We start from the raw sequence: 57,671 nt of genomic DNA, 5'->3' as shown, positions 1-57,671 counted from the left end.
GCCCTGTCCTCCGGCAAATAATAGCCCGGGTAATAGTAACCATTTACACTGTCAGGCTGGTTGTTGGCAGAAAATACATAGCCTGCTGGCGGGTTCACTGAATGGGGGTTCTCGGCAAAATCGTAGTAACCAAGTAAATCATCCTCTCCGGAGGCTCCATTAAGAATGGTAAACGAGTTGACGTGTTCTGGCCTTTTCATCAGCCGGGCTGTGGCCCACCAGGCCACATTCCCTTTGGCGTCACCGTACATCACATTGAGGCCTGGGGCATGTATAAGCGAGAGAGCGTCGGTAACATCTTCAGGCGACTGCGCATTATTTAGCTTGCGGGTGGCGTCCAGCACCTGATTGGGAAGCTTGTTGTATGTCCACCACATGGCTACCGGATCAGGCCCAACTATCTCTCCCAAAACTCTGTTGACAACGGGGCCGTGAAGTGATGTTTTGACTTGAAAAACTATGTCTTCCTCGTCTTTTACCTTGATTATTTCGTCCCGGTAGTCGAAGCTTTTCCATTCTCCTTCGTATAGGTACTGATTGCTATCGGCTTCGTTTTCCTTTTCTCTGAAAAAGTCGACATCGTCATTTTCGAGCATTGTCAAGCCGACCGCCACCTGACGATTGTGTCCCAAAATTGCAAACGGGTAGCCGGCCAGGTGATACCCATAAAGTTGAAAATCAGGGGTTTCCAGATAGGCTTCGTACCAAACAGAAGGCTGAGAAAAAGCAATGTGAGGATCATTGGCAAAAAGCACCTTGCCCGACTTTGTCTTTGATGGCCCCAAAACCCAACCATTGCTGCCAATAAATGGAGAAACAGGTAAGAGGCTAAGCATTTCCAGCAACTTTGCAGAAGACTTTTCATTCAAGCCAATGGGGTCTCCAAAATAGCTCGGGATCATTTGCCTGGTGGTGTCTGCTTCTAGCCCCAGGTCTTTCAGGTAGCTGGCACCGAGTTCAGCATTGATGAAGCTCACCAGTGGGTCGGTTTTGTGTGCCGCCGCAAAGCTAAACGACATATAGCCCACGGCGTTATAAATATCCTCCAGGGTAAAAGGCGTTTTTTCAATACCGAGCAGCTCATACTCCAACGGCGTTGGGCCCTTTTCCAAAAATTCATTGATGCCACTCAGGTAAGCCGCTGCTTCTTTCAGCGTGGGGTTATTGGTTTGAGCTCGCAGTTTTTGCGCCGCCTCCTGCGACGACAGGTGTATCCCCAACGTGCGAAAAAACTCATCGGTCGGCAAAAGATCCTTTCCAAGTATTTCCGACAACCTCCCAGGCGCAATCCTCCGCACCAACTCCATTTGAAACAGCCTCTCCTGTGCATGAAGGTAGCCCATGGCCATGTAGAGATCATTTTTGTTCTCCGCATAAATGTGCGGAATGCCATAGCTGTCAAACCACACCTCCACTTTGTTTTCAAGCGGGCTTAGGGTCAATTTACCCTTGTATTTTGGCTTAATGTGTTGCAGATAAAAATATAAGGAGATGACCAGTAAAATAATTAAGACCAGGATGCCTTTTAGTAGCCTCTTGATGGTTTTCATGTGGGTGGGTTTTTTGAAATTTAAGGGTTTTTGAATTTATTCCATCAGACTCTCAACTATTTGCTTAAAAGACGGGCCTATATTACCTATCAAATAATGCTTCCGCTAAAAAACTCCTGTACATAAACGATTCCGTTTTTATCTACCTTCCAAAAGAAAACCAACCCACATATGAAAAAAACTGTATACACCGGCCTTATGGCCCTGTTAATGCTTACCTGTCAGTCCTGGATTTCGCCAGCGCCTGCCGGTTCGAAGCTGAAAGCGAAGGCTTATCAATTGGCGGAAAAGGTAGAGCCTAAAGTCATCGACTGGAGACACGACATACATGAGCACCCGGAACTCTCGAACAGAGAGTTTAAAACTGCCGAAAAAATTGCAGCACATTTAAAAAGCCTCGGTATGGAGGTAAAAACCGGTGTGGCTATTACCGGGGTTGTGGGAACACTGGTAGGAGGAAAGCCCGGTTCGGTAGTCGCTCTCAGGGCCGACATGGACGCCCTTCCTGTCCCTGAAAGAAACGACCTTCCCTGGAAATCAAAGGTAATGGGGGAGTACAACGGCCAGTCAGTTCCGGTGATGCACGCCTGCGGACACGACACCCACGTGGCGATTCTGATGGGCGTGGCCGAAGTGCTGAGCCAAATGAAGAGCGAATTAAAAGGCACCGTTAAGTTCATCTTTCAGCCAGCTGAGGAAGGTGCGCCGGAAGGTGAAGAGGGTGGCGCCGAACTGATGGTAAAGGAAGGGGTGCTGGAAAATCCAAAAGTGGATGCCATCTTTGGGTTGCACATCAACTCCGCCACTGAAGTAGGAAGCATTCGTTATAAGCCAGGAGGGGCTTTGGCCAGCGTAAACAGTTTCACTATCAAAGTGAAGGGGCGCCAGGCACATGGTTCTGCTCCCTGGAGCAGCATCGACCCAATAGTAACCGCTGCTCAAATCATTAACAATGCCCAAACCATCGTGAGCCGAAACATGATGCTGACAAGGGAAGCTGCCGTTGTCACTTTTGGCAGTATACACGGTGGCGTGCGAAGCAATATCATTCCTGAAGAGGTGACGCTCGTTGGAACTATCCGGGCGCTGGACAATGACATGAGAGACCAGATTCATGAGAGATTACGCTCCATCGCCACGCATACAGCCGAAGGCATGGGTGCTACTGCCGAAGTAACAATCGACAAAGGATACCCCATTACTTACAACGACCCGGCACTGACAGCCAAAATGCTTCCAAGTCTTCAGGAAGTCGCTGGTAGTGAAAATGTGATTTTGTCGGCGGCCAGCACTGGCGCTGAAGACTTTTCTTTCTTTCAGGAAAAAGTGCCTGGCTTTTTCATTTTTCTGGGGGGCATGCCAAAGGGGCAAGACGCCTCAAAAGTAGCTTCTCATCACACGCCGGACTTCTATGTGGATGATGAAGGAATGCTGTTGGGTATAAAGTCTCTCTGCGCTCTGACGCTTGACTACATGGAAAGCCCGAAATAGGTTTCAGTCCGGCTGCGGTGGAAAAAACCTACCGCAGCCGGACTCCCTCACAAGGTTTCTCTTTTGAAACAACAGCTTCTTCAAATGGATATTGATAAGTACTTGCACCGGATAGACGTTTCAGCCAGGGAGGCTCCAGGTGCCCGTTTCCTCAAGCACCTTCATTATCAGCATTTACTACATATTCCATTCGAGAACCTTGATATCCACTGGGGCAAGGAAATTCTGCTTGACACTGAAAGGTTGTATAAAAAGATAATTGAGCAAAAGCGAGGCGGTTTCTGCTACGAGCTCAACGGTCTTTTTTACAGTTTGCTTACCCAGCTGGGGTTTACCTGCTACATGGCCTCTGCCAGAATGCCAAAGCCTGACGGAAAACTCTCTCCCGAATTCGAGCACATGTGCATTTTGGTGCAGTTGGAAGGCGAGGTGTTTCTTTGCGACGTCGGTTATGGCAAAGGGCCCGTTTACCCCCTCAAGGTGCTGGAAGAGAATATGCAAATGAGCCTCAACCAGTTTTACCGAATAAGGAAGAAAGACGACGAGGGCTGGTGGCTTGATGAGTCGGATGACGGTCAATCCTTTGAGGAAAAATACCTCTTCTCACCAAAAAGAAGAACACTTATAGAGTTTATCCCCCGCTGCCTTTATCAACAAACTGACCCTGAAAGTCATTTTAGAAATGGAAAAATGATCACGCAGGCCACTCCAGAGGGCCGCAAAACGCTGACGGAAAAAATGTTGATCGTGAACAGTCGGGGGAAAAGAACTGAGCATTACCTCCTCAACGAAGATGACTTTTATATCAAACTGGAAGAACACTTTAATATTCACCGCTCTACAAATTAGGCTTTAGCTGCGTTACCAACTGATCGAGCCCTTCTTTATAAAATGCATATACCCTCTTTTGCTGCTGCGCCTGATCTTCAATGTCAAAAAGAGACTCTGCAGTTAAAACAGCGCCCAGCCAGTCTTTCTCGTGCCATTTACCATGACTCATAGGTGTGAGCTTGTCTCTGGAAGGGTATGGCCAGGGAGAAAGGTAGAAGTACGGCTGATCATAGAATTGATCGCCAGGAGACATGCCTATACCAATACTGCTGGTCGTTTCCGGGTCGCCTGTGTCATTCAGAATAATAAGTGCCGCTATGTCGAAATGATGTGGCCAGCACCGTACGTCGGTTGACTGTGGGAACTCCCTTTTCAGCGGCCTCAAAATATGGTCAGCATTATGAAAATACTTCGCAATCTCTTCAAAAGCCTCAGCATCCTTTTGCTCAAATGGCTTTCCATGTGCTGTGGGGTAGTCTGGAATTTCATAAGGAAGATTGATGGCAAATTGGCCCGTGTCCAGACCCAGTCCTTCCAACTGCTCTTCGAGCCAAACCATCGACTGCGCCTGGGTTTTCCCTTTGAGGTCACATTCCCCTATCGTCCTTACCTCGTCGTCGACCATATGAATGGTGAGGTTCGCCAGATCAAGTGAGACCCGAAACTTGGTTGAACCCTCCACCCAATTACCGGCCAGCCGTTGAAATTGCGGCACCCACACAAGATTGGCATGTTTGTCGTCCTTTGCCTTGGGAAGGTATATTCGCCCCACCACAGACACCTGCTGAACAGCCTGATGCAACGTTTTTCGGGCAACTCTCAGGGCTTCAAAATTTTGGTAGGTTAGCGGTTTCCACGCAATGGTATCCATATTCACGACAAGTTAACTAATCGGTTATTGATTCAAAATCAAGCATTTGTTAATTGATTGTCAACAATGCCGTTCGGTTATACTCCAATGCCTCTCATCCAGTACCTTACTGGCAAAAGCTTCCGTTATTGTGCTAATGCGCAGCGGCAGGAAAAGTCCATATTAATCTCTGGCAGCGATGAACATATTGTTACTTACCTATGAAGGTAAAATGGCAGGCTCCACCAACTCCATTTCATTTCTGGCCTTAGGTCTGGCAGAGAAGGGACACAAGGTATATGTGTGTTGCAGAAGAGAATCTCTTTTGTACACCCTTCTTGAAAATTCAAATGTCAATTTAATCCCGATGAAGTTTCGTGGCAGGTTCAGTCTCAAAGATGTCCTTTTTCTAAAGCAGCTGGTGCAGCGAAACAACATTCACATAATCAATGCACAGTCGAGCAAGGATAGGTACATCTCCATTTTTACCCGATGGCTGCTGGCAAAGAAGGTGATAGTGGTTCATACCCGTCGGCAAAGACCCCGAAGCATGGGTGGATCTATTCAGAACTGGTTTTATGTTAAGGGAACAGATAAAGTTGTGGTGGTGGGCGACGAACTGAAGAAGGTGTTTACCGGAAACGGATATCCACCAAGTCACCTCGAGGTGATTTACAATGGCACACCGGCCAGTCAATATGATGTTGTGTCCTCCGAAAAGGTGGAGGAGCTGAGAACGAGGTTTGGTTTGAAAAAGGGGGACAGGGTAATTGGTTGCGTATCCCGGATGAAAGAACAGCCACAGTTGATACAGGCGCTTGCGCTGCTTCCGGCCAACATCAAAGTAGTGTTTGCCGGAATAAAACCAGGCAGCCTCGATAAGTGGATTGATGCCTATGGCATAAAAAATGAGGTCATTTATGCTGGCCTACTTGACCGAACAGAAGTACTGAACGTCTATAAATTGTTTCAGGTAAATGTACTGACATCAACAATGGATGGCTTTGGTCTGGTACTGGTGGAAGCGATGGCGCTGGAAGTGCCAGTGGTGGCTACCAATGCGTACGGGATTAAGGACGTAATTAAAAATGAAGTGAACGGGCTTCTTTTTGAAAATGGTGATATCAGTGGCCTTGCCAGGCAAATAATGAGAACGTTTGACGACGACTCCTTACGCAATACTTTGATACAAAACGGAAAAAAAACCGCATTCGAAACGTTCTCGATTCAAAAAACAATTGACCACTACGAGGATTTTTTCAACGCCCTCATCGACAACAAGGAGTCCCGCTAAGTTTTTGCACCTCTTTTTGTCATTTGTGCTTTATTGCATAAAAAAAGCCCAGTCACTGACGGGCTTTTAATTGGTTATAGGTTAGTTTAGTTCATTTCTTGTATTTCATCGCCTTCTGTCTCAGCAATGCTCTGTCTGAAGTAATAGCGGGATCGGAATAGATATTGGCAGAAAGCTCAGAGATTACTTTTCTGCTGAAGCCAAGCTTCTCGGCCACTTCCTCGCAAAACTTGATCTCGCTCAGGAACACCTCGTTGTCAATCTTCATTAGCTGCACAACATTGTAGAGCAATTCGAATCTGTCGTCGTCGCTAAGGCTGTCTGGTATGTTCAGATCCAAAGGATTTTCCAGTAGCTCTTCAATCTGCTTGTGGCTTAGTCCACCAGATTCACCAATTAAAAAAATCAACTCCCTTTCCTTATCAGCCAAATCATCATCAGCTGATGCAAGTTGGATTAGTGCACTTATGTGTGTTTTGATACTCATGGATTAAATGTGATTCGTAAATAACTTGTTTTGAGTGGTAAGCCTTTATGCTGTTTCAAATTAAATAAAAACCCTGAAGTACACAACATTCAGTTTGTAGAGGATTGGTTTGCACCGATTAACCTGGGCCCTCTAATCGCTCTTCTTCGTACAATAATAGAACAGATATTCTGATTTTTGACATAAAACCTTTGTTTTCATAAGTAAAGCACCTAAAACACACGACGTTGGTTAACTAATTCTGATTTTTGTAGTATATTCATTCTCTGACCTGTGGAGGTGCTTCCCATGAATAGCGCAGCAAGCCTTCATCCTGTAAAAAGGCGAAGGACTTGCCAGATTCGAGAGAATTTTTTGACCTGATATCCGATACCGGGAGCACTGGCTAACGATTAATTTTCTGTTACTATTTTAAATCAATACCATGCAAGAGCTGATAAAGATCGCTTGTGCTGAGATTGGCGTAAAGGAAATTCCCGGGCAGGCACACAATGCACGCATTCTCCAATACGCCAGCGAGGCCGGATTCCAAAATGTGAAAGACGACGAGACTGCCTGGTGCAGTATCTTTTTGAGCTGGTGCTGCCTGAAGGCGGGCCTCAAGCGGAGCACCAAACTCAATGCCCGCAGTTGGCTGGCCGTCGGCACTGTAACTACGCAACCTGAGCCGGGAGACATCATTGTGTACTGGCGCAAGGCCATCGAATCGTGGGAAGGCCATGTCGGGATTTACATGGGCACTTCCTCCGATGGCAGCCGCTGCTACACCCTGGGCGGTAATCAGGCTAATATGGTGTCCATTTCCGGCTTCGATTCCTCCAAGGTGCTCGGTTACCGCAGGCTTACCACCGAAAAACAATTCATTCTCCCCAAGCCGCCTCTCAAAAAGGGCAACAAAGGAGCGGCGGTGGTGCAGCTACAGGATGCACTCAAAATCGCTGGCTTCGATGCAGGCACTTCCGATGGCTTCTTTGGCGAAAAAACAGCCGAAGCCCTGCGCATGGTTCAAAGTCAGAGTGGCACCCTCAAAATTGACGGCGTGTATGGCGCAAAAACCAAAGACTATCTCGAATCTCTTCTTCAGGCATAACCTTTTTCAACCATGGCAAAAACTATTAAGTCAACCTCATTTGGGTTTAGAAACCTCGTATTTGAAGGCGGCGGCGTAAAAGGCATCGCTTATGGCGGTGCGCTCGATGAGCTGCAAAAGCTCGGCATGCTCGCTCACCTTGAGCGAGTGGCCGGTACCTCCGCTGGTGCTATTAATGCCTGCACGCTTGCCCTGGGTTGTACGCCTGCCCAGGTAGGCGAGCTGATCAGCACCACCAACTTCGCCGATTTTCAGGACGGCAATGGACTGATTGGCAACGCCCTTCGGATGTTCAATAAGTTTGGCTGGTACAAAGGCGACGATTTTATGGACTGGATTGGCGAGGTGGTCAAAAAGCAGACCGGCACCAAAGACTTCACTTTCGGCGACCTCGACGATGCCATCAAAGGCGGCAACACCTCCTTCAAATACCTCTACATGGCCGTGACCAACCTGTCGGAGCAAAAAGCAGAGGTATTTTCGCACGAAAACGAGGCCCACAAGTCGATCCCTGTCAGAAGGGTAGTCCGCATGTCGATGTCGCTGCCGGTGTTTTTTGCGGCCTTCAAAAACGGCAACAATGTGATGGTAGATGGCGGCGTGAGCTACAACTACCCTGTTAACTTGTTTGACAAGCCTGAGTACGTTGCCAACCCTGGTAACTCCCTGGAGGGTAAAGACGGAAGCATTCTTAACATGGAAACGCTTGGCTTCCGGCTCGACAGCAAAGATGTGATTACTTATGCAAAGCGTGACTGGGCTACACCACCTGCCGATGTCAAAAACCTGAAAACCTACGCCGTGGCCCTGCTCGACTTTATGATGGAAGCCGCCAACAAAGCCCACCTCCAGGGCGAGGACTGGAACAGAACAGTGTTCATCGATACCCTCGATGTGCGCACCTCCGACTTCAGCCTGCCTGCGCACAAAATTGCGGAGCTCACAAAAAGCGGCACCAAGGCGGTGAAAGACTATTTCGATTGGAGGTTTATCAAAGCCGAGAGTCCGTGGAAAGATCATCCGGTGGTTTGAGGCAATCATTTGGTTAAGTAAAAAAGTGAATGTAACTACCACTACAGTATATAGTATGTGAGGCTTTTGTGTAGGGCAATTTGCAGAGACCACAGTACTCTTTGCGTTATCTTAACTATTCTATATGACACATGAAGAAATTGGCGAAATCCTATTATTAACTCTTTATGAGAATGGGCCACAATCATCTGTATCGAAAGCATTGCTTCAAAATAGTTTGCCCTCAACTGGAAGTAATCCTGCTCAAATTTCTACCGGCCTGATTAGTAAAGGTTTACTCAAGCAATTAGATCCCTCTGAGCCGGATTTTTGTTCTTTGACAACGAACGGTTTCGAGGTAGTAGAAAAAAAGCTAAAAACTAAGTACAAGGATGATTACCTGTCCTCAAAATCGTTGGAGCAGCTAATAAATTCTACTGGTTTTGGCAAAGGAACCTATGATGTAATCTTTGAAGTTGACGGGAAATATGGATTCACGGTCAACTTGGCAGAAACAAATGCGTTTTTTAAGCTAGAGAAAGTAGGCCATGTATACCGCCTACTAAGTAATCCCAGTAAGGATAACACAAACCCAACAACACCCTCAGAGTCACTAGATAGGTTTAATGGTTGGCTAAAGGAATTGAAAGGCTATCTACCCCCTAAAACCTATCAGAAATTTGCCTTGTCCGTACTGGAAACGGATTCTAACTTTGAAAGAATTGGGTTCAAAAATCAGGGGCTTATCGGTTATCTGCTGACAAATGAGAGTGAATTTACGGTTCCTCTCTACGAATTTACATCTAAAGATGTGCCTAATAGCTTTTTTTATAATACCTCCCTAGAGCGTGAATCCGCTCTAAAGTTCTACGATGCAGGTAAAACTATTGGACATGGTTATACATCTCCAATGGGTGAAGACACTATTGAGCTAAAAAGGTATGGGCTTGAAAATTCTACACTGTTTGTAACCAACCCATTAGAGGATATTCCATTCAGTGACGAGACTACAATATTTCAACCTCCTATCCACCTACTTAAAAAACAAAAGGAAGGCACTGTGCCTATATATGTCTACTCAAATATTCCCGATCAACGATATTTCGAGCCGCTACCAACCGAGCAAAGCAGCGTTAAAGAGAAAGATTCTGAGAGTCTCAACGAAGTTGTCAAACTTCAAGGCGACGGGCCGGCAAAAGACGACAGGCTTCTTAGGGAACCATTTATAAATGCATTAAAATCGCATGTTGACAGGTACTGGAAGGAGACTGGCAATCAAGATTCATACACAATCCATTTAGACGGCGAATGGGGTAGTGGAAAGTCTAGCATTCTTGATATGCTTGAGTTAAAACTTAAAAACGATGACTGGGCTGTTGTAAAATATAATGCGTGGCAAAATCAGCATCTAGAAAACCCATGGTGGATTCTCATTTACCGAATTTATCTTGGCTTAAAGGCTGAAAGTAGCTTTCTTCCAAAAGTTAAATTATGGTTGTATAATATTTGGTGGGGATGGATGAAGCCCAGCATATGGAGCCTGATATCTTTTGTTCTTCTCGGTTTAACTGGTTATTTGACTGTAAAGTGTAGTCTACCTTCACTGCTGTTCCCTTCCCTAAGCAGCATTAAAGATCAGACCGATACAACGATAGGCATTCTAACCTTTTCTGGTTCTGCTTATTTATTGATCAAGTCATTTTTGGGGTCAATATCTCCAGGACTTTCTAGACCTGAGGACTCGTTCCTAAAGAACATAAAGGATCCAATGAATGAACTTAAAAACTATTTCGCAGCGATTATTAAAAGGTCCGATAAACATTTAGCTGTATTTATTGATGACCTCGATAGATGCAATATTGGCTCAACTGTTAGGCTTTTAGAAGGGATTCAGACTTTATTTAAGGATCAAAAAGTTCTTTATGTGTTCTCGGGTGACGGCAAATGGATCACAAAGTGCTTCGAATGTCATTATTCTTCATTTGTAGGTCTCGGAACAGAAGGAAATGGATTAGGAGATTTGTTTCTCGCCAAAGCGTTTCAAATGTCCATATCTGTCCCAAAAATGTCTTCAGAGGCAAAATCACAATACATGAGATTTCTCTTAAATGTGACTCAAAAGCCCATTGAAGATTCTCTTACAGCTGCTCAAACTGAGGAAATTAAAGTTGCTAACTCTGAGCAAGAGCTCAGCAATATAATTGAAAGCAATAAGAGCAACCCAAACACCAACCAGATTGAGCTAAGAAAAAATGTATCTGAGAGGCTTGCCGATATTGATCTCAAAAGTGAACTAAGCCATGTCCTTCTCCAGTATGAAAAAGATCTTGATGCAAACCCGAGAAGCATCAAGCGATTTATTAACAACTATTCCTTAACACGGAATGCGCTGTTCTTGGAAGGAAAAACACTTACGGACATTTCTCAAGCTGATTTGATCAAATGGCTAATACTATCATCTCGCTGGCCTTCATTTGCTTATGGCTTAAAGAATAATCCCGAAAAATTAGACAAGCTCAAAGACCAAAACTCCGCATTTAACAGCTATGTAGATGGTTGGCTGACATCAGAGTTGGTAAGAAGGCTTTTTTGAGACGATAGAAGTATGCTCCCTTCTTCCACCACTACAATAAAGTCTAACCATTCTCTCCCGGAAATTCTTTACCTTATCCGTTGTCACGTTGACCCGACACGAAAGTGAGCCTATTCTCATAGAAAAGAGCAGACGCTCGTTGGGGAGACCTCTCCCTCCTGCGTCGGTTCGGGGTGACGTGTATTAATGATGATTATGCTTTAAACTACCTACTCATGAAAAAACACCTTCTCACTCTTCTCTTTGCTTTCATTGCCATCGGTTTTGCTGCTGCGCAAACGGCCACGCCGCTGCGCATCGTGGTGCTCGGTGCCCACCCCGACGATTGCGACCAGGATGAGGGCGGCACGGCCATTCTTTTTGCAAAAATGGGCCACCAGGTCAAGTTTGTGTCGCTCACCAACGGAGATGCCGGTCACCAAACCACCGGCGGTGGAGCCCTGGCCAAGCGAAGAATAGCCGAAGCCCAGGAAGCTGCCAAACGTTTTGGTATCGCAGAATATGTGGTGCTGGGTAACCACGACGGTGAATTAGTGCCTAGCCTGGGTGTCAGGCTCCAGGTGATCCGGGAAATCCGCAAGTGGGATGCAGATATTGTGATCGCTCCCCGCCCCAACGACTACCACCCCGATCATCGCTATACCGGCGTGCTAGTGCAAGACGCTGCCTACATGGTGGCCGTGCCCAATATTGCGCCGGAGGTGCCTGCGCTGAAAAAGAATCCCGTTTTCCTTTACGGCTACGATGGTTTTCAACGTCCTAATCCTTTCCGACCAGACATCGCCGTGGACATCACCGAGGTAACGGAACAAAAAGGCCATGCCCTGGATGCCCATGTGTCGCAGTTTTATGAGTGGCTGCCATGGATTGGTGGCTATGCCGATCAGGTGCCCGAAGGCGCTGAAGCAAGAAAAGCCTGGCTGACCAAAAAGTCGGTGAGGCCTCCTTCAGCCGAGGCTAAAAAGGCCATTGAAAAATGGTATGGCAAAGACCGGGTGGCCAAAGCCACCAATGTAGAAACCTTCGAGATTTGCGAATACGGCCGCCAGCCCAACGACGAGGAGATAAGAGCCCTGTTCCCGATGCTGAAATAACGTGAACTTTTCCGGCAGTCTTCAGTTTCAATGCTATGATGAAGGCGTTGAAGACTGCTGGGATTGTTTTGCTCAGTTTGCTATTGCTGGGAGCAGGCGTTATTTGGATAGCAAGTGATCCATTACCCGAGGGAGAAAAAGGCCCGGAAGCAGAAGCTCTGGCCGATAAAATGCTGAAGTCCATGAACTATGAGGCTTATCAGCAGATCAAAACCTTGTCATGGACATTTCCCGGAGGCCATCACTACGTTTGGCACAAACCGGAGAACATCGTTGCTGTGACCTGGGCGGATATGGAAGTAAAATTTTCCCCCGACACTTTCGAAGGCTCAGCAACGGAAAAGGGCAACGCTTTGGAAGGTGACGAGCTACATGATGCGATCCAAACAGCCTGGACGTATTTTGCCAACGACTCCTTCTGGCTGGTGGCCCCATTTAAAGTAAGGGACCCCGGCACTGAGCGGCGGCTGGTAGAAACAGCCGATGGGCCTGCATTGCTGGTCACCTACACGTCCGGTGGCGTTACCCCGGGCGATAGTTACCTGTGGCTGCTCGATGAAAACTTCAAACCCAGAGCCTGGAAGCTCTGGGTGAAAATTATCCCCATTGGCGGTGTAGAAATCAGCTGGGAAAACTGGGAAAACTATGAAGGAGCCTGGCTCGCCAGCTCTCGCAATGCGGGTTTTTACAAAATGGAGATAACAGACATTCAGGTAAGCTACTAACCGACAGCTTTACCCTCTGCCCTTGCGCCTTTGGCCTCTTTGCGGTCTGTCGCCCTTTCTGTGTGCTCTTTCTTCCTGTAATTGATCCAGCTTGGCCACCTGCTCCTCGGTCAGAACGCTCTTCATCTCTGCTTTTTGCCTATCGTCGATGCTTTTGATCTCTGTTCTTTGGGATTCCCGTTCTTGTTTGCCAGCATCCAAAACGCCTTTGCGCTCTTCCGCATATTTCAAATGAATAGTATAAAGTTCTTCCGATTGCTGGTCGGTGAGATTAAGCTCTTCTTTTAACCGGGTGGTCATCTCTTTCGCCCGTTCCTCGGGAGTTCGCTGAGCATGTTTTTGGGTTTTTGCTGTGCTCTGTTCTTCTTGTGCCATTAGTGTGGTAGCTGCTACCATTACACCAATGAATGTGATTACAATCCTTCGCATATTTTTCGTTTTTTAATTAGATGCACGAACACGCAAAAGGTTTAATGGAGCAACAAAACTATCTGCTGACGGCGTACATGCCGCCTCCGATAAAAAGGAAGATCGTGCCAATAAAGGTGAGGATAATAGGCCCTATCCAAAGTTCAAAAATGCCGTCGATCCTTATCTTTTCGTAGCCCTCATCTGCGATCACAAATACTTTTACCGGCTCGCCGATATCGTAGGCCGGGGGAGTGGATGCTACCGAGCCCTGCACTCTTTGTTTTTTGCCCTTGTGGGTAAATTCCACTACGGGTATAGAGCCTCCATCCGAACCGTAGGCAAATTCTGCTACTCGCCCTTGCAATTGCAGCGCATGGTTCAGTTCCTCTTTCGTGTCGTAAGCCATAGTGCCGCCGATGGTAAACAGAAGAACTGCCAACCCCAAAAATACCCTGGAAAGAATGTAGAAGACTTTGTCGGGCCCGGAAAAACTGGTGCGGGCAAAAGGTCTTTTTTGATAGCTACTCCCCGAAAGTGGCACCTCTCTCTCCAGGGCCTCCACGAGTTTCAGTGAATCCTTTAGCGCCAAACCAAATTGTTGCTTCACGTACTTAACCGCTTCGAGCTTTCTACCGTCAGCAATCAGCTGATGTATCTTCAATTTGGTGGCTTCAGGAATATTCATGTTAAAATTTACAACTGTTCCTCCTGGTAGTCAACAGCTAAAGCCCTTTAAGTGGCTTGAAAGGCGAAACCTCCTGGTGCATTTTAATGGCTCGTTTTGACAGATAAAGTCCAACGATCAAAGAGACAAGAGCGCCCAGCCAAATGCCTGGCACGTGGTCCATGAAAAGGAAATAGTCATAGGCGCCGTGCAAAATGGTGGCAGCCCCTAGTCCAATAAGGCCGAAAGCTGCTTTTTTGTGTTGAAATTTCGCTTTACCCAAAAAGAAACCCATGAGCACCGCAAAAGTAGCATGTGCTGGCACAGCGGTAAACATTCGCATGATGGCAATGCTCACGCCACCCTCAAACACGTAGAAAAGGTTTTCCACCGTAGCAAATCCCATGCTTACCATTACTGCGTAAATAATGCCGTCGAAGGGCTCGTTGAATTCTTTGTGTGGATAAAGGAAGTACCTTACGAAAAGATATTTGCTTCCTTCCTCAATAAGTGCTACCATGCCAAAGGCGTAAAGTGCCAGGTCTTCAGCACTGGAGTGATCGAGAGACACAAACTTGTCAGCAATAGCCGAAACTACCAGTGTGAGCACCAGGCTGAGTATGCCAAAAAGAAAGGCCCGGAGCAAAAGCCCTTTTGGCTCTTTTTCGTGCTTGTCTTTGAGGTAGATAAACAAAATAATGGCTATGCCCGGGGCCAGGGCCAATGCCAGCAATGTAAAAATCATGTTGGTTCGCTAGTTCTATTCGTTATCAATATATCAATCAATTGTAATATCAGCTATGAATTTTTCCAACCGTATCATTATTGCAAGTCTCACCATGTCTCTTGTAGCCATCGCCTTGGGCTGCAATAAGCTCAACGACCTTATCAACTTCAAAATGTCTTACACATCGGAAGTGACCGTGCCATCTTCGCTTGGTGTCAATCTGCCACTCGATATTCTAACACCGCCGGTTTCTACTGATGCGGAGTCAACATTTAACAGCAATAACACCAACAAAAAGCTGGTGAAGGAGATTTATCTGGAAAATGTCGATATTAGTGTAAAAGCTCCTGAAGGCCGGGATCTCAGCTTCTTGTCGTCGTTGCATGTATATATCAATGCTGACGGACTTGACGAAAAGCTGCTTGCGAGTGCAGAAAATGTTCCAGACAATGTGGGTAATATGCTTTCGCTGGAGACCTCGGGAGAAAATTTCAAGGAGTATATCATTCAGGATACTTATGCGCTACGGGTAAAGGCTGTAACGGACAAGCTGATTTCTGAAGACGTAGAGCTGAGCATTAAGTCTGGTTTTAAAGTAAAAGCTGGTTTGCTGAACGACTAAAAGTTGGAGGCTTCTTATATATGAGATTACCCTATCTTCTTACTCTGATTGCCTTTATCGGCTGCGCTCCGCAGGAGTTGCCACATCCTGCGCTGAGTGCAGAGGAAGTCGTTCATATCAATTTTCTGGCTTTGCAGCAAAACGACTCTCCGGAGTCTGACCATGGCATTGAAATTGCCTGGAATTTTGCTTCGCCCTCGAACAAAGAAAATACCGGGCCGATTGAACGGTTCAACATTATGGTGCACAACGAAAACTTCAGGCCGCTGATCAATTGCAGACACTTTGAAATCCGCACGCACTTTCAGGAAAAAAGCGAAGCTGAATTTCTGGTACTTATTGAAGATAATGAAGGCGAAGTGCATAGCTATATGGTGTCGTTGTCGCTCCAGAAATACCCTCCTTACGATGACTGCTGGATGATCGATGCTGTTATTCCCATGCGCCTGCCGTCGAAAGATGGCCCAAGGGTGGCCCTTTTTACAAAATTCAACTATTTGCAGGCACCTTTTTTATAATTTCATTCGTCTTTAGCAGAGGCAAATGGTATGTTGACGTTCTACAACACAATGAGCACCCTGAATGGAAGTAATCACCACCGACGAAGGCGTCAAGTACCTGGAAATTGGCCACGAGCCTGAAAATGGCTGGATAAGGTGTACCTGGTATGGCAATGTTTCCATGGCGTATATCTCGAAGGGGTCGTCGCTCTATTCCACCCTCCTGAAAGCAACTGGTTGCTCCAAACTACTGAACGACAATACCCATTTTGAGGCGAACTGGATCGCCCTTAACGACGAGCTGGAAAAAGGACGAATGAGGGAAAGTGTTGCTAATGGCTTAAGATATATGGCGCATGTGCATTCTTCTAAGTTTATTACTCGGTTTTCTGCCGTAGATTTGGGAACCAGGGTCAAAGACTTTGAGTTTAAACTTTTTGAACAGCTATCTGAAGCTGAGCAGTGGCTCCGAAGTGTTTCCAATGAATAGACATCGCATTTTAGTTGTTGGGTTTTTTTCTCTCCTATGCTATTGCCATGGCGTGAAAGCGCAAGAGACTCCCGCATTACACGAAATATTTGAAGACAACAGAAATGGCTGGTCGCTGTTCGAGCGGCCGTATGCCAAAAGCATGATTGCCAACGGTGCCATGTATATGGAAGTGGCTGACGGTGACATCGGTTTCTTTAATCAGAAGCATTTTCAGCTCGACCCCTCCAAAGATTTCAAGTTGGAAACGATAGTGGAGGTAAGAAATTTCAGAAACGGAAGCTTTGGCCTGGTGTGGGGTGCCGACGAGTACAGCAATTACCAGGCAATGGACATCAGCCAAAATGGCTTTTTTCATATCTACTCTTTCAAAAAGAAAAAGGTAACACCGATTCTACGACCTGACTTCCTGCCGACACCATTAGAGGAGGCTAGGAAGCATACCATCGTGGTGAGAAAGACTGGCAATGAAATTTTCTTTGAGTTTAATGGTCAGTTGCTCGCTCAGGCAAAATTCACGCCGTTTCAGGGCACCTACTTAGGGTTTCACCTCAGAGGCCAGGTGTCTGTAAAGGTTTACGAGTTCAACATATATCAGGAAACTCCCGAGATCAGGCAGGCAGAAAGCACCATTGCCAATACGGTAAAGGAAAACCTCGGCTCGAAAATCAATTCTCAGTATTCCGAAAAGGGAGTTGTTATTTCTGCTGACGGCGCCACATTGTATGTGGCCCGTGGAGAGCACCCTAAGAACTTTGGGAGCCTGAAGAAAGACGACATCTGGTTTTCGGAGAAAGACTCTGTGGGAGAGTGGGCGGAGCTGCAAAACATTGGCACACCCCTCAACAATAGTGGCAACAACTTCGTGATTTCCGCTGCCCCGGATGGTAATAACCTGCTGGTGGCCAATACCTATTTGCCCGATGGCAGAAACCTGGGCGGCGGCGTGTCGCTCACCAAAAGAAGCCCTACTGGCTGGAGCATTCCCGAAAATCTAGTGATCAACGACTATTACAACAACGCTGACTTCGTAGACTATTGCCTGTCGCCCAACCAGAATGTGCTGGTGATGGCCCTGGAAAGGAACGACACCAAAGGAGACATGGATCTGTATTGCTCTTTTCTTAAAAGCGACAACACCTGGTCAGCCCCTGCCCACATGGGCCAGGAGGTGAATTCGTTTGCTATGGATTTCTCCCCTTTCATAGCAGCCGACAATGAAACACTCTACTTTTCATCGTATGGCCATCCCGGCTACGGCAGTGCCGACATATTTGTGAGCCGACGCCTCGATGACACCTGGACAAAATGGACTGAACCGGAAAACCTGGGACCTGACATCAACACCAATACCTGGGAAGCCAATTATACATTGGACGCCAGAGGCGAATATGCCTACCTGGCATCGGTGCAGCATTCGATGGGCAACAGCGACATTTTCAGGATTCCCCTGCCAGCCTCGGCCCGGCCTAAGCCAGTGGTGCTGGTGACCGGTATTGTGCTCGACGCCTCTACAGGCCAGCCAATTGAAGCGCAAATCAAATATTTTTCACTGGAAGATGTGGGAAAAGAACTGGGGCAGGCTTCATCGCACCCTGTTACCGGCCGCTATACGATCATTTTGCCAGCAGGTGGTGTTTATGGGTTCAACGCAGAAAGAGAGGGGTATATTCCTGAAAGTGCCAACCTGAACGCCAGCGACATCAACATGTACGCAGAGCTACAGCAAAATCTGCTGCTGGCACCCATCAATGTGGGGGCATCGGTAAGGCTCAACAATATCTTTTTCAATACTAATGAGGCCATTTTGCAGAAGGAGTCCTTTGCTGAGCTCGACAGAATTATCAAGCTGCTCCAGGCCCACCCCAAAATGGAAATTGAAATAGCGGGGCATACAGACAACACGGGAACCGCTGACTACAATCTCAAGCTTTCTCAGGAAAGATCGCAGGCCGTGATTGACTATTTGCAAACAAAGGGATTGTCGGGCCGGGCTACGGCGAAAGGCTACGGCGATACCAAGCCAAAAACTGACAACGAAACCGAAGAAGGCAAAAGCCTGAACAGGCGGGTGGAGATTGTGATTCGGAAAATGTAGGTAAGTCAAGGTTCTCCGTTTCCCTATTGTAGCTCAAAGGAAAATATTTCCAAACAGGTGGCCCAAAACGCCGGCGATCATTGTTTGGCAAGCTGCCCTGCTCACCAGCAAGACTTAGGCTTGTGTATTTTGTAAAAAGGAGGTGCAGGCACAAAAGTGCCCGCACGCCAGCCAGAAAATACTGCCGACTTTCCCTATCTTGCCCTTCATCCCCAACATGTCTTCTCTATGAAATACTTCGGCCTTTTCCTTCTGCTGATTTGCTTTTTGACCGCCCAAGCCCAGGAGCAGGTCTATTTTAATGCTAAAGTATTTACTGCCAATCCGCAGCAGCCTTACGCTGACGCCCTGGCCGTGAAAGGGAAGACCATAGTAGCGGTGGGCAACTACGAACAGGTGAAGGCGAAAGTCAGCGAGCAGGCAGAATGGATCGACTTGCAGGGCGGCTTTGTGATGCCCGGGCTGGTCGACAGCCACAACCACGGCATTGACGGGGGCATGGGGCTGACCAAGGCCAATGTGAACGACCTGTTTCTGGACGTGGACCAAATCCACCAGTTTGCCCTTGAGACACTAAAGAAAAAAGAAGGCATGACCGGCGATGTGCTGGTAATTTATGGCCTGAACATCAGCACCTGGAAAGCGCTGGACAGGGTGATCAAGCTTTTCAACAGCGGTGAGTTCAAAGACCAACCGGTGTTCCTGCGGGGCTCCGACTGGCATACTGCCTGGGCCAACAAAGCCATGCTGAGACGGGCGGGCGTGACCAAAGCCTATCTGGCATCGCTGACGGGCGACGACAAAAAGTATTTCGGTGTGGCTGCCGACGGTGAAAGCAATGGGTTTGTTTCTGAAGATGGTCAGCACAAAATTGAGGAAGTGCTGGAGCCCGATACCGACTTCAGTCTGGGGGCCATAAAAGCCATGGAGTATAACAATGGCTTCGGCATTACTGCCTTTCTGGATCCCTCCGCTGCCCGGCTGCCCGGCCCGCACGACAATATGCTTGACTGGTACCAGCGCCTGGAGCAACAAGGCCAGCTCACCGCCCACATAGCCGCTACGGTGGTGGCGGAGGTGAATGCCGACCCAATCCCGCAGATGGCTGCTGTGAGGGCCCTGCAGCAGCAATACAACGGCAACAACCTACAGGTGCTCGGCTTCAAAGTTTTTGCTGATGGCGTGGTAGAGCACCCTACCCATACAGCGGCCCTCTCCCTGCCCTATACCGGCACCCAATCAAATGGCGTGATGATGATGGATCCTGAGAAGTTTGCCCGGTTTGCTACCCTGGCCGACAAGGAAAACCTGTTGGTTCACGTGCATGCCATTGGCGATGAGGCGGTGACAGAAACCCTCAATGGCTTTGAGGCCATGCGAAAAGCCAACAAAAGTATGGCCCTGCCCCACACCATTACCCACCTGCAGTTTGTGCAGCCTGCCGACTTCGACCGTTTTGCCCGCCTGAATGTGTTGGCCTCCTTTCAGCTGCTGTGGGCCCTGGGCGACGAAACTACCATTGACATTGTGAAGCCCTATGTGGATCCCTCGATCTACCAATGGATGTATCCGGTGCGGTCGATGCTGCAGGCTGGGGCCACCATTTGCGGTGCCAGCGACTGGCCCGTGTCCACCGCCAACCCTTTCGAGGCGATGTATTATGCTGAAACCCGGAAAGGAGCGCTGGGGGTGCTCGACGCCAGCCAACGCATGCCGAGGATGGCGATGCTCTACGCCTACACCTCCGAAGCGGCCAAGGCCCTGATGATGGAAAACCGTATTGGCTCGCTGGCCATCGGCAAATCGGCCGATTTTATCCTGCTGGACCGGGACGTGCTTACGGTGAGCCCGGAGTCGCTAAAGGCTACGCAGGTGCTGTGGACAATGTTTGAGGGGAAGAAGGTGTATGAGACGGTGAAATGAGCGAAGCTGCTGTCAATTGGCACCTTTTATAGTGAATTCCCTGTTACTCTGAAACCACTCCCTCGCCGTTATCAAAGCCTCCTGATAACTACTTGCTTCCAGGTCACCGGAAGCAGTTGTGGCTATCGGAAAGCTTTCGATTTCAGGGGCAAGCAACTCCAATATCCTGTAGGCGCAATTGATAGCATTGATTTGATCCGGGTTGGCCGATTCACAATTCTTTTCGTTGCTGTAAAGCAATTCTACCAGGTAGTCGTAGAGTTGCTTTTGCTGGGTGTAAATAATTGACGGTGCCATGTCGTAAACCATATCGTCATTTACTTCAATGCCCCTCACTTTATTGTTCACCAGGTTGATGGCCGTTTGATCACCCATTCTGGCCAATGCCAGGTAGGCCGCCCATCGCACCTTTGCCGAATTGCCGGGCTGCGACAACTGCCTGAGAGCTGGGGCGGCGCTCTCGTCTTTCAGCGTTCCGACCATTTTTATCAACACCTCCTTCTTTGGTGCCTGCCGATCCAACGCCTGGATAAGTAATGTCTTCTGAGAGGCATTGAATAAAGAAACCGGCACAGAACTAAGGTTTTGAATGGACAAGCCCACTATGTCGGGAGATTCGTCTTCCATCCCCTGTAGCTGAAGGGCCAGTATTTGTTGTTTGGTGGCGGGAGCAGTGGCACTTTTTTGTATGACGTCAAGGGATTGGTAGCAGAATCTTCTAACAGAAACCAGGGTGTCCCTCAAATTCTCGGCAACTACGCCTTTTACGATTTCCATATTATTTGTCGCCCTCAATAAATTGTAAGGCTGGGCTGGATTTGCCCCCATTCTCACTTGATTCAAGTGGGAAGAGTAGGTTTCGTCGGTCGTTTGGCTCAACAAACAGGTTGAGAAAAAAATTAATAATACAGGAACAAACAGCGCTATCCTTTTCATCACAAATTCATTTGAAAATCCTTGTTAATCCCGAAGCTGAATACCAGTATTTGCAAGTGGCCGTTCACCTTGCCGTATAAAATGCTTGGCGCAGGATTGAATCTCATATTGGCGTTGGCAGCCAGGTAAATGTCCACCAGGGTAATAGTGCCAGTATTTCCCGACACTTTCTTTTTATACTGGGCGTATATCTGTGCCCATAACTCCAGCCAAAGTCCGGCTTCCTGCAACTGAAAACTGGGATTGTACTGCGCAATCACCTGCACGCCGGCTGCCGCTCCGGCTTCGATGACCAGGTCAAATTCTACAATCGCAATGTTCACGTGGATGGGGTTCGGCTTGAACATGAACTCCAGTCCCAGTCCAAGATTGGCGGTATTTTGGTTGAGGTCGAGCCAGCCCGTTGGGCCAAAGCCGGCGCAGTTCAGGATAAACTTGAGTCGCTCCTGCTGACTTCCCAACGCCACTCTCCAGGCGCCGGGCTTCACATCCACCAGCAAGCTACCCTGGGCGCAAAGCACACCCGGTTTTTCGAAAGAGGCGGCCAGGTGGCCAAAAAAGTGCTGCTCCGCTGAATTGTATTTTAGGACGATGGTGCCCTTTACAACCGCCGTTTGATCAATGCTTGCCACTTGCGGCACACTGCTGAGCATCTGGCCATTGCCTAGGAAGTCAACCGTAAAGTCGCCAGTAGCGGCCACGTCCATTTTTGCGTCTATCTCCAGCCGGAGCATCTTACCATTTTGGGGTCCAAAGGCCACCATGTGCAGGTAAGCCCCATAGTTGTTGTTGCCATCTGGGACGATGCCCTCCAACCCATTGGCCGCCATGTGGCGGTAAACCCTCCCCTGCAAAGCCACTATTTTGACTACGCCGAGCGCTATTTCGTCAGTCACTTCCTTGATTGTGGAAGGCTGCATCGGTTGTCCCATTTTATCAGCGTCGGTAGGTTCTCCGGGCGTAGGTGGAGGGCCTCCACTTCCAACTTCAGCCATCCAGAAGCTCACATTATCCTTTCTTCCGCTCAGGTAGGCCAGTTGTATCTGAAAAGCCTTGGGCACTTTCACAAAGGCGTCAACATCGCCCGACCACGAGTCACCATATTGGGCATGTCCTTTTGTGAAGTGAATAATTCCATTGAGGTCAAGTGCCGGGGAGCGCACACTGATAGGAATGGGGTCAAAAAGCAAATCTTTTGGATTGGCCCCCGACAACAGCTTTCCGCCTACAGCGGCAAAATCCACCGGTATTGAAATGCCCACTTCTTCGCCAAGCAGGTTATTCACCATTTCGTTGGCCGCAATTGAAGCCTTTTTGGCCACCGCTCCGGAAATTGCCTCCAGCGCTCCCTTCTTAATTTGATTGACTATTCGATCCGCACTTATGTTGGCGATCAAATCCTCACCTACACTTTTTATCGCCTCCAGCATCTTGTCCATGTCCACCTGGGCGCCCAGCTCGTCGCCTATGCCTTTGAGTTCATCGTCGAACCCATCAAGAACCCCCTCCATAATTTCAGAGGGGTTCTGGTCTTGATTGAGGGCTCCCAGCACCACGTTTTCGGCTGTTCGCCTCACCAGTCGCCTGGCCCGTTCATTTAAATTACTGCTCACAAACGAAGTGACCGGAGACACAATGTTTTGATTGACCGACGCATTGAGCGCCAGGGTCAGTTCATTCACTATTGCCTCTCTGGTAGAATTTGCCACCTCTTCAACGACCAGGGCGGCATCGGGGGCATCCTGCGATATGCTGGCTACTACATCAGAAGAGACTGTGGTAATAATGGCGGTTACGGCCTGATCCAGCTCCTCCTTAACCGAGCCGGTTAGCTGGTTGGCTTTCCCTATGATAATGCCGTTGATATTCCTGGTAGCCAGATCCACTTTCATCAAAAAGCCATCTCCCAGAGAAGCAACTTTATCAATAGCAAAATTGGTAGCAAATCGTTTCAGCTCTGCTACAACGTCCGATATATTGTCAAAATCCTCTTCGCTATTCTGAACCTGTTCAATTAAGCCATCAACCACCGTGGGGTCGCTGGCCAGCTCCCGGAAAAGCTCTAGATAGGCCAATAGCCGCTCTTTGCGGTCGGCAATGGCTTCATAATCAATTTCGGCGGGTTGCTCAGGCGTACTGACCAGCGACGCTACGTCGTGTGCCTGACCCCCAAGTCCGCCGGAAGCAGATGCAATCAAATCGACCGTGGTGGATTTCAAGGCCTCAGTTTGCTGTTCTACTTTTTGGGTGAGATCCTCCTCCATGGCCGCCAGCCCTTCCTCCAATTGATCAAGGCCATTTTGAGCCGACGCCAGGTTGAAAGCTCCTTGCGTAGGCGCTGGCATATAGCTCTTGTCCAGCACGGGGTTTTCAACCATGGAATAGAGATTAAATGCGGGTGCCCCGTCGTCGCCACTTACGTCCTCACCCATCACCACTTTTCCAGAAATAGCGAAGCCATAGTAGTTTTGCGTTCGGCCAGCACTAAGGGCATCTATAGTCACCGGATACCCCCTAAAAATGGCGTTGACCTGGTTAGTAAGCGCCAAAACCCCTTCCGGCACGTAAAAGCCTACCCTGTAATCTCCCCACACATTGAAATTATTGACTCCGCTCAACGTTACACCAACTGACGGCCAGGTCACATCCATCGTTAGTCGGAGGTGATCGTTGCTTGCCATTTCCCCTTTCCTTATGGTGAGATCCACAGCTAGCTCTCCTCCTTCCGGGTTGAAACGGAACGTTTTGTTGTTCAGGTTGGCCAGGGTTCCCGGCCGAAACCCTCTGTCATATAGCTGAGAATGAAACTCAAAAGGCGTCGTGGTATCAATAAAAGGCACCAGAAAATTCCCTTCCAGCCTGCTGGCCTCATTCGCTTGCTGGTTGTTGATGTCCAGTGTAAGCCTTGTGAAGTTGGCGGGAAACGTATTGAATTCCCCTGTCACGTTAAAGTGCAAGTCGTGCTTGAGGGTGAAACCCTCTCCAGTAACTCCCACGAGGCTATTGGGCAAAGTATTTAGATCAATGCTGCTTTCGAGTTCGCTGCTGAGTGCAAACTGGCCAGCCCCATCCATCGCTTCAGCAATTTTCAGGGTAGACTGCTCAATATAGACACCCTTCCAGTAAGGCTCGCCGGCAAATTTTCCTGGCGATGAGGCATCATCCAGGTCAATGACACTTTTACGAGGAAGCAATTCCATGCCTGTACCCGCTACTACTCTCAGTGGAACTGTATTGGTTGAGTCTGATATCTCTATTAGCCTAAGGTTGTCCACCTGATTAAAAGCCCAGGTAGCACTGCTACCTGTGACTGATTTGGCCGAAGGGGTAGTCAGCGTTCCGTCAAAACCAAACCAATACTGATTGTCGAAGATCACCACTGTGCTGGTTGGAGAAAGGTCAAGTCTGAAAAACTGAGGATCCAGTAGCTCGAAAGAATTGCCGTTAGTAAGATTGGCTACTCCTGAAAGCCGAAAATCGTTAAAATCCGAAGCGAACTTCTCCGATGTAACTTTTCCAATGCCCGATGAGAGCAAAGGAAACGGTAGATCCCAGGAGAAACTCCCCTCGACAAACAAACCATCCTTTGTTATTTTGTAATTGGTTGCCAGAAATGTAGCCTCACCATCTACCTCATTACCTGGGGTAAGTTCGAATGCAATGGGACTGGTTTCAATGTTGATTTCTCCACCGATCAAATACGCTGAATATCCCGACTGACGCAACTGTAGATTTTCAAACGCTATAGATGTCCACACTTCCTCTCTTGAAAGTCGTACTCTCCCCGTCCCCGAAAAGCTGGCGAAGTCCTTATTGGTGATATTGTCTACCTCAATTCGATGACCAGCAGCATAAAACCTTTCTACCAACGGTGGCCCATAAAAAACTGAGATATCACTTTTGGCAACCTCCAACCCATTTGTATAACCTTTTACCTGCCAAACATAACCTGAGTCTATATCCGGGTAAGGCAAAAGCTCTGATTTGGGATAGTTGGTGAAGTTCTCACTTATCAATTTGTAGTACCATTGCGAGTTTTGCCGGAGAGCATCTTCCGGAGACTCGCCTGGAGATAGCGGTTTGATATTAATTTCGTAGTTAACCCCCTGCTCGGGCGCCCTCGATGTAAGTGCATTCCACTTGATTACTGCCGGAATCTGCCTTCTAAAACTATGACCATAAGGTGGGCTGGTAAGTTCAATTTTTCCACCTGTAGGCCAACCATAGTATAGCAGCCTAAACTCGCTGTATCCATTGTTTTTGTACCTGTCTTTACCGTCTGCATCTATGGCCTGCACTCTGTATACATAGGCCTTTCCTGCCTCTAGCAGCGGATCAGCCGGGCCATAGGTGTAGTTGGTATTCTGCAATAAACCACTTTGAAATACCTGTAGCGCCTGCCCGTTTTGCACAGCGCTGAGGGGGTTGGCGCCTGGCTCCGTGAGCTCCCACATAGTCAGTTGGAAATCAGTACCCATGGTATTGTTAGCACTCGCTGTATTAAAAAGCTGCCAGGTGATAGGAAAACTAGTGGTAGTGGCTGGGTCGAGAAACTCGTTGTCTGTAGGGCTAATCAGCCTGGGTGGATCCAACAATTGTATCCAGACATTGGCACAACTTTCCTGCGACAACAGCTCACCCGTATTGTAGTCCAATACCTGAAGGCAAATCGAATACATTCCTTCCGGCAACCTTCCAGAGTTAATAATTTGGCTCGTATTCCTTCCGCTCACATTGAGGTTGTTGAAGTTGAAATACTCCGCCCAGTCGGATCCGCTCAACACATAGGGTACGCCTGGCTGGACGGTGATGGGCGATGCTGGCGTGAATCCATTTTTGGTGCGGAACCGCACATCCATGCTTTCGATGGACAACCTTAGCTTGAAGGTCCATGATGCCTCATTGAAGTCATTGAATAAAATATTGGCCGAGAGTCGGTTGCTTCCTTCGGCCGTGTAATCGCTGAGATACACCGAATAGGGGGCTGGCAGAATGGGCTGGATATCGGCCGGGTATCGCTGTACCTGGGCCAAAGCACCGTGCACAACAAGCACCAGTGAGGCGAATAACAAAAGCCATCGCCGTTTCTTCGTCGTACGCATTTTCCAGTCAGATATGTTTTGCCTTCTATTCACTTCAACTACATCTTTTATAGGTCGTAACAGGCCACCCTGTCGTCAGCTGACTTCAAAAACACCTTTTTGCCGATGGGATCGATCGAAAAATCGGGGGTGCGATCGTTCGTCACAATCTGCCCCTCTTCTTCTCCTGTCAGAATATTGATTTTGACGAAGCCGATGCTATGATCCTTTTTGGTAAGTATTAACTTGTATGTATCGGTACCAGCCTGCTCCCCAAACCTGGCCTGAGCCATGGCTCCAAGGCCTCCGGTCACGTCCCTTGTAAAAGTGGCCACGGTCATTTGCTTCTGCGCCTTTCTGGTGAAATTGTCGTTGCCCTGGAGGGCTCCCTGCATCCCGTAGCCAATAGAGGAAGCACCGTAGGCAAAGCTTGTGAGTGCGGTGCCTGCACCCAGCACACCGAGCGCCAGCTTGGCACCAAAGCTTTGCTCGGGAGCAGGATAAAACTTATGGTAGAGTACCCTGCCACTTTTGTCGATCAACATGGCATTCTGATTGCCCGTGAGCAGGTAGCCATTGGGCAATAGCTGTATGCCCGTAGGCAGTTCCCCTCTGAAGGCAAAATTGGAGGTGATTTCCACCCAGTCCTGTTTGTCGGGCATCACCCGCACCAGCTTGCCTTTGATGTACATCACAAAGCTGCCGTCCTCATCCTGCACCACGCTGATGGGTACTTCGCCAGCCGACAAATATTTGTCGCCATTCCACATAAAAGTGCCGTCGTCGAGGTTAAGGAAGTTGGTTTCCTGTTCGCTGATGAAGAAGAGGGCGTTGCCGTACTGCTTGTAGTAGGTAAGCTGCCCGTTGATAACTGGTCGTTTTTTCCACATCGGCTCCCCTGCTTCATTCACAAAATTGATATAAGCCCTGCCCACTGCGTCCATCATTGCATAGCCCAGGCCTTTGTCGGTCACAAACACCCCGGCATTCTTTTCGCCGCCCGTGCCCATTTTTTCCTTTTTCCACAGGTGATCCCCCGTGGCGTAGTCAATTTTGCCGGAGCTAAACGTTTGAAAGAGTAAAAAATCGCTTTCTCCCAATGCCACCCCGCTGTATTTGGCCTTGGAGTAGTCGACCGGATTTTTCCATACTTCCCCGCCACTGCTGAGGTCGAGGGCGTCCACAGCGAAGTTGCCTGCTGCGCCGCTGGCCAGGCCAATTTGCTTGCCGGTGTTTTCTTCAAAAAAAGTAGAAGAAGGGGAGCCGCTCACGGCAAAAAGCACAGGCTTATTTGGTTGTAAAAACAAATCGATGTAGTTCTTTTTGCTGTCGGTTTGCCACATGATGGCCCCGGTGCTGCCGTTCAGCTTATAGAGGTCTTTCCCCAGGGCATACACAATATTGCCCTCGCCGTCGATAATGGGCTGGGGCTGCAGGTCTTTGCCTTTGGCCTTTTCGAATTTTGTGTCCCACTTCCTGTCGCCGGTCACATAGTCAAACATCGTGATGCCATCACCGGCTTCGCTGCTGTAGGCAATCATGGCGCCACCAGCTTCGGGGATTACCTTGGTGCTAATGATCAACCCCAGGGCCTCTTTGGCCGAATCAAAAATCAAGTTCCCGTTCAGGCCATTGATGATCAGGGTTTGTGAGTCGCCGCCCTTGTCGGCAATCAATACCAGCGGCGTGCCATCAATGATTTGGTAATTCGCCTCGGGCACATTGGTGAGGGTGGTGATTTCCCATAGCTTGTCGCCGTTTTCAGGGTTCACGCCGTACAGTCCATTGTCGCAGGAAGCAATGAGGATACCGTAGTCGTTGATCTGCATCCATTTCAGCTTGCCTGGGAGAGAAATTTCCCAGGAGGGGGTGAGCACCTGAGCCTCAGCAGCCAGCACCGCCAGGAGTCCGAGTGAAAGGAAGAGGCACCGATATGCCGTCCCTACGGGACTTTTTGTTAGTGGATTTGCATTCTGTATTACCAATGTGTCGTCCCGCTGGGACTGACTGCCGCTTCTTTCTGCTCTATCATTCGCAGGTGGCTTTCTGAATTGGCCAGGGGTGCTTTTTTCGTTTACGTCGTCTCTATGGGACTGGTGACTAATTGGCTGGTTGTAATGTGTCATATTCTAAAAGCATAGTTGAGTGTTCCCCGCCATTCCTGTGTGGCTTTGGCAGCTTCTTCGTAAGTGTTTTTCAATAAGTAAAAGGTGTTGAACGACACCGTATGCCGCTTGCCGGCCGTCCAGTTGACTGACCAACGCACATTGTCGATGTGACTGTTTTTTGATTTGTTCAAGTAGCTGTTCAGCAGGCTCAGCGACAAGCTGCTTCGCACCTTGTTGTCCATAAAAGACCGGTTCACGCCAAACACCGGCCCCAGGGTGAGGTTACTGATGCCTGCGGCTGACTGATTGATAGTGAATGACGTGTTGGTCGACCAGTCCTCTCCAATCTTAAAGCTGTAACCGGCGTTACCACTTTTGAACAGCGAGCCGTTGCCCTGGCTGTCGGTGGCGTCCTGCAAATTGCCACTGACGAAAAGGGTACCTGTATTGGTTTCCTTTCCCGTTTGGTAGTTCACGGAGGCCATGGCCGACCGGGTTACCTGAAAGAACTCCAGCGTGTCGGACAGGATATCGGTTTGCAGTAGTAGCTGTTGGGTGCTGGTACTGAAATTCGATACGTTGAGGTTGATATTGAGTTTTTCCGTAGCGGAAATGGACGCCGATGAGCTGAATACATATCGGATGACACGGGCGCTGTTCTGGTTGTCGAGGTTATTGTGTTGCAAGCCCGAGCTGGTGGAGAGCGTCACTCTGTTGTTGAACAAAGGCAATGAAATACCAGCCGTGATGTCTTCGAGGTCGTTGTTAAGAAACGACGAGCCGTGCGTGGTGTAGCCCGGATCCACTCTCCGGTAACTTAAGTTGGCCTGAAAGCCATCGCCCTGATAAGTAAGGCGAGATTTCAAGGCGTTGGTAAAAGCGGAAGAACCGTTGGGTTTGTAAAGCCCTCCCAGGTTGTTGATAAAGGAATAGTCGTTGGTGAACAGCTCAGGAATCCGCCTGTCCCGGGTAAAAAGGCTGTAAGCATATTCCCCTTCCAGCGAAAACCGATCAAAAAATTTAAAGCCGCCTTCGAGGCCCACCACCAGGTTTTCCTCGGGAGTCACCACTAAAGAGCTGTCCACCACATCGATGGAGTTAGGGTCGTCGTACGCCCGGAAGAACATCACTGCAGCCCGTTGCTTTTCCAATTCAAAGCCGACCTTGGTGCCAAAGCCGATGCGCCTGTAGGTGGGCTCGGCATACACCTGGCCAAACTGTGAGAACTTGGCTACTGGTTTGGCAAAGCGGCCGTACATGGCGCTTACCCTGACTGGGTTGTTCTCCGGTTTGTACTCCACACCAGCACCAAAGAACAAGTTGCCAGCCAGCGTGTAATCAGAAAAGTTGATGGTGCGGTGGCCCAGGTGCACGGTGAGGCCCTTGTAGGTGGGGCTGATGCCAAACCGGTTGAAGGGTTGCGGTTGGGCAAAGCTTTTGTTTTGCTGACTGAGCGTGGCCGAAAGCGGCACGCTGATGATGCCCAGGAAAGTGAGATTCAGATTGGCGTTCAACTGCCAGAAGTAAGGGTCTCTGCGGCTGGGCATACCCGCCGCATGGTAAAAGGTTTGCGTAGCCGACAAGCTGCCATTGTAAGCAAAGAGCTTTTGTTCGCCCAATGTTTCCAAATCCTGCGCAAAAAGAGTCGGCGGAAACGCCAGCGATAAAAGCAGCACAGTCGCCAATCGCCAGCCCAGATAGCGGATGTTTTGCCCAACCCCATTGTCCACGATCGGATTTTGGGGTGTGTCCTTCGTGTTTTTGGGTGTGTTTCCACACCCGTTCTGGAGTGCGTCTCCACACTCCACGCTTTTGTCTTCACCCGCCTCGTTTTTGGGTGTGTCTCCACACCTTATATAATCGCTCGTGTCTTCACACCCTATATCAAGATCGTTGTCCTCACACACCAGCATGCCTTTCCGTTTCCTGGGTGTGAAGACACACCCAGGAACAACGCACCCGGAAACGAACTGCAAAATATCCTCACAAGGGGCGATATGTTGTCTCAGCCCCCTCACCGCTGCTCCCATTTATAAATCCACGGCACGCCGATAATGAACGGCCGGGCCTTGCTCTCCATCAGTTCCTTGATGAGCCCATTCGCATTTTCCAGCTCGTTAATCTCCTGCGAGTACACAAAATACCAGGTGCCCGAAGCGCTTTGGGTGACTTTGGTATCGAGCCCGGCCTCCCGTTTCAAAATCCGCTGAAAGAGCTTGGCATCGTCCAGGTTGCGCAGGGCTCCAACAACCAGGTAATAGGGCCCTTCCGCCACCGAAGTTGTATCATCGGGGTTGGCCTGGAGCCGGACAATGGCCTTGGAAAGATCCTCCTGGTAACCGCTCACTATTTCCCTGAGCAGCCGCAGCTCCTCATTCTGCGCTGCCAACTGGCTTTGTGTTTCGTTGAGCTGCCCGCTCACCAGCTCGTTTTCCTGCTTCAGCGCATCAATTTTTTCGTATTGAATGGCCGATTGCTTCTCCAGCGACTTGATGCTGCCGCCTTTTTCTCTGGCTATGGGCGAGTCGCTTGATTTGCGCAGCCTCAGCCCCAGCACAAATTCGTGCGTTGAGCTCCCCAAAATGCTCAGGTCCGTCGTTGGGAACTCATAGGTATAGCCAAACACAAACTGCTCGGCCAGCTGCGTGCCAACGGAGAACCCGGCGCCAATCTTTGGCCGGTAGTTCATATTGAGCCACACCAACTGCTTGTAATTCACCATCAGGTTAAAATCGGCGTGGGAGGGCAGCCCCTGCACCGTGCGGATGAGCACCATGGGCTTTACCTCAACATTTGGCCCGGCGACAAAAGTGTAATCAGCTGTAGTGTAATAGTGCCGGACAAACGTATAGTCGAGCGACTGAAACAGCGCCTCGTTGTTGTATTTAATGGTGTTTTGAAACAGCTGCTCACTGGCAAAGCCCACGTGGAGCTTCTTTAGGGTATAATGCAGGCCCGCATTGCCCTCGAATACCGTCCGCTGATCCACGGCGCTCAGAAGGTTAGGGTCGCTGATGTCGTCGGCCTGTATGCGGTCGAAAAAGATCCGGTTTTGAATGGCCAGGAAGGACAGGCCGAAGCGGAGCTGCTGGTTGGGGCTGAGGTCGATTTTGTAGGAGCCTGTTATTGCCCCCGACGTGCGTCCGATGATATTGGTGACGTCGTTAAAAAAAGTAAGCCCAAGGCCTATGTTTTCATTGTTCAGTTTTGTGTCAAGTGTGAACACCTGCGTTTCGGGTGCCCCGTTCACGCCCACCCATTGTTTGCGGTACAAAAAGAAAGCGCTGGGCACTCCCGAATAGCCCGCCAAAGCGGGATTGTAAAGGTATTGGTTAAGAAAATACTGGCTGTAAAGGGGTGTTTGCTGGGCGAAAAGCAATGAACAAGAGAGGTATGTGAATAAAAATAGACAGCATATTTTAACATACAATCTATTATAATTGGCCAGCAGCATAGGAACGGTTAGGTGGTAATACTTCAGATAAATAAATAAGAAATTTTCATATTAAGCAATTTATATGGGAATATATCACCATGCAGAAAATGTAGTTTAGTGACTTTAAATTAGTTTTAGACCATAATGAATATTGGCTACCGAATGATTTTGATATCTTAAGAATAATATATTTATTAGAAACTACTTATCATATTTCTAATAATGTGCAGGCAAAAAACTATTGCTGTAATTTTTTTCTCTATGATTTTCTGCAACTGTAATGGACAAGATTCATTCGTTTTTGCAAGAAATCACCCTGCAAATTCAGCCGGAAACTTAAGTATCGAACTAAAATGGTACCATGCACTTTCACTTTTTGGGAAGGAATTCAATGTGTACAGGAGGGACGCCAACTTAGTTGAGTGGCGGCTTGTGTCGCCAAAGCCCGTAAGTATGCTTCAAAGCCTGCCAACCTCACTTATTGAGCAAGATGAAGAGTTGGACTTTTTTATTGATGCACTGAATCAAGCTTCACCTGAAGAGCTTGAGGATGATTTCTTAAAACTGAACATCTTACTAAAGAGCTTTGAAAGCAATGAGTTTGCCAGGTTCCTGGGCATCTATTTTAAAGACAACGAAGTGCTTCCAGGAAAATCCTACCAGTACAAAATCACCATTTTGAATGGATCTCAAGAAACGGTTTTGGGACAGTCCAGCTTTATTGAAGCAGGAAGTTATCAACAAACGGGGGGGGTTCAGGACTTGGAAGCCTATCAGGAAGGTAGGGTAATCAATTTCAATTGGACCCAAAATTCTAATCTGTATTATGCATATAATCTTTATGAAACAGATTCAACCGGATCGACAAACAGGCTAAACAACCAACCGCTGATGCTCAGTATGCAACCCGACAGCTCGGGCATATTGGTTTTTCCGAAACCAATGTTTAAAAGACGTGGAAGCATAGAGGGAGCTAGTTATTCCTACTATATAGAGGGTATTGACTATTTCGGAGAAATGAGTCAGCCATCCAGCCTGGTAAACATTAAAATAGATGACGTGACTCCGCCACCTCCACCTTTAAACCTATCGGGAAGGGCGGACTCCCTGAGAGTGCTTCTTCAATGGGAGCAGGAAGACACAGGAGACCTTAAAGGCTATACCATTTATCGAAGTCAAAAAAGCGAGGGCAAATTTGAGCCGGTCACCACTAGCTTGCTTTCCGCCGGAAATAATACTTATAATGAGACCCTTCAGGTTCCCGGGCCTTATTACTATCGAGTTGAAGCTGAGGATCACACTGGCAATAAGTCGCTGTCTGAAATGGCTTTTGTTGAAGCTCAGGACGTGTTTCCCCCTTCACAACCGCTAGATTTGGCCATTAAGTCCGACACCGGTCGGTTCTATTTAACCTGGCTAGGAAATGAGGAACCCGATCTTAAGGGATATCTGCTATACAGAACTGTTGACGAAAACGATCCTGATCATTATGTGTTGCTAAATGCTGAGCCGCTCGACACCAACTACTACGAGCAGCGTCTTCCGAAAAACGTTAAAAACGAATTTTTCTACTTTCTGGTGGCCATTGACACTTCTTACAACAGAAGCAAGCCGTCGGCTATTGCCACAGCGGTCTTACCGGACGTTGTGGCTCCAGAACGGCCCGTGATCAGCCAAGTCGGTTACTCTGATGAAGGGATAATCGTTAACTGGATTCGTAATGTGGAAGAAGATTTGGCTGGTTATCATCTGTACAGGTCTGACTCTTTAAACTCGGATGACACCCAAGTCAACCAGGCCCAAATTGCCAAAAGCTCGTTCCGATTTGTCGATCGTACGACCATAGGAAACAAAGACTATTATTATCGTCTAGCTGCTATTGATTCATCAGGAAACATTTCACCACTATCTGAGGCAGCCTATGCATTTCGGCGTGAGGAGTTGCTACTAGAAGCCCAATTAACAGTAAAACTCAAAAGCCAGAAAAGGAAAAAGACCAATCGGTTAGAGTGGTCTGAAATTGATCCAAAGCTTATCAAGGGCTACGTGGTGTTTCGGGGTGAAACTGAGAAGTCGATAAAGCCCATAACGGGGCTAGTTGCCTCAACCAATTTTGTTGACAAAGACTTGAAAAAAGAAGCTTATTTCTACCAGGTGAGGGCATATTCCATCCCAGGCAAGGTGATTATTTCTAAGACAGTTGAATGGGGAGCGAAATGAGAATCTTTCGCAACATATCGCCGTCCATCAAATGGCTCCACCTGGGACTACTGTTGATGACGCTTCTGTTTTATCACAGCAGTCGAGGCCAGATTTCTGCGAGCAACCGAAATATTCCAATAGATATACACACAGACGCAATATTTTTCATTCCAGGCAACTATACAGACAACTCGACAGATGGTGATGGCAAGATTATATTGGCCGGGACACTGATTGTAAATGGAAATATTAGCAACAATGGCGTAACAACTTTGATAGCTAAACCGGCCAATCCGGGAACTCAGTATCTAACTGGAACAGGAGATCAGACACTTACAGTCAATTCTGCCGACACAACATACCTTTCAAACTTTGTCCTTTCGAAACCTGGTGGGTCATTTATCCTGCCGTTTAAGAAAAATGTTCTTTTCGGGCAAAAGTTAACATTCAGTTCAGGCAAAATAAGTCTGGCAAGCAGTCAGGTCTATCTTAAGTACGGTGGAGCACTTGCAGGCGAATCTCTTGCTTCGAGGTTTACTGGTATCGGCTTCGTTAGTACTAAGGTTCCCGCAATAACAACTGATACTGAAAATCTTAATATCGCCGGAATGGGGCTTATAGTAGACATTGGCTCAGATGGAATGGGCGCATCCGTTGTGACAAGGCATCATATACCGGCAGGTATAAAAAGATTTGATGTGGCAAATGATGCCACCATTCTCAAATATTTTGAAATAACGTTTGGAGAGGAAGCAGGCATTTTTGACAATATGACATTCAACTTTTTCAGTGGTACTGAAGAGATGAACTCACTAGGAAGTTCGGCATTGGCCGTTTATACCTCGAGCGACAACGGATCATCTTGGCTTATGCTTGATGCGGTCGTACCATCCGGCTCAAGCAGCATTACGAATAGCGACGTTAAATTTGAAGCAAATTCGACAAACCTTATCGTTGTTGCAGAAACTTGTGACAACGACCATAAACCTAAAGCAGTCCCAATCTCAAACAATGAATCCGCCCAAATTCAGGAAGGCAATACCACAATTAAGGTCTGCTATGGCGGGGAATTAGATTTAAGTTCAACCGCAGACTACCATCACTGGATCGTCAATGGAGTAGTAATACCATCCTCCTCCGTAGACACTTACATTTTTGATCTGACAAACCCGACAACCGATGGCGCAAAAATCACCCTTTTTGAACGAAACAATAGGGGCTGCGAGCGAGAAATTGAATATACAATTGACGTTTTACCCCTGCCAATAGCTGACTTCTCCCACTCACCGGAAAACGGTCAATCGTGTTATGGTGCAACGATGCAATTTATAAAACAGTCTCTACCCGTCGGATCAGGTGCCGACTTCGACCTTGTTGCATGGTATTGGGACTTCAAGGATAACGACATTACCAGCACGCTTGAGGAACCAACCCATGTTTTTTCTGACACAGGAAAGTTTGCGGTAACCTTGATAACAGAAAATAGATTTGGTTGCAGCAGTACTGTTTTTTCGAAAACGGTAAGAGTGAATGCATTGCCTATTCCTGACTTTGATTTTGTGGATCTTTCGGGCACTGCAACCGGGCAAGCATGCCAATTGGAAAAAATAGGGTTTACAAATAAAAGCTACTACCAAAACTTCGACGGTACTGAAATCTTAAGCCCAGCTATTGACATGTTTTATCAGTGGGATTTTGGCAATGGTTATAAAATTGTTACCCCTTTTGATACTACATACACATACAACAGCTACGGTGAAATGGCAGTAAAGCTGATTGCAACAGTCCCAGGTTTTGGATGTACGGACAGTCTTACAAGAGTCATCAAGGTGGATCCGAGGCCAGTGCCAGCTTTCCGCTTTATCGTTGAAGGAAATGAGATAAATGGAGTAGCCCAGGGGGTCTGTGAGGGGGTTGATATTCTTTTGGCCAACGATAGCGAAATTGGCGACGACACACCACTTACCTACCTTTGGGATTTTTCGGATGAGTCTGACCTTAGCGAAGAGTCTGAACCAATCCACGAGTACCTGTATTCGGCTGACAATTATCGGGTATCGCTGGAAGCTACCTCTGTACCGTACGGGTGTGTTTTCTCAGATACAATACCGTTGATCATCCACCCTGCCCCCATCGGCGATTTTCATATGGAATTCGACGAGTTGGCCATCAATGATATTTGCACGGATGTGGAGGTGGATTTTGTCAATAATTCTGACATTGCGGCAGGCACCATTGACACTTACACCTGGAACTTTGGAGACGAAAGTGGATCTGCGCTTGCTGCTCCGACCCACTCCTTCGCAAACCCCAGGGCGCACACCATTTCCCTTACCCGAATCTCGGACAAGCTTTGCACCAACATCGTCGACGGGTACCTCACCGTTCATGCTGTTCCCGACGTCGATTTTGTTTTCAACGATGTGTGCGATGGCCTTCCGGTCGAGTTTTTCGATGCCTCCAGCGTGCAAACGGATGCCATTTCGTCCTACGTCTGGGACTTCGGTGACAGCGGCTCGTCAAATCAACAAAATCCGGAGCATCAGTATGCTGCCTATGGGAGTTATACGGTAAAGCTCACCGCCGCAAATACTTCCGCCCCCAATATCGCTGCTAACAATGCCTACAGCTGTGTAGCCTCTGCGGAGAAAACCGTAGAAATCTTTCAAAGGCCATTCTTCAATATTGGCCCCTTGGGTCTGAGTTGCTCCGGCGCCTTCACTATTGATCCATCGATCGATCCTGCTAATTATATACCACCGGGCACTTCCTTTACCTGGTACAATGCGCTGGGCCAGCAACTGTCCACAGGCGCCACCCTCGATGTGTATGAATCCGGTGTTTATAAGGCCGTATTGACCACAGTCAACCCGCAGAATTGCGAGGCCTCTTTCTCCATACCGGTATATATCGTCGACCCAGGAGACCTTGGCGCCGACCGAACCGTGTGTGAAAGTACTGTGCTGGATGCAACGCCGACTTCAGCGCCCTTCACCGGCGTGCTGCAGTACGAGTGGGCCAAAGATGGCAGCCCGTTATTTGAAACAGGATCCAGCCTGCTGGTCACCGAATCGGGTAACTACACCGTGACGGTTACCTACTCTCCGAACAGTGGTACCATGACACCTTTCTGCTCCTATTCAGACAACGTGAGCATCACGATCAACGAGGTGCCCGTGCTCGACCTGGGAGGCGATGTCCTTGTTTGTCAGGGCGAAACAGTCACGCTTGCCTCCAATATTAGCGGCGACTCCTACGTGTGGACTAACATAGTCTCGGGTGAAGAATTGGGCTACGATGCCACTCTGGAAGTAACTGAAGCGGGGCAGTACCAGCTGACGGTGGAAGCAGGCACCTGCTCGGTGTCAGATGTTGTTTCAGTTGGCCTGCTGCCATCACCCGAAGCCGGCTTTTTGACCAGCGCCCTGCAGGTTTGCGAAGGAGAAGAGGTTTCGTTCACAGATATTTCATTCTCGATGACCGCAAGCGATCCCATTTTTGCACGCTATTGGGATTTCGGTAATGGCGAAACGGCCGACACCGCCAATCCCACGATTGCCTTCCCTACGGCCGGAACCTATGCCGTGGAACTTGAAATACAAACCCAAAACGGGTGCGCCAATACCTTCACTAAAGACGTAGTTGTCGACGCACCTCCTGTGGTATCTTTTGATGCAGAAAATGCGTGTCAGGGAACTTCTGTCACATTTACCAACACCTCAACAACCACCGCTTCTCCTGTTACTTATCTTTGGGCTTTTGGCGATGGCACCACCTCCACAGAAGAAAGCCCTTTCCACGCCTTCGACGAAGCCGGTGTGTTTGATGTAACGCTTAAAGTTACTTCTGGAAAGTGCACGGAAGAATTTTTGAAGCCAATCGAAATCTATTCAGCGCCTGACCTCGACCTGGCTGCCACTTCTGTTACCTGCGGCAACCAGCTTGTTCTTGACGCTGGCAGTCCTGGCGCTACCTACAGATGGTACGATGTCGGCTCAGGAAGTACACTTGGTACCGACCAAACCTATGTCGTAACCTCAAACATGGCCATAGGCATTGAAGTGACGACCCCAAATGGTTGCCTGTTAACCGACGAAACAACTGTGACTCTCAACAGCCCCGTTCAAATTGATTTGGGCTTAGACAGGGAAGTTTGCGGCCCTGTGACCCTTGATGCAGGGGCTTTCCCTAATGGCACCTACGCCTGGTCAACAGGGGAAACCACCAGAAAGATCAATGTTGCCACCACCGGCTTATATAGCATTTCTTTTGTGGATCAAAATGGTTGTACCGACTCAGACGAGGTGTTTATCACTGTATCTCCACTGCCTTCTGTGGAGTTGGGCGGAGACATTACAGCTTGCGCAGGGAAGGTGGTTACACTTAATGCGAAAAACCCGGGTGCCCAATTCCTATGGTCGACAGGCCAGACCAGCCAAAGCATTAGCGTTACCCAAAATGGCACTTACACCGTTCGGGTAAGTGTAGGCAACTGTTGGGTCGAAGACAATATCCTCGTGACGTTCCTCGAGTCACCCGAAGTAAACATCACTTTTACTGGTCAGTGTGAGGGTGATGCCATCAGCTTTGAGCCTGTATTATCCAACGACACCGGCACTTTGAACTACCTTTGGTCGTTTGGCGATGGAACCCAATCGGCCAACCCTGCTCCTAACAAGATCTTCAGCGTGGCCAACACCTATGAGGTCACGTTGGTAGCCACCAATGCAGCCGGTTGCAAAACCGAAGTGAGCAAGCTGGTTTCGGTGCAACCTTCTCCCAAGCCTAACTTTGTGTTCAAAAACGTTTGTGAGGAGGAGGAACTGGCATTCACCAACACGACTGCTTATGCAGGCAACCTGAGCGAGGTCTCTTACCTGTGGGACTTTGGCGATGGCAATAGTTCTGAAGCTTTTCAGCCCACAAATAGCTACGAAACAAAGGGACGCTATTTCGTCACATTGACTGCCTCTACCGGGGCGTCATGCGAAAGAACTCAAACCAAGGAAATAGTCGTTAACGAGGGGCCATCGTTTGATCTTCCCGCTTCTATCGAAACATGTGAGTCCACTTACTTGCTGGATGCTGGTAACCCTGGCAGCACCTATAAATGGCAAAATAACTCTTCCAACCGAACGTATTTAGCCACCCAAAGTGGCGCTTACACCGTTCGGGTCACAAACACGAATGGCTGTGCCGTGTCTGGTGCCGTTGAGGTAACCCTGCTTGAATCGGAGCTGCCAGACCTGGGCGAAGACCGGGAGGCCTGCGGAGAAGAAGTGCTTGATCCGGGGGTCAGTGCCGCCAGCTATTTGTGGTCGACGGGGCAAACGACTCCCACAATAACCGCCAGCAAGACCGGCACCTACTGGGTGGAAACCATCAGCAATGACCTGTGCATTCACAGGGACACCGTCAACCTGATCGTTTACCCCAGGCCTGTGATCTCACTGGGCGACGATATAGTATTGTGTAAGGGAGAGCCTCTAACACTTGACGCCTCGTCAGACATAGCCAGTAGCTATAAATGGAGCAATGGCTCCACCGACCCTCTGCTTGCTGTCACTTCCTCGGGCACTTACGGTGTCACACTCACCAGCCCAAAAGGCTGCACTTTCTATGAAGAGATTAAAGTCACGGTCAATGAGCTTCCCACCCTGGCGTTCGCCGATGAATATGAAGCGTGCGAAAGCCTGCTTCTCGGGGTAGATAATATCAGGAGTGAGTTCTTATGGTCAACAGGCAGCACCGGAAAAAGCATAAAGATTACAGAAAGTGATACCTACTGGTTCAAAATTTCAGACCGCAATGGCTGCGTGAATGCAGATACCACCAGCGTAGTTATCAGGCCCAAACCTATAGTTGACCTGGGGCCGGATGTAGTGCTTTGCTATGGCGAAACGGTTGAGGTGGATGCGGGTGCGCAGGCCGGATATCTCTGGAATGATTTGTCAACCAATCGATTGAAGTCGGTAGGAGCAACTGGTTCCTATACTGTCACGGTAACCAACGAGTTTGGGTGTGAAAGCAGCGACAAAATCAACGTTACAGTCAAACCAACCCTTGGCCTCAACCTGGCCGCCGAGGCTTTAATCTGCTCCCCCGAAGAATTCTTCCTGGATGCCGGTGTCGACGATGTAGGCTATTTCTGGACGTCCAATACCGGTTATACCTCTACGAATAAGGTGGTGTACCCAACTGACCCCGGCACCTATTACCTGCAGGTGACAGCAGATGATGGCTGCACCGAAACCGACGTGGTGGAGGTGAAGGAAACCACCCAAAAAATAAAGGCCAGCTTCCTGATACCAAGTGAAGTGGCTGTGGATGAAGAGGTACATTTTGTGCAGCTGACCGAACCCGAGCCCACACCCCTCTCCTTCAAATGGAATTTCGGCGATGGGTTTTCGTCGGTGAGGGCCAACCCTTCTTATATCTATTACCGGCCAGCAGACTACACGGTGAGCCTGACCGTGTCGAATGGGGTGTGCTCCGATACGGAGGAGAAGCTGCTGAGGGTGTTGGAGTTCAGGCCATCGGCACCGGCTACCGACAAGGCGAGGCTGCTGGAGCTTTACCGAAGCAACCTCTACCCCAACCCGGCCGAAGACGTGGTAAAAATTGACCTGGAGCTGAGCGATGAAGCACCGGTACTGGTACAAGTATTCAACCTAAGCGGGCTCAAAATAGCAGAGTACGAATTCGTCGGAATAGAGGAGCTCATTGAGTTCAATATGCACGGGATGGTGCCTGGCACCTACATCATGGCCATACAGGCTGGAAGGATTTCGAAAACGATCAGATTTGTGAAGACATATTAACCAACAAAAAATGAACTAAATACAACTAAGGCAGCCTCCTTTTACTTCTCCCTCTCCCACCGGGAGAGGGGGCAGGGGAGAGGGACAGAAAAGCCACCTCAACCTACGACCTTATGCTCATTGACCTAACCTATAAAAAAGCGCTTCTTACTTTGGTTTTCCTGGCAGGCGGCTTGTATGCGGCCCAGGCAGTGCCCACTGCCACCTTCACTGCCGCCCCGGTCTGCAAAGGGCAGGAGACCGTTTTTGTGAACGGCTCCACCACGCTGTCGGGCAGCATCACCTTCTACTCCTGGGACTTCGGCGATGGGCAAAGCTCCACCGTGCCCAGCCCCCGCCATGTGTATGCCTCTGCGGGTGATTTTGTGGTGAGGCTGTGGGTGATGGACAGCAACGGCGACCAGGACGACTTCTCTACAACCGTCACGGTTTACCCCACTGCCACGGTCAATTTTACGGCCACTGCCGCCGACCGCTGTGTGTCCACCACCCAGTCGTTTACTGACCTTACCTCCATAGGGGGCGGCTCCACCATCACCGACTTTGAGTGGGACTTCGGCGATGGCACCATCGTCAACTCCGCTACGTCCATCAACCCCACGCACGACTATGCCGCAGCAGGCACCTACACGGTTACCCTTACTGCTACCACCAACAATGCCTGCGAAAGCAGCCTGAGCAAGTCCATCACCATCTACCCCGACCCGGTGGCAGACTTCACCTTCCCCGGAGATGTATGCCTGGGCGAAAGCATCGTTTTCACCAACAACTCATCGATTGCTTCTGGAAATGTCACCTACACCTGGGATTTTGACGATGGCTCCCCCACCTCCAGCCAGATCAATCCCACCCACACTTTTGCTTCTGCCGGGGTTTATGACGTGAGCCTGCTGGTGACCTCAGTCGCTGGCGGCTGCACCGATTTGATCACCCAACAGGTGGAAGTGTTTGCACAACCTGCGGCCAGCTTCACCTTCAGCGATCATTGTTTTGAGCAGACGGCCAGCTTTACCAATACAAGCACCGATGCTGCTACCTATCTTTGGTCTTTTGGGGATGGCAACCAGTCGACCGATGCGAATCCTACTTATGACTATGCTAGTCCGGGTACTTTCGAGGTCACATTGGAGGCTACATCTGTCAACAATTGTGTGGATGTGATCACCCAAACCATCAATGTGCGGCCCAACCCGGTAGCTAATTTTGAAGTAAACGACACCTGCCTGGGCACGGCCACCGCCTTCACCAATCTTTCCACTATCACAAGCGGGCCTGTTACCTACTCGTGGGACTTTGGAGACGGAAGTCCGCTTTCCACCGACCCCAACCCAACTTACACCTACCCAACAGCCGGTGTTTACACCGTAGAGTTGACAGTTACTTCAAGTTTTACCTGCGAGGCGACCTACAGCACGACGGTAGAAATATTTGAAACCTCAATAGGAGGCACACTGGCCGGTGGCACCACTCGCTGCGAAGACGATGATGCGGTTTATACATTGACTTTATCAGGAGAAACAGGCGATGTGATTCGGTGGGAAAGGTCGCTCACGGGTGTAGACCAATGGATCACCATCGACAATGCGACCACCTCGCTGGACTACAGCGACCTGGCGCAAACCACTTACTTCAGGGCACTTGTGCAAAACGGTGCCTGTGCGGCCGTTTATTCTTCCATGGCAACCATCCAAATCGACAAGCTAAGCGTAGGTGGCACGCTGGGCGGTGGTACCACGGTGTGCAATGGCACCAATTCCACCACCCTGGAGCTGTCGGGCTACACAGGAGGGGTAGTAGAATGGCAGTCGTCCGCCAGCTCAACCGGGCCCTGGACGCCCATCGTTTCCACTGCCACCTCCATGCCTTTCAACAATTTAACTGCGACTACTTATTACAGAGTGATCGTGCAAAACGGAGTTTGTAGCAGCAGCCCTTCAAGTGTGGCTGAGATAGAAGTGTCGCCAGCAACAGTTGCCGGGCTGGTCAATGGGTCGGCGGTCGTTTGCTATGGTACCAACTCAGGTCAACTAACACTTTCCGGCAACACAGGTGGGGTGGTTCGCTGGGAGTCGTCGCCCACCGGCGAGGTGCCCTGGGCACCCGTTGTCAATACCACCACCACGCTTGACTATGAGAATTTGCTGGCTACTTCTTTCTACCGGGCCATTGTGAAAAGCGGGGTATGCGAAGAAAAGATCACCAATAAGGTAAAAGTGCAGGTGGATCCAGCAACGGTGGAAGGGGAGCTAAGCGGCCCCTCGCTGGTGTGTGGGGAGGCAAATGAGGGAACGATACTTTTGAAGAGGCAAACGGGAGCAGTGCTGCGGTGGCAGGAGTCGCCGGATGGAACCGCCTGGACAGACATTAGCAATACCACTACCAGCCAGAGTTTTACGGACTTAACGGCAACCACATTCTATAGAGCCGAGGTGCAAAGCGGGACATGTGCGGCCATTTTCACCCAGCCCTTTGAAGTAGAAGTGAGTGCATTGCCCAATGTAGCTTTCAGTGTGCAGGAGGTCTGCGAAGGGCTGGCCTCGCAGTTTGTTAATACATCCGCCGTGTCCAGCGGAACGGTGGCTTCACAGGTGTGGGATTTCGGCGACGCCTCGTCTTCCGTGTCGACCTCGCCAAAGCACAGTTATGATAGCTACGGTACCTACCCGGTGAAGCTGATTGTGACGAGCAAGGCAGGTTGCGTCGACTCCCTGAGCCTGGCCGCCGTGGTCAACGCTGTTCCTGAGGTGAAGTTTACGCAGGACGATGTTTGTTTTGGAGCCCCCATGGACTTCTCCAACTTGTCGACCCTGGCTCTTGGCTCAGTTGCCGACATCGCCTGGAACTTTGGCGACGGCGCCACTTCCAGCGAGCAGGATCCGAGTTATACTTTCGAAGAGCCAGGCGCTTTTCAGGCCAGCCTGACTATCACAAGCGATAAAAATTGTGAAGCCAGCTTCAGCAAGCAGGTGGTAGTGTTTCCCCAACCCGTCGCTTCCTTTGAAGTAGGCAATGTTTGCTTTGGGGAGACGTCCACTTTTAAAAACAGTAGCTCTGTGTCGTCAGGCACGCTTACCTATGTGTGGGACTTTGGCGACGGCACCCAGTCTACCTCCATCAATCCATCTCACAAGTACGAGGAGCCGGGGCACTACGCCATCAGCCTGACAGCGACGACAAGCTTTGATTGCGTTTCAGAATTTTTAGTCGAAATAGATGTGTATGAACAGCCGGTGGCGAGCTTCTCCGTGGAGAATATCTGCCTAGATGCCTCAGCTATTTTCACCAACACCTCCACCGGTTCAGATGTCAGCTTTCGCTGGGAATTTGGCGATGGCATTGTTTCGGAGGAAGTGAATCCCACCCACAAGTACGTGAGTGCAGGCATTTACACAGTGACGCTGTCCGTTGCAGCCGAAAGCGGCTGCTCAGATCAGTTTTCTTCGAAAATAACTGTTTCGCCTCTTCCGCTGATCAGCTTTGTGATGGAGGATGTGTGTATCGACAAAGCGGTGGCGTTTTCCAATCTTAGCAGCATTATTTCGGGCGAAGTGGCCTATACCTGGTCGTTTGGAGATGGTGATACCTCGAAAGAAGCGAGTCCGGTGCATTCCTACCAGGAGGCGGGCCAGTATTCCGTGCGGTTAGAGGGAGCTTCCGACATGGGGTGCATCACCGTTCTTGAAAAGATCGTGGAGGTTTTCCCATTGCCAAAACCTGATTTTGTTGCTGAGCCGGTGTGTGATGGGTCCCCCACGACATTTGAGAACAAAACGACGCTGGCATCCGGAGCGATAGCCAGCTACCTTTGGAATTTTGGTGACCAAACCAACTCCATTGTTGTGAGCCCGAGCAAGCAGTACCTCAATCCTGGTAGCTACCAGGCTTCTTTGTTGGCAGAGTCGGAGGCAGGCTGCAAGGCCATTGTGGTAAAAGAGGTGGTGGTGCATGACTTTCCGGTGGCCAATTTTACGGTTGCTAATGTGTGCGATGGCTTTGAGATCGAGCCTGTCAACCGCTCAGAAATAGCCAGTGAGGAACTCACCTTCGAATGGGATTTTGGCGATGGGCAGATTTCGGCTTCCGCCAATCCCACGCATTTGTACGAGGAAGCCGGCGTCTACACGATTACCCTGGCTGCCAACTCGGGCAACAACTGCAAAGACGTTTTTCAGCGTCAGGTCACCATTTATGCCCTCCCAGAACCTGATGCCGGAGCCGACACCACCGTGAGCAAAGGCTATTCAGCCCTGCTGGCAGGCAGTGGCGGCGTGAGCTACGTGTGGAGCCCTATCGATGGCCTGGCCAATTCCAACGTGCCCACCACCTGGGCGACACCGCTGCAAACCACCGACTACGAGCTGTTGGTCACAGATCAGTTTGGCTGCCAAAACAGAGATACCGTGACAGTGAACGTGAACGACGATTACCGAATAGTGGCCAGCAACGTATTCACGCCTGACGGCAATGGCCAGAACGACACTTGGGTCATCAGAAATGTAGAAACCTTCGGCGACGTAAACGTGCGGGTCTTCGACCGCTTTGGTACCATGGTCTACCAGGAAACTGCTTACCAAAACGACTGGCAAGGCACCCGAGGGAATGACATTCTGCCGGACGGCACTTACTACTACGTGATCACTTTCTCGACTTCGGAACGGAAGTACAATGGAGCGCTGACGATTATGAGGAATAGGTAGGGGGCTGGTTCGTGAGATATGAATCAGGGCGGTAGATTTTCCGCTAGTTCACTAGATTTGACTGTAAGACAACTTATATTCTATGGAAGCCCCATCAAACCGTTTATTGCTGTGGTTTATTCTTGTTCTTTCATTTGCTTTGGGCTTTGTCATATCCCTGGTGAGATATGGCTATCTAACAAGTACAATTTTATTGGATAGTGCACTTATAGGCTATGCTCCAGCGTTTCTTAGAACCATCTTTTTGACAACTATGATGTGGTTGGTTATGTTGAAAAGAGGCAAGAGCGGCCCTTTTCTGGAAATTATCAGAGTTGCACTCATTTTACTGGTATTTGAGTTTAGTAGTTATTTCTTTCCAGTCATGGGGGTTTTTGACATCCTTGATGTTTTTGCGACCCTGGCTGGTTCCGCAACTATGTACTTCATTTTATTAAGGCTTTTCAACCAGTAGCATTATGGGCATTAATTGCTGGTCTTTATTCCTCCATTTTTCATTTAATTTGAAAACCTGCGACAACAAAAAACATGACCAGACCAAACCTATATGTCGCAATAGCCCTTTCACTGGCGTGTTTTGTTTTTACGCTTATCTTTTTTCAAAACAGAGACATCAACCTCACTCCGTTAACTATATTCCTCACTCTTTTGGGATGTGTCTATTATGGCTTCTCAATAGTTATCGGCTGGCTCACGCTGAACCGTTTTTCGCCGAAGATGTTTGATAGAATCCTGATCGTCGGTTTCTTGCTATATGTGATTGTCAAGTTTTATGCGTCGGTGTTTGTTGGATTTTTTTACACCCCCTTTTGGCTTTTCAAAAACGTTAAAATGAATAGGCATTAGTAGTGGGCTTGCTTTACATGTTCATCACTTTCTTGACTTGGGAAAGGAAATGGAATGAGACGCTGACGATAGTAAGGAACAGGTAAGGGTGGCTATGCTGGTTCGTGAGACACCATAGCCGTCAACCTAAGAAAGAATTGCTGAACATGGCAAGGCCATTGGACATGGCCAAGTTTTATTTTCCATGTTTTTTGAAAGCCATTTATCGGAATGGCCAGCCGTTTTTGTTGATCTAATTTAATAGTTTTAGGGCACATTTTGACATGTTCTAGCGAGAATATCTGATACTTTTTTCCGTCCTTTCTTGTACTCTTTTTCGTGGAATACCTTACTGATCCGATACAAACCCGTCAGCCATTCGAAGAGCAGGTGACTATTTTGCAACACAGGTAACGCTAATGATTTAGATCGTCCTTGCAACGTTGTGACTAACTTATGAAAGCTCAGATCCATTTGGGTGAGCCTCTTCAAGTGATTAAGAAAAGTCCAATTTAACATGACCCACAACAGCTTGATCAGAATGATGCATTCTAAACGGGTCGCATTCATTGGGTGTATTTTATGCAATTTCATCACGCTTTTCCAAGTTTTAAAGACAAGCTCTACCTGCCACCTCAATGAGTAAAGATCATATACCTGGCAGGCAGTACATTTTTCCGATTCCACGTTGGTCACAAAAAGATTTATACCAATTGCCTCTAGGGCATCAGGCCCCAGTTTTCTGCGGGCTGATTTATTCTTTAAACGTTTTTGCTTTTGCTCTTCTGTGAGCAAGTTGGCTACAAGCCTTACCTTCGTGCAGGCTTTTTGTCCAACATATACTTCCATGTCCAGGTACTTTTCTTTCTGGTCTTTTAGCAAGCTGATAATGGAGGCAGTTGAAAGTAGTGAGTATTCCCCACCCTTGAGAGTATAGAAATTCCATTGTGACTTTGCCCTGCTGATGAAGTAGATACCTTTGCTACTTAGCTCTTCAAATGCCTTAGGAGAAAAATATCCTAAATCTCTCAGCAACAATGTTTTGGGAGGCACCTTCTTAATATTCTTCATCCCCTCAATGCTATCAGAATCCCGTGATGAGCCAATTGAAAGTTCGGTGACCATGGAGCTTAGCAGCTGATACTCAAATTGGATTTGAACACTGGCTTCCCTGCCCTCCCCTCCATACCCAGGAAAAGTATCTGCTGCCCTTTTAGATACTTTAAACTCTGAACTATCCATGATGCGGATGTCAGTAAACCAACTGGAGGAAATGCTTTTTACGGAATTATTGGCCATTTGCTTTGTCAAAACCTCTTGGAGAAGGTCTTTAAGCATCTGTTTCGTGTTTTCATTGAAACGCTTGTCGAGAGCTTGTTTGGAAACACTAACGCCATGCTGATGTTCAAGATCTATACTGTATTCAGACAGTGAAGGGCTTTTGTCACTATTGCAAAAGAAAACCACATCCAGAAATGCCTTTGGTGAGATGGCAGAATTACGCTTTTTGAAGGATGATGCTTTTGCAATGGCCTCAATACGCTCATCAGAAACAAATCTTGAGAGGTAATTGGAGAAATTCTTGATTTTTCGGCCCAAAACCGTGTTCAGTTTCTTTTCCCAGGCCTTTTTCGCTTAGGTTGACGGCTATGGTGAGACACGAACCAGGGCTTCAGGGCAATGGATAGGTAGGGTGTCTTTAACGCAACGAGAAACATTTTAAAGAACTCAGCTATGCGAATAAAATTCTTATTGATAGTGGGTAGCATTGGGCTATTGGCCTGCTGCCACGAAAAAGACAAGTATCCGCAGGGAACCTTCCCTGCCACTATCACCAATTTCAGTGAGGTTAACTCCGAATATGATGATTACAATTCGGACATACCGCTGATAAGCGTTGGACTGAAGCTTCATTTCTCCTCCAATAGGAATAGTGCCGGTGAAAACTTTGATGTGGTGGGAGATGCCCTGGGTATTCTTTGGACGACCGACAATGGCACTTTGAGCATTCATGCCACGTCGCTGGACGACGATGACGACTTTACTCCAGAGTTGCTCTCTTCCATTAACACCCCCTGCAACGAAATGGGGCCTTACTCCTTTCAGTACAATGCTGGCGGCAAATACAGGTATGTGCTGATGTATGCCAGCGACTGCGACAGTAACTTCGACATTAGCTATGCCCATCACGAAAAGCCTTTCGGGACTGATGGGTCGCCGGTCTTGTATCCTCCGAAGAAAATTGATTTTCTTAATTCCTCATCTGACGATATGTATCCAACATTTTATGGGGAGAATTTCATTTATCATGGTGAGCTAGCGCCAGAAACTATTGAAAAATTGCTGTTCTGCTCAAACAGGGATGGGCAGTTCGACATCTATGAAATAGGCTTTGGAGAGGACACCGATTTAGTGGGTTTACTTGGTTCAGACATTGGGAAGCAGCCGGATAAGCTGGCTATCAGCTCAGAGAGCAACGACAAATGTCCGTTTGTAAGCGGTAAATTGCTGGTGTTTACGTCCGACCGCCCGGGTGGATTTGGCGGATATGACCTTTATTATTGTTTAAGAACTGACAATGGCTGGTCGGAACCTACCAACTTTGGAGCAGAAGTAAACTCAGCGTACGACGACTATCGGCCGGTTGTTATCAATTATCCAGGTTTTTTCAACAATAGCCTGCTGTTTTTCTCTTCCAACCGGCCTGGTGGCAAAGGTGGGTTCGACTTGTACTATATCGGCACAGACGTGGCGGTTTATTAGAGACAATAATTTGCACATTGCTTACGATCACAAGCCTGACAATTTACGCCTGCAACGCCTCCGTCTGAAGCACCTACATTTATAGGCATCAAAGGGGATAAGGTCTTTTACCGAAAAAACCAGGAACCTGAATGGCAAAAAAGCGACTTCTATGCGTGGGTGATTAAGGCAGAGTGTACGGCTTTAGACAAGAAATAACTTCTGTTCATTCAGCTTTTGATTACTCGGCAAAACAGCTTCGCTCTATTGCGCTTTGAAAAACAGCCTCTTGCTCTTCTTTGTCTCTTCCGTTTCATCACGCTCCTCTATCCTCTTCTCCGGCGTTGCCTCGTACGCAGTTCCTTTCAGCTCCTCCAAATGCAGCTTGTCGATGGCATGCACAGCCCGGACGTTGAGGCGTTGGAACAGGCCGTAATTTTCCACCACCGTTTTAAATCTCTCATTCTTGTCGTATAGCAGCAGGTAGTAAAACTGCATGAGCACCTCCTGCTCGGTGAGGTGGGGTTTGATGATGTTCACATAGAAAACAGGGTCGCTGCTCTTTTCATCTACCAGAAACAGCAATGCCTTGTAGCTTTCCATATAATGGGAGAGGGTGTTTCTGTAGCTGTCGTATACCAGGCGGAAACTGGTTTCAAAAGACTGGGAATCCAGGTTTTGTGAGCTGCCCGTTGTTTTTCTTTTTCGCTTGGTGGTGGCCAGGGCCTTTTTTAAATCGACATACATTTTATCGAAGCCATTGCTGCCGTCCTGGGTTTCGATGCGCTTGGCGGCATTGAGGTGAAATTCGAGGAGCTGGAAAAACGTGTTTTCAAATTGTTGCGTTTGCAGTGTTTTCGATTGCTTGTCCATGATCTTGCGTGACTCCAGCAGCTCTTCCCGCTGCAGCTCCAACTCCCGGCGCTGGTAAATCAGGGCCAGGTAAAAAAAGATGACACCTGCCAGCGACCACATGGAGCCTACAGTGCCTCCTACGAATTCACCCAGCATGCTCAGCGTGGTGATATCACCTTCCACCACCATGTCAAGGTTTTTGACGTTGTTGAACACATAGTAAATGATGGCAAAACCCGCCAAAACGGCCAGGGCTGCACTGGCACCCAGAAAGGTGACAAAAAATGAACGCCTGGTTGGATTAGGTTTGCTCATATAGCCGGATAGGTTTCAGTTGTCTAAGATAAGGAATAGCAGCGACGGAATGAGTTAATTTTTGGAATGAATGCCGCTTGAAATGAAATACCCCGACTCCCGATACGGATTTTTCATTATCTTCAATCATATGAAAAACCTACAGCCCTGCCTGCTTCTGTTGATAGCAGCTACTCTCCTTTTTTCCTGCTCACAATCGTCTGTAAACAACCCGGAGCTAACCAGTGCCGACAGCCTGGCATTGAAGCAGGCCACTATCAATGGCCAGCTGGTGAACGAGGGTCTCGAGCGCAGCCGGAAGTTTGTGACCGACTGGCTGGCATATGCAGACTCAAGCTCCGGCCTCATTCCCCGCAACCTCAACGAAAGCAAAGACATCTGGAATGCCTGGGATGCCGCCGCCGACAACTATCCCTTTATGGTGCTCACGGCGGCTTTAACTGACGAGCAACTCTTCAACGGCAGGATGCTCGACATGCTGAACACGGAAACCCGGCTCACTTCCCGCATTGATCGGTTGCCCGATACTTACTCGTTCTCCAAAAAAGGCTTTGACAAACCAGAGCCGGATTTGAACAGCATCATGTTTGGCTCGTCGGAGTATATCAAAGATGGTCTACTGCCACTCACCGAATGGCTGGGAGCCAGCCCGTGGTCAGACCGGATGATCGGTATTCTTGACGATATGTGGAAATATGCACCCGTTGAAACGCCCCATGGCAACATTGTGTCTACCAATGTGGAGGTGAACGGGGAGATGCTGCAAGTGCTATCCCGGGTATACTGGATGACGGGCGATCAAAAGTATTTGGAATGGGCCATTCGCCTGGGCGACTACTACCTGCTTGGCAATCAACACCCGACCAGAAATTTTGAATCACTGCGGTTGCGTGACCATGGCTGTGAGATTGTCTCAGGCCTGTGCGAATTGTACGCAACAATCGATGCTGCCGATCCGGCAAAAAAGAAAGTCTATGAGTCCCACATGCACGAAATGCTCGACAGAATACTGGAAGTGGGAAGAAATGAAGATGGCCTTTTTTACAATTCCGTCAATCCCCAAACAGGAGAGGTCTTGTCGGCCGGCACGGCTGATAACTTTGGGTATAATCTCAATGGTTTCTACACGGTTTATCAGATAGACTCTACGGACGCCTACAGGGAAGCCACACTGAAAGCGCTTAATGCACTGAGCGGTAACTACAGAAATTTTGACTGGGAAACAGGCTCTGCCGATGGTTATGCCGACGCCATTGAAGGGGCGCTGAACCTTTACAACCGTGAGCCTGTAAGCAGTGTACCCAGCTGGATTGACAGTGAAATGCAGGTAATGTGGTCGATGCAGGACTCCAGCCACAGGGCCAACACCGGGCAATGGCACTCATCCGGCATAATTGAGGGCTGGCATGGGGACGGTAATTTTGCAAGAACTACCATTATGTACTGTCTGTGGAAGACACAAGGGATGACAGTGGCTCCCTGGCGAGCTGACATACAACCTGGGGTAGTAAGAATCGGAGAGGACTTGCTGATCAGTGTGACTGTCGACGCCGACTGGGCAGGCGTCCTTAAGTTTGACGTGGCCAGACACCAGGCCAATATGCACATGCCGTGGGATTGGCCAAGAATCAATCAGTTTCCTGAGTGGTTCACTGCCGACGAAAGCTCCCAATACAAATGGATCAATTTGCAAGAGTCAGGCGAAGAAGCATTTTCCGGCGAGCAGCTAAGCGTTGGGGTAAACGTTTCGTTGAAAAAAGGTGTCAATCAATTTAGGTTGCGACTGACGGAATCTTAAAAAATACTTTGGAAAGCAAATAAACAGGGCACTTTTTAGTTCTATCTAAAAGCATCCACCTCGGTCTGAAACCGTGGTGGGACGGAGACCCAAAGGCTATTCCGAAGTATTTTCTCATAAAGAATAAGCCGAAAGGTAAAGTATGGCAATGCGCACTATTTTTCTTCAAAAAAATATAACAAAACACTATCTCAACGATATTTTTAACAGGTATTGCTAATTTGCATGCCACAATGTCTTCAAGATAAAATGAAAGGTATCATTCTAGCTGGTGGATCCGGCACTCGTCTTCACCCACTTACCATCGCAGTAAGCAAGCAAATCTTGCCTGTATACGATAAACCAATGATCTACTACCCACTAAGCACGTTGATGCTTTCCGGGATCAGAGAAATACTTATCATATCCACACCTCACGACCTTCCGTTGTTCAAAAGCCTTCTGGGAGATGGCAAAAGTCTTGGGTGTGAGTTTTCGTATGCCGTACAGGAAAAACCGGAGGGCCTGGCCCAGGCCTTTATTATCGGGGAATCATTTATCGGTAACGATAAGGTGGCACTTGTGCTCGGGGATAATATTTTTTACGGATCGGGCATGGCCAAGCTGTTGCAAAGCAAAAGTGACCCTGACGGCGGTGTCATTTTCGCCTACCACGTAACAGACCCGGAACGTTACGGCGTAGTCGAATTTGACGAGAATCTCACGGCTATGTCGATTGAAGAAAAGCCGGCGAACCCTAAGTCAAATTTTGCCGTGCCGGGTCTTTATTTCTACGACAATAGCGTGGTGAAAATAGCCAAAGAACTGAAACCCAGCCCCAGGGGGGAGCTTGAGATCACTGATGTAAACAAAGTGTACCTGGCGCAGGGGAAATTATCCGTTGGCATTCTCGATAGGGGTACCGCCTGGCTGGACACTGGCACCATCGTTTCACTGATGCAAGCCGGGCAGTTTGTGCAGGTAATTGAAGAAAGGCAGGGGCTAAAAATTGGCTGTATCGAAGAGGTTGCCTACAAAATGAAATTTATTGGGAAAGAGCAGTTGGCAAAACTTGCCAATCCTTTGGTGAAGAGCGGCTATGGTGGCTACTTATTAAATCTTATCAAATGACAATTGAAGAGACCAGATTTCCAGGCTTGTTTATTATCCAGCCCAAAGTATTTGAGGATGAAAGGGGCTACTTTTTCGAAAGCTTCAACGCAGTCAGTTTTGAAAAAGCAACCGGCATCAAAGCCGACTTCGTTCAACACAATCAGTCAAAATCGTCGAAAGGAGTTCTGCGAGGACTTCACTTCCAAAGGGAGCCTTACACACAGGCTAAACTGGTTCGAGTGCTGTCCGGTAGCATATTAGACGTGGCGGTCGACTTGAGAGAGGGCTCTCCCACTTACCAGCAGCACTTTAGCATCGAGATGAGTGCCGAGGACAAAAAGCAATTGTTTGTACCAAGAGGGTTTGCTCATGGCTTTGTCATCCTTTCCGAAACGGCTGAGTTTTTCTATTGTGTCGACCGGCCATATGCGCCAAACTTCGACGATGGCATACGATTCGACGATAATTCACTCAACATCGATTGGAAGCTTGATAAATTGTCGCTGATTCTTTCGGAGAAAGACAAAGCCCTCGGATCGCTGGCAGATGCCGCAGGTAAGTTCAAATTTTAATTCAGCTAAAATGGCAAAGAAAAAGAAAGTATTGATCACTGGTGGAGCAGGATTCCTTGGTTCTCACTTGTGCGACAGGTTTCTAAAGGAAGGGTACGATGTAATTGCTATGGACAATCTCATCACAGGCTCTCTCGACAACATAGAACATCTTTTTAAAAGAGAAGACTTTGTGTTCTATCATCACGATGTTTCGAAATTTGTCCATGTACCAGGCGATTTGGATTACATTCTTCACTTTGCTTCACCAGCAAGCCCCATCGACTACCTCAAAATGCCTATCCAAACCCTCAAGGTAGGCTCACTTGGCACGCACAACCTGCTTGGCCTGGCCAAAGCAAAGAATGCCAGAATCCTTATAGCTTCAACTTCAGAGGTTTATGGCGACCCATTGGTGCACCCACAAACTGAAGACTACTGGGGCAATGTCAATCCTGTAGGGCCAAGAGGGGTTTACGATGAAGCCAAACGTTTCCAGGAGGCGATTACCATGGCCTACCATACCTTCCACGGACTGGAAACACGCATCATAAGGATTTTTAACACTTACGGCCCCCGTATGAGGCTGGACGATGGCAGAGTGCTACCAGCTTTCATTTCACAGGCATTAAGGGGTGAAGACCTCACCTGTTTTGGCGATGGCTCTCAAACCCGATCTTTCTGCTATGTCGACGATTTAGTTGAAGGCATTTACAGGTTGCTTTTGAGCGACTATCCACACCCTGTCAACATCGGTAACCCTGACGAAATTACTATCAAGCAATTTGGGGAGGAGATTATCAAGCTGACCAATGCTAATCAAAAGCTTATTTTCAAGCCTTTGCCAACGGATGATCCGAAGCAACGGAAACCGGACACTACAAAAGCCAGAGAAATTCTTGGGTGGGAACCCAAATACTCCAGGGCCGAAGGGTTGAAACCAACATTAGAATACTTTAAGAACAAAGTGCTGAAATAAGCACTTTGTTCTTAGTCGGAAATCCCGGCAACCTATTTTTTCTCAGGATCAGGAACCAGGCTTTATCCAGTTAGATATCGTATACCTCAAGGCGGCCACGCTGTCAATTGGATTAAACTCCTTTTCCGAGATAAAGAAGAGTTCATGCTCCTTGTTGTTGCTGGCCCTGAGGTATATTCTGTAGTTATGCTGCTTCTGATTGTTGGAAAAAGCGGATACGTCCCCTTCAGAAACATCATAGTTTACTTCAATCGCCGTAATTTCTCTGAACGGATAAATATTCTTCCCCCCAAAAATGGAGCCTTTTAGTTCGAAGGTTCCCTTTTTAAAGTCAAATACAAACCTCTTTCTCTGGATATACTTGATCAGAGGAACCACAAGAACTCCAAAACCAAAAAGGAAGAATATTGAAGAAAAAAGTCCCCCTATCAATAGGAAAGTGCCAAGAAGAATAAGCGCCAGGTTGGCAAATTTGGAAAAGCTGGCTTTGCTTCTGAATACCTGGACGGAGTTTAAATCTTCATAGATGTATCCGTGCCTGGCAACAAGCTTTTGAAGATCGAAGGGTAAACTAGTATTAGCCATAGAATGATTAAAAAATTGACTTTCACGCACTGAACTTTGTTAAAGATACAGTTTTTCGCCCTATTTTCTTCTAAGCTTGTTCATCTGACTTTTTTTTGGTCCAATAGCGCATTAGCCCTGCCACACTCATCCAGGCAGGGTTGGCCGCTTCATATTGCTCGATTTGCCTGTCAGTCAGGCCCTGAGCTCTCAAGCCATCTGCCACAAACGCCTGGAACATCGGTGTCATGGACTCTGCGTCTGTTCCCTTTTCCATCTGGTGCTTGATCCAAAACGCCCACTCATCCAGTACTGATTCCAGGTCATCGAGATGTTTGTCAACATCTTTTATCACTCCAAAATGAGTAAGATAGAGCTGTGAAATCCCGGCGGCCTTTATTCGCTCAATGGAGCCTTTCCAGTTTTCAACGTTGATGTCGGGAGGCGGGCAAGGAGGAACCACCGGCCCATTTTCTATTTTTACGCCTGCCACATCGCCGGAAAAGAGGGTGTCATTTATTAGCCAGGCAATATGGTGAACAGCATGCCCGGGCGTATGCAACGCTTTGATCGCAACCCCGCCTATTTCGATGGTTTGTTCGTCGTTTACCGCCACCAGCTGGCTTTCGTCAATGCTGTGCATTTGCCCCCACAGATAATCCATTTTATCCTGATAGATGCGCCTTGCCGACTCCATCAGCTTCGAAGGGTCAGCCAAATGCTTTACTCCGAATGGATGAACATAGACGCTCGCACCCTTTTGGGCAAAATACCAGGCAGCTCCTGCATGATCAAGGTGAATATGTGTCAGAAAAACGTGTTTGACATCCTCCGGGTGAACTCCGTTTTCCGTTAATCCTTTCGCCAATGACTGAATAGAAGAATGGGGGCCTGTTTCGATCAAGACCGGGCCTTCGCTTGTTTTGATTAAGAATGACGAAATAGTTTTCTCAAGCCCAAGAAAGTGAAGGTCTAATATTTTAACATCAAGCATAACAGCACCGGGGTTCTATGAAATTAATAACTTCGCCACTAAAATAACGATTGGAAAATGGAAAATCAGCAACCTGAGTACTTTCAGGACTTTATGCCTGAGAATGTTTGCTTTGGATGTGGCGTGCACAACCCCAATGGTTTGCAAATAAAGAGTTACTGGGAGGGTGAGGAGGCGGTATGCAAATGGGTTTCGCAGGAAAAGTATCACGGCTGGCCCAACCTGTTGAATGGTGGTATTTTAGCTACCCTTATCGATTGTCACTGCATGGGCTCGGCCATGGCTCATGCCTACAAACTGGAAGGAAGGCCGCTGGCTTCTATGCCTGAATACAGATATGCCACCGGCACTTTGAACGTCAGGTATTTAAAGCCAACTCCCAATGATCAAACCATAGAGCTGAGGGCCCGGGTAAGCGAAGTGAAGAATCGAAAAACAGTGTTCTTCTGCGAGGTGTTTGTGAATGGGCTAAAAACAGCGGAGGCCGACGTTATTGCCATACGGGTGTATGACAGCAGTCAGCCTCCTACTGAAAATGCTTTCAAATAGCTAGATAAGCTCTGAAATAGAAGATGCGTCTTTTGCTTCCAGATCGCTTGAGCCCATCAAATGAATATCTATAGCCCTGGCGGCCTCACGGCCCTCTGAGATCGCCCAAACAACCAGGGACTGTCCTCTGCGCAAGTCGCCGGCCGCAAAAACATTCTCTAAAGATGTTTTGTAATCGGTAGCTGCCACATTTCCCCTTTCATCAAGGGTCACTTTCAGCTGATCAACCAATCCTTCCTTCTCCGGGCCCACAAAGCCTACCGCCAGCAAAGCCAGTTCGCAGGGGATTATTCTTTCAGTGCCGTCAATCTCAGCAAAGCCAGCCCTCTCGCCCGGTTTCGCCGCCTTCCATTCGATATTCACACACTTCACACCTGCCAGATTACCGTCTTTATCACCCACAAACTCCTTTGTGAGCACAGCCCAATCTCTCTCGCAGCCTTCTTCGTGTGAAGACGACGTCCGTAATGTCATTGGCCACTCAGGCCAGGGGTTATCGATGGCTCTCGACTTTGGCGGCTGGGGAAGCAACTCAAGCTGAGTAACGGACTTGGCCCTGTGCCTGTTGGATGTTCCCACGCAGTCAGAACCGGTATCACCACCCCCAATCACCATCACATTTTTGTCTGTAGCCAAAATCCTCTTCTCCTCAATCTTTTCATCAGACACTTCTTT

Annotated in this window: 39 protein-coding genes (2 of these 39 running past the window's edge); 23 read left to right on the top strand and 16 right to left on the bottom strand. The window is 48.4% G+C overall.

Annotated elements, in window-relative coordinates; genetic code table 11:
• Window positions 1–1,550 carry the 5' portion of a penicillin acylase family protein gene (locus RIF36_RS27060; RefSeq protein WP_350122114.1) on the bottom strand. 847 nt of this gene lie to the left of the window's left edge, so only the first 1,550 of its 2,397 coding nucleotides appear in the window; its start codon is at window positions 1,548–1,550; its stop codon lies beyond the left edge, outside the window.
• 198 nt (window positions 1,551–1,748) lie between these two features.
• Here RIF36_RS27060 and RIF36_RS27055 point away from each other — a divergent pair, with 198 nt between their 5' ends.
• Window positions 1,749–3,041 carry an amidohydrolase gene (locus RIF36_RS27055; RefSeq protein WP_502880868.1) on the top strand — a complete coding sequence of 431 codons (1,293 nt, stop codon included), beginning with the start codon at window positions 1,749–1,751 and terminating at the stop codon, window positions 3,039–3,041.
• 84 nt (window positions 3,042–3,125) lie between these two features.
• Window positions 3,126–3,890: an arylamine N-acetyltransferase family protein gene (locus RIF36_RS27050; RefSeq protein WP_350149711.1), complete on the top strand. Its 765-nt coding sequence runs from the start codon at window positions 3,126–3,128 to the stop codon at window positions 3,888–3,890.
• Here RIF36_RS27050 and RIF36_RS27045 read toward each other — a convergent pair.
• On the bottom strand, window positions 3,880–4,743 hold the full coding sequence (locus RIF36_RS27045) for a hypothetical protein (protein ID WP_350072809.1): 864 nt from the start codon (window positions 4,741–4,743) through the stop codon (window positions 3,880–3,882). The two genes, RIF36_RS27050 and RIF36_RS27045, sit on opposite strands and share 11 nt — an antisense overlap.
• 178 nt (window positions 4,744–4,921) lie before the next feature.
• Between RIF36_RS27045 and RIF36_RS27040 the strand changes: the two genes are divergently transcribed.
• Window positions 4,922–6,016 carry a glycosyltransferase family 4 protein gene (locus RIF36_RS27040; RefSeq protein ID WP_350120767.1) on the top strand — a complete coding sequence of 365 codons (1,095 nt, stop codon included), beginning with the start codon at window positions 4,922–4,924 and terminating at the stop codon, window positions 6,014–6,016.
• 91 nt (window positions 6,017–6,107) lie between these two features.
• Here RIF36_RS27040 and RIF36_RS27035 read toward each other — a convergent pair whose 3' ends face one another.
• A complete protein-coding gene (locus RIF36_RS27035) occupies window positions 6,108–6,503 on the bottom strand; it encodes a tellurite resistance TerB family protein (RefSeq protein WP_339784650.1) in 396 nt (131 codons plus the stop codon).
• 424 nt (window positions 6,504–6,927) lie between these two features.
• On the opposite strand from RIF36_RS27035, the gene RIF36_RS27030 reads away from it, so the two are divergent.
• The 5 genes from RIF36_RS27030 (at window position 6,928) to RIF36_RS27010 (ending at window position 13,016) form a co-directional block, all read left to right on the top strand.
• A complete protein-coding gene (locus RIF36_RS27030; RefSeq protein WP_350120769.1) occupies window positions 6,928–7,593 on the top strand; it encodes a C40 family peptidase in 666 nt (221 codons plus the stop codon).
• Between the two features lie 12 nt (window positions 7,594–7,605).
• A complete protein-coding gene (locus tag RIF36_RS27025; protein WP_350120772.1) occupies window positions 7,606–8,625 on the top strand; it encodes a patatin-like phospholipase family protein in 1,020 nt (339 codons plus the stop codon).
• A gap of 124 nt (window positions 8,626–8,749) precedes the next feature.
• A complete protein-coding gene (locus RIF36_RS27020; RefSeq protein ID WP_350120775.1) occupies window positions 8,750–11,197 on the top strand; it encodes a KAP family P-loop NTPase fold protein in 2,448 nt (815 codons plus the stop codon).
• A gap of 215 nt (window positions 11,198–11,412) precedes the next feature.
• A complete protein-coding gene (locus tag RIF36_RS27015; protein WP_350120777.1) occupies window positions 11,413–12,291 on the top strand; it encodes a PIG-L deacetylase family protein in 879 nt (292 codons plus the stop codon).
• A 35-nt stretch (window positions 12,292–12,326) separates the two neighbouring features.
• Window positions 12,327–13,016 (top strand): hypothetical protein, encoded by a 690-nt coding sequence (locus RIF36_RS27010; protein WP_350120779.1) that lies wholly within the window; start codon window positions 12,327–12,329, stop codon window positions 13,014–13,016.
• 9 nt (window positions 13,017–13,025) lie between these two features.
• On the opposite strand, the gene RIF36_RS27005 is transcribed toward RIF36_RS27010, so the two are convergent.
• Genes RIF36_RS27005 through RIF36_RS26995 form a run of 3 tightly spaced genes read right to left on the bottom strand, consistent with a single transcriptional unit; the run spans window position 13,026 to window position 14,836 of the window.
• On the bottom strand, window positions 13,026–13,445 hold the full coding sequence (locus RIF36_RS27005) for a DUF4890 domain-containing protein (RefSeq protein WP_350120781.1): 420 nt from the start codon (window positions 13,443–13,445) through the stop codon (window positions 13,026–13,028).
• A gap of 58 nt (window positions 13,446–13,503) precedes the next feature.
• Entirely contained in the window at window positions 13,504–14,112 is a 609-nt protein-coding gene (locus RIF36_RS27000; protein ID WP_350120783.1) for a DUF3592 domain-containing protein, read from the bottom strand.
• Window positions 14,113–14,149: 37 nt separating this feature from the next.
• The gene (locus RIF36_RS26995) at window positions 14,150–14,836 is read right to left on the bottom strand and encodes a YhfC family glutamic-type intramembrane protease (RefSeq protein WP_350120785.1); all 687 of its coding nucleotides are present in this window, start codon (window positions 14,834–14,836) and stop codon (window positions 14,150–14,152) included.
• Window positions 14,837–14,891: 55 nt separating this feature from the next.
• Between RIF36_RS26995 and RIF36_RS26990 the strand changes: the two genes are divergently transcribed.
• From RIF36_RS26990 to RIF36_RS26970, 5 genes are all read left to right on the top strand, one after another.
• The gene (locus tag RIF36_RS26990; protein WP_350120787.1) at window positions 14,892–15,440 is read left to right on the top strand and encodes a hypothetical protein; all 549 of its coding nucleotides are present in this window, start codon (window positions 14,892–14,894) and stop codon (window positions 15,438–15,440) included.
• A 20-nt stretch (window positions 15,441–15,460) separates the two neighbouring features.
• The gene (locus RIF36_RS26985; protein ID WP_350120790.1) at window positions 15,461–15,958 is read left to right on the top strand and encodes a DUF4864 domain-containing protein; all 498 of its coding nucleotides are present in this window, start codon (window positions 15,461–15,463) and stop codon (window positions 15,956–15,958) included.
• Between the two features lie 64 nt (window positions 15,959–16,022).
• Window positions 16,023–16,430: a hypothetical protein gene (locus RIF36_RS26980; protein ID WP_350120793.1), complete on the top strand. Its 408-nt coding sequence runs from the start codon at window positions 16,023–16,025 to the stop codon at window positions 16,428–16,430.
• Window positions 16,423–18,528 (top strand): OmpA family protein, encoded by a 2,106-nt coding sequence (locus RIF36_RS26975; RefSeq protein ID WP_350120795.1) that lies wholly within the window; start codon window positions 16,423–16,425, stop codon window positions 18,526–18,528. Before RIF36_RS26980 ends, RIF36_RS26975 begins: the two co-directional genes overlap by 8 nt.
• Before the next feature lie 228 nt (window positions 18,529–18,756).
• The gene (locus RIF36_RS26970; protein ID WP_350120798.1) at window positions 18,757–20,451 is read left to right on the top strand and encodes an amidohydrolase; all 1,695 of its coding nucleotides are present in this window, start codon (window positions 18,757–18,759) and stop codon (window positions 20,449–20,451) included.
• 12 nt (window positions 20,452–20,463) lie between these two features.
• On the opposite strand, the gene RIF36_RS26965 is transcribed toward RIF36_RS26970, so the two are convergent.
• The 5 genes from RIF36_RS26965 to RIF36_RS26945 all read right to left on the bottom strand — a co-directional run bounded on the left by RIF36_RS26965 (window position 20,464) and on the right by RIF36_RS26945 (window position 32,030).
• On the bottom strand, window positions 20,464–21,228 hold the full coding sequence (locus RIF36_RS26965; protein ID WP_350120801.1) for a HEAT repeat domain-containing protein: 765 nt from the start codon (window positions 21,226–21,228) through the stop codon (window positions 20,464–20,466).
• A 158-nt stretch (window positions 21,229–21,386) separates the two neighbouring features.
• Window positions 21,387–26,489: an MICOS complex subunit MIC60 gene (locus tag RIF36_RS26960; RefSeq protein WP_350120804.1), complete on the bottom strand. Its 5,103-nt coding sequence runs from the start codon at window positions 26,487–26,489 to the stop codon at window positions 21,387–21,389.
• A gap of 47 nt (window positions 26,490–26,536) precedes the next feature.
• The gene (locus tag RIF36_RS26955) at window positions 26,537–28,594 is read right to left on the bottom strand and encodes an outer membrane protein assembly factor BamB family protein (RefSeq protein WP_350120807.1); all 2,058 of its coding nucleotides are present in this window, start codon (window positions 28,592–28,594) and stop codon (window positions 26,537–26,539) included.
• Complete coding sequence (locus tag RIF36_RS26950; protein WP_350120810.1) at window positions 28,591–30,606, bottom strand: hypothetical protein; 2,016 nt, start codon at window positions 30,604–30,606, stop codon at window positions 28,591–28,593. Before RIF36_RS26950 ends, RIF36_RS26955 begins: the two co-directional genes overlap by 4 nt.
• On the bottom strand, window positions 30,591–32,030 hold the full coding sequence (locus RIF36_RS26945; protein WP_350120813.1) for a PorP/SprF family type IX secretion system membrane protein: 1,440 nt from the start codon (window positions 32,028–32,030) through the stop codon (window positions 30,591–30,593). The genes RIF36_RS26950 and RIF36_RS26945 overlap by 16 nt, the downstream gene beginning before the upstream one ends.
• 243 nt (window positions 32,031–32,273) lie before the next feature.
• Between RIF36_RS26945 and RIF36_RS26940 the strand changes: the two genes are divergently transcribed.
• The 4 genes from RIF36_RS26940 to RIF36_RS26925 all read left to right on the top strand — a co-directional run bounded on the left by RIF36_RS26940 (window position 32,274) and on the right by RIF36_RS26925 (window position 46,186).
• Window positions 32,274–34,232: a fibronectin type III domain-containing protein gene (locus tag RIF36_RS26940; RefSeq protein WP_350120816.1), complete on the top strand. Its 1,959-nt coding sequence runs from the start codon at window positions 32,274–32,276 to the stop codon at window positions 34,230–34,232.
• The gene (locus RIF36_RS26935; RefSeq protein WP_350120819.1) at window positions 34,229–41,035 is read left to right on the top strand and encodes a PKD domain-containing protein; all 6,807 of its coding nucleotides are present in this window, start codon (window positions 34,229–34,231) and stop codon (window positions 41,033–41,035) included. The genes RIF36_RS26940 and RIF36_RS26935 overlap by 4 nt, the downstream gene beginning before the upstream one ends.
• A 113-nt stretch (window positions 41,036–41,148) precedes the next feature.
• Window positions 41,149–45,732, top strand: a complete 4,584-nt coding sequence (locus RIF36_RS26930) for a PKD domain-containing protein (protein ID WP_350120822.1) — start codon at window positions 41,149–41,151, stop codon at window positions 45,730–45,732.
• An 82-nt stretch (window positions 45,733–45,814) separates the two neighbouring features.
• Window positions 45,815–46,186 carry a hypothetical protein gene (locus RIF36_RS26925; protein WP_350120824.1) on the top strand — a complete coding sequence of 124 codons (372 nt, stop codon included), beginning with the start codon at window positions 45,815–45,817 and terminating at the stop codon, window positions 46,184–46,186.
• Window positions 46,187–46,824: 638 nt separating this feature from the next.
• Here the strand turns inward: RIF36_RS26925 and RIF36_RS26920 are convergent.
• On the bottom strand, window positions 46,825–48,156 hold the full coding sequence (locus RIF36_RS26920; RefSeq protein WP_350149710.1) for an IS4 family transposase: 1,332 nt from the start codon (window positions 48,154–48,156) through the stop codon (window positions 46,825–46,827).
• 135 nt (window positions 48,157–48,291) lie between these two features.
• On the opposite strand from RIF36_RS26920, the gene RIF36_RS26915 reads away from it, so the two are divergent.
• Window positions 48,292–49,320 carry a TolB-like translocation protein gene (locus tag RIF36_RS26915; RefSeq protein WP_350129640.1) on the top strand — a complete coding sequence of 343 codons (1,029 nt, stop codon included), beginning with the start codon at window positions 48,292–48,294 and terminating at the stop codon, window positions 49,318–49,320.
• Between the two features lie 243 nt (window positions 49,321–49,563).
• On the opposite strand, the gene RIF36_RS26910 is transcribed toward RIF36_RS26915, so the two are convergent.
• Window positions 49,564–50,469 carry a putative phage abortive infection protein gene (locus RIF36_RS26910; protein ID WP_350129637.1) on the bottom strand — a complete coding sequence of 302 codons (906 nt, stop codon included), beginning with the start codon at window positions 50,467–50,469 and terminating at the stop codon, window positions 49,564–49,566.
• 130 nt (window positions 50,470–50,599) lie between these two features.
• Here RIF36_RS26910 and RIF36_RS26905 point away from each other — a divergent pair, with 130 nt between their 5' ends.
• From RIF36_RS26905 to RIF36_RS26890, 4 genes are all read left to right on the top strand, one after another.
• Window positions 50,600–52,267 (top strand): hypothetical protein, encoded by a 1,668-nt coding sequence (locus RIF36_RS26905; protein WP_350149709.1) that lies wholly within the window; start codon window positions 50,600–50,602, stop codon window positions 52,265–52,267.
• Window positions 52,268–52,516: 249 nt separating this feature from the next.
• On the top strand, window positions 52,517–53,377 hold the full coding sequence (rfbA, locus tag RIF36_RS26900) for a glucose-1-phosphate thymidylyltransferase RfbA (RefSeq protein WP_350129631.1): 861 nt from the start codon (window positions 52,517–52,519) through the stop codon (window positions 53,375–53,377).
• Window positions 53,374–53,931, top strand: a complete 558-nt coding sequence (rfbC, locus tag RIF36_RS26895; RefSeq protein WP_350129628.1) for a dTDP-4-dehydrorhamnose 3,5-epimerase — start codon at window positions 53,374–53,376, stop codon at window positions 53,929–53,931. Before rfbA ends, rfbC begins: the two co-directional genes overlap by 4 nt.
• A 10-nt stretch (window positions 53,932–53,941) precedes the next feature.
• Complete coding sequence (locus RIF36_RS26890; RefSeq protein ID WP_350129625.1) at window positions 53,942–54,889, top strand: UDP-glucuronic acid decarboxylase family protein; 948 nt, start codon at window positions 53,942–53,944, stop codon at window positions 54,887–54,889.
• A gap of 48 nt (window positions 54,890–54,937) precedes the next feature.
• Here RIF36_RS26890 and RIF36_RS26885 read toward each other — a convergent pair whose 3' ends face one another.
• The gene (locus RIF36_RS26885) at window positions 54,938–55,474 is read right to left on the bottom strand and encodes a hypothetical protein (protein WP_350129622.1); all 537 of its coding nucleotides are present in this window, start codon (window positions 55,472–55,474) and stop codon (window positions 54,938–54,940) included.
• A gap of 70 nt (window positions 55,475–55,544) precedes the next feature.
• The gene (locus RIF36_RS26880) at window positions 55,545–56,447 is read right to left on the bottom strand and encodes an MBL fold metallo-hydrolase (protein ID WP_350129619.1); all 903 of its coding nucleotides are present in this window, start codon (window positions 56,445–56,447) and stop codon (window positions 55,545–55,547) included.
• 57 nt (window positions 56,448–56,504) lie between these two features.
• On the opposite strand from RIF36_RS26880, the gene RIF36_RS26875 reads away from it, so the two are divergent.
• Window positions 56,505–56,996, top strand: coding sequence for a PaaI family thioesterase (locus RIF36_RS26875; protein ID WP_350129616.1), 492 nt, complete (start codon window positions 56,505–56,507; stop codon window positions 56,994–56,996).
• Here the strand turns inward: RIF36_RS26875 and RIF36_RS26870 are convergent, their stop codons facing one another.
• Window positions 56,997–57,671: the end of a glutamate synthase subunit beta gene (locus tag RIF36_RS26870; protein WP_350092066.1), read on the bottom strand. 795 nt of this gene lie beyond the right edge of the window; 675 of the gene's 1,470 nt are visible here — the last part of the coding sequence; the start codon falls outside the window, past its right edge; the stop codon is at window positions 56,997–56,999. It abuts the gene before it with no gap.

The sequence above is a fragment of the Imperialibacter sp. genome, from assembly GCF_040222815.1.
Taxonomy (GTDB): Bacteria; Bacteroidota; Bacteroidia; order Cytophagales; family Cyclobacteriaceae; genus Imperialibacter.
Note: the sequence above shows the minus strand (reverse complement) of the source record. Positions and strands in the feature narration are given on the sequence as shown.

Bases quoted from the DNA above. Each gene is read 5' to 3' on its own strand.
- RIF36_RS27055 (WP_502880868.1), top strand. From the start codon at position 1,749: ATGGCCCTGTTAATGCTTACCTGTCAGTCCTGGATTTCGCCAGCGCCT.
- RIF36_RS27050 (WP_350149711.1), top strand. From the start codon at position 3,126: ATGGATATTGATAAGTACTTGCACCGGATAGACGTTTCAGCCAGGGAG.
- RIF36_RS27045 (WP_350072809.1), bottom strand. From the start codon at position 4,743: ATGGATACCATTGCGTGGAAACCGCTAACCTACCAAAATTTTGAAGCC.
- RIF36_RS27040 (WP_350120767.1), top strand. From the start codon at position 4,922: ATGAACATATTGTTACTTACCTATGAAGGTAAAATGGCAGGCTCCACC.
- RIF36_RS27035 (WP_339784650.1), bottom strand. From the start codon at position 6,503: ATGAGTATCAAAACACACATAAGTGCACTAATCCAACTTGCATCAGCT.
- RIF36_RS27030 (WP_350120769.1), top strand. From the start codon at position 6,928: ATGCAAGAGCTGATAAAGATCGCTTGTGCTGAGATTGGCGTAAAGGAA.
- RIF36_RS27025 (WP_350120772.1), top strand. From the start codon at position 7,606: ATGGCAAAAACTATTAAGTCAACCTCATTTGGGTTTAGAAACCTCGTA.
- RIF36_RS27020 (WP_350120775.1), top strand. From the start codon at position 8,750: ATGACACATGAAGAAATTGGCGAAATCCTATTATTAACTCTTTATGAG.
- RIF36_RS27015 (WP_350120777.1), top strand. From the start codon at position 11,413: ATGAAAAAACACCTTCTCACTCTTCTCTTTGCTTTCATTGCCATCGGT.
- RIF36_RS27010 (WP_350120779.1), top strand. From the start codon at position 12,327: ATGATGAAGGCGTTGAAGACTGCTGGGATTGTTTTGCTCAGTTTGCTA.
- RIF36_RS27005 (WP_350120781.1), bottom strand. From the start codon at position 13,445: ATGCGAAGGATTGTAATCACATTCATTGGTGTAATGGTAGCAGCTACC.
- RIF36_RS27000 (WP_350120783.1), bottom strand. From the start codon at position 14,112: ATGAATATTCCTGAAGCCACCAAATTGAAGATACATCAGCTGATTGCT.
- RIF36_RS26995 (WP_350120785.1), bottom strand. From the start codon at position 14,836: ATGATTTTTACATTGCTGGCATTGGCCCTGGCCCCGGGCATAGCCATT.
- RIF36_RS26990 (WP_350120787.1), top strand. From the start codon at position 14,892: ATGAATTTTTCCAACCGTATCATTATTGCAAGTCTCACCATGTCTCTT.
- RIF36_RS26985 (WP_350120790.1), top strand. From the start codon at position 15,461: ATGAGATTACCCTATCTTCTTACTCTGATTGCCTTTATCGGCTGCGCT.
- RIF36_RS26980 (WP_350120793.1), top strand. From the start codon at position 16,023: ATGGAAGTAATCACCACCGACGAAGGCGTCAAGTACCTGGAAATTGGC.
- RIF36_RS26975 (WP_350120795.1), top strand. From the start codon at position 16,423: ATGAATAGACATCGCATTTTAGTTGTTGGGTTTTTTTCTCTCCTATGC.
- RIF36_RS26970 (WP_350120798.1), top strand. From the start codon at position 18,757: ATGAAATACTTCGGCCTTTTCCTTCTGCTGATTTGCTTTTTGACCGCC.
- RIF36_RS26965 (WP_350120801.1), bottom strand. From the start codon at position 21,228: ATGGAAATCGTAAAAGGCGTAGTTGCCGAGAATTTGAGGGACACCCTG.
- RIF36_RS26960 (WP_350120804.1), bottom strand. From the start codon at position 26,489: ATGCGTACGACGAAGAAACGGCGATGGCTTTTGTTATTCGCCTCACTG.
- RIF36_RS26955 (WP_350120807.1), bottom strand. From the start codon at position 28,594: ATGACACATTACAACCAGCCAATTAGTCACCAGTCCCATAGAGACGAC.
- RIF36_RS26950 (WP_350120810.1), bottom strand. From the start codon at position 30,606: ATGGGAGCAGCGGTGAGGGGGCTGAGACAACATATCGCCCCTTGTGAG.
- RIF36_RS26945 (WP_350120813.1), bottom strand. From the start codon at position 32,030: ATGCTGCTGGCCAATTATAATAGATTGTATGTTAAAATATGCTGTCTA.
- RIF36_RS26940 (WP_350120816.1), top strand. From the start codon at position 32,274: ATGATTTTCTGCAACTGTAATGGACAAGATTCATTCGTTTTTGCAAGA.
- RIF36_RS26935 (WP_350120819.1), top strand. From the start codon at position 34,229: ATGAGAATCTTTCGCAACATATCGCCGTCCATCAAATGGCTCCACCTG.
- RIF36_RS26930 (WP_350120822.1), top strand. From the start codon at position 41,149: ATGCTCATTGACCTAACCTATAAAAAAGCGCTTCTTACTTTGGTTTTC.
- RIF36_RS26925 (WP_350120824.1), top strand. From the start codon at position 45,815: ATGGAAGCCCCATCAAACCGTTTATTGCTGTGGTTTATTCTTGTTCTT.
- RIF36_RS26915 (WP_350129640.1), top strand. From the start codon at position 48,292: ATGCGAATAAAATTCTTATTGATAGTGGGTAGCATTGGGCTATTGGCC.
- RIF36_RS26910 (WP_350129637.1), bottom strand. From the start codon at position 50,469: ATGAGCAAACCTAATCCAACCAGGCGTTCATTTTTTGTCACCTTTCTG.
- RIF36_RS26905 (WP_350149709.1), top strand. From the start codon at position 50,600: ATGAAAAACCTACAGCCCTGCCTGCTTCTGTTGATAGCAGCTACTCTC.
- rfbA (WP_350129631.1), top strand. From the start codon at position 52,517: ATGAAAGGTATCATTCTAGCTGGTGGATCCGGCACTCGTCTTCACCCA.
- rfbC (WP_350129628.1), top strand. From the start codon at position 53,374: ATGACAATTGAAGAGACCAGATTTCCAGGCTTGTTTATTATCCAGCCC.
- RIF36_RS26890 (WP_350129625.1), top strand. From the start codon at position 53,942: ATGGCAAAGAAAAAGAAAGTATTGATCACTGGTGGAGCAGGATTCCTT.
- RIF36_RS26885 (WP_350129622.1), bottom strand. From the start codon at position 55,474: ATGGCTAATACTAGTTTACCCTTCGATCTTCAAAAGCTTGTTGCCAGG.
- RIF36_RS26880 (WP_350129619.1), bottom strand. From the start codon at position 56,447: ATGCTTGATGTTAAAATATTAGACCTTCACTTTCTTGGGCTTGAGAAA.
- RIF36_RS26875 (WP_350129616.1), top strand. From the start codon at position 56,505: ATGGAAAATCAGCAACCTGAGTACTTTCAGGACTTTATGCCTGAGAAT.